This window comes from Leptothrix toolikensis (SeqCode) (assembly GCF_057922285.1).
Genome location: NZ_JBYSVC010000005.1, coordinates 1 through 56559, shown reverse-complemented (window position 1 = coordinate 56559; position 56559 = coordinate 1). Strand labels below are relative to the sequence as shown.

Annotated in this window: 54 protein-coding genes (1 of these 54 only partly in view); 40 read left to right on the top strand and 14 right to left on the bottom strand. The window is 61.7% G+C overall.

The window, feature by feature from the left end; genetic code table 11:
- On the top strand, nt 1-172 hold the 3' end of the coding sequence (gene gatA, locus AC3VI7_RS01815) for an Asp-tRNA(Asn)/Glu-tRNA(Gln) amidotransferase subunit GatA (RefSeq protein WP_489671217.1). It extends 1346 nt beyond the left edge of the window; 172 of the gene's 1518 nt are visible here — the last part of the coding sequence; the start codon falls outside the window, past its left edge; it ends in the stop codon at nt 170-172.
- A gap of 14 nt (nt 173-186) precedes the next feature.
- On the opposite strand, the gene AC3VI7_RS01810 is transcribed toward gatA, so the two are convergent.
- The 3 genes from AC3VI7_RS01810 to AC3VI7_RS01800 form a co-directional block, all read right to left on the bottom strand.
- The gene (locus AC3VI7_RS01810) at nt 187-897 is read right to left on the bottom strand and encodes a GIY-YIG nuclease family protein (protein ID WP_489671374.1); all 711 of its coding nucleotides are present in this window, start codon (nt 895-897) and stop codon (nt 187-189) included.
- Nucleotides 894-2039, bottom strand: a complete 1146-nt coding sequence (locus AC3VI7_RS01805) for a DNA cytosine methyltransferase (RefSeq protein ID WP_489671216.1) — start codon at nt 2037-2039, stop codon at nt 894-896. The genes AC3VI7_RS01810 and AC3VI7_RS01805 overlap by 4 nt, the downstream gene beginning before the upstream one ends.
- A gap of 116 nt (nt 2040-2155) precedes the next feature.
- Complete coding sequence (locus AC3VI7_RS01800; RefSeq protein ID WP_489668994.1) at nt 2156-3193, bottom strand: extracellular catalytic domain type 2 short-chain-length polyhydroxyalkanoate depolymerase; 1038 nt, start codon at nt 3191-3193, stop codon at nt 2156-2158.
- A gap of 71 nt (nt 3194-3264) precedes the next feature.
- On the opposite strand from AC3VI7_RS01800, the gene AC3VI7_RS01795 reads away from it, so the two are divergent.
- The 5 genes from AC3VI7_RS01795 (at nt 3265) to AC3VI7_RS01775 (ending at nt 8772) form a co-directional block, all read left to right on the top strand.
- The gene (locus AC3VI7_RS01795; RefSeq protein WP_489668995.1) at nt 3265-3414 is read left to right on the top strand and encodes a hypothetical protein; all 150 of its coding nucleotides are present in this window, start codon (nt 3265-3267) and stop codon (nt 3412-3414) included.
- A gap of 81 nt (nt 3415-3495) precedes the next feature.
- Nucleotides 3496-4602, top strand: coding sequence for an efflux RND transporter periplasmic adaptor subunit (locus tag AC3VI7_RS01790; RefSeq protein ID WP_489668996.1), 1107 nt, complete (start codon nt 3496-3498; stop codon nt 4600-4602).
- A gap of 70 nt (nt 4603-4672) precedes the next feature.
- Nucleotides 4673-7972, top strand: a complete 3300-nt coding sequence (locus AC3VI7_RS01785) for an efflux RND transporter permease subunit (protein WP_489669037.1) — start codon at nt 4673-4675, stop codon at nt 7970-7972.
- A gap of 61 nt (nt 7973-8033) precedes the next feature.
- Nucleotides 8034-8324, top strand: coding sequence for a metal-sensing transcriptional repressor (locus AC3VI7_RS01780; protein WP_489668997.1), 291 nt, complete (start codon nt 8034-8036; stop codon nt 8322-8324).
- A 1-nt stretch (nt 8325) separates the two neighbouring features.
- Nucleotides 8326-8772, top strand: a complete 447-nt coding sequence (locus tag AC3VI7_RS01775; RefSeq protein ID WP_489668998.1) for an OsmC family protein — start codon at nt 8326-8328, stop codon at nt 8770-8772.
- A gap of 24 nt (nt 8773-8796) precedes the next feature.
- Here AC3VI7_RS01775 and AC3VI7_RS01770 read toward each other — a convergent pair whose 3' ends face one another.
- The gene (locus tag AC3VI7_RS01770) at nt 8797-9153 is read right to left on the bottom strand and encodes an ArsR/SmtB family transcription factor (protein WP_489668999.1); all 357 of its coding nucleotides are present in this window, start codon (nt 9151-9153) and stop codon (nt 8797-8799) included.
- 138 nt (nt 9154-9291) lie between these two features.
- Nucleotides 9292-9654, bottom strand: a complete 363-nt coding sequence (locus tag AC3VI7_RS01765; RefSeq protein ID WP_489669000.1) for a hypothetical protein — start codon at nt 9652-9654, stop codon at nt 9292-9294.
- A gap of 110 nt (nt 9655-9764) precedes the next feature.
- Here AC3VI7_RS01765 and AC3VI7_RS01760 point away from each other — a divergent pair, with 110 nt between their 5' ends.
- From AC3VI7_RS01760 to AC3VI7_RS01750, 3 genes are all read left to right on the top strand, one after another.
- Nucleotides 9765-10598 carry a prolipoprotein diacylglyceryl transferase family protein gene (locus AC3VI7_RS01760; RefSeq protein ID WP_489669001.1) on the top strand — a complete coding sequence of 278 codons (834 nt, stop codon included), beginning with the start codon at nt 9765-9767 and terminating at the stop codon, nt 10596-10598.
- A 121-nt stretch (nt 10599-10719) separates the two neighbouring features.
- Nucleotides 10720-11895: a hypothetical protein gene (locus AC3VI7_RS01755; RefSeq protein WP_489669002.1), complete on the top strand. Its 1176-nt coding sequence runs from the start codon at nt 10720-10722 to the stop codon at nt 11893-11895.
- A 3-nt stretch (nt 11896-11898) separates the two neighbouring features.
- A complete protein-coding gene (locus tag AC3VI7_RS01750) occupies nt 11899-12621 on the top strand; it encodes an OmpA/MotB family protein (protein WP_489669003.1) in 723 nt (240 codons plus the stop codon).
- Here the strand turns inward: AC3VI7_RS01750 and cobA are convergent.
- Both cobA and AC3VI7_RS01740 read right to left on the bottom strand, forming a co-directional pair.
- The gene (gene cobA, locus AC3VI7_RS01745) at nt 12573-13355 is read right to left on the bottom strand and encodes a uroporphyrinogen-III C-methyltransferase (protein WP_489669004.1); all 783 of its coding nucleotides are present in this window, start codon (nt 13353-13355) and stop codon (nt 12573-12575) included. The two genes, AC3VI7_RS01750 and cobA, sit on opposite strands and share 49 nt — an antisense overlap.
- Complete coding sequence (locus AC3VI7_RS01740) at nt 13352-14374, bottom strand: glycosyl transferase family protein (protein ID WP_489671215.1); 1023 nt, start codon at nt 14372-14374, stop codon at nt 13352-13354. Before AC3VI7_RS01740 ends, cobA begins: the two co-directional genes overlap by 4 nt.
- A gap of 361 nt (nt 14375-14735) precedes the next feature.
- Between AC3VI7_RS01740 and AC3VI7_RS01735 the strand changes: the two genes are divergently transcribed.
- The 3 genes from AC3VI7_RS01735 to AC3VI7_RS01725 all read left to right on the top strand — a co-directional run bounded on the left by AC3VI7_RS01735 (nt 14736) and on the right by AC3VI7_RS01725 (nt 17543).
- Nucleotides 14736-15182, top strand: coding sequence for a hypothetical protein (locus tag AC3VI7_RS01735; RefSeq protein ID WP_489669006.1), 447 nt, complete (start codon nt 14736-14738; stop codon nt 15180-15182).
- 103 nt (nt 15183-15285) lie between these two features.
- Nucleotides 15286-16590 carry a tryptophan--tRNA ligase gene (locus AC3VI7_RS01730; RefSeq protein WP_489669007.1) on the top strand — a complete coding sequence of 435 codons (1305 nt, stop codon included), beginning with the start codon at nt 15286-15288 and terminating at the stop codon, nt 16588-16590.
- A 5-nt stretch (nt 16591-16595) separates the two neighbouring features.
- Complete coding sequence (locus tag AC3VI7_RS01725) at nt 16596-17543, top strand: pseudouridine synthase (protein ID WP_489669008.1); 948 nt, start codon at nt 16596-16598, stop codon at nt 17541-17543.
- On the opposite strand, the gene AC3VI7_RS01720 is transcribed toward AC3VI7_RS01725, so the two are convergent.
- On the bottom strand, nt 17540-18208 hold the full coding sequence (locus tag AC3VI7_RS01720) for a DUF599 domain-containing protein (protein ID WP_489669009.1): 669 nt from the start codon (nt 18206-18208) through the stop codon (nt 17540-17542). The genes AC3VI7_RS01725 and AC3VI7_RS01720 overlap by 4 nt on opposite strands.
- Nucleotides 18209-18273: 65 nt before the next feature.
- Between AC3VI7_RS01720 and AC3VI7_RS01715 the strand changes: the two genes are divergently transcribed.
- Entirely contained in the window at nt 18274-19170 is an 897-nt protein-coding gene (locus AC3VI7_RS01715) for a Rossmann-like and DUF2520 domain-containing protein (RefSeq protein WP_489669010.1), read from the top strand.
- Here AC3VI7_RS01715 and AC3VI7_RS01710 read toward each other — a convergent pair.
- The gene (locus AC3VI7_RS01710; RefSeq protein WP_489669011.1) at nt 19126-19362 is read right to left on the bottom strand and encodes a hypothetical protein; all 237 of its coding nucleotides are present in this window, start codon (nt 19360-19362) and stop codon (nt 19126-19128) included. The two genes, AC3VI7_RS01715 and AC3VI7_RS01710, sit on opposite strands and share 45 nt — an antisense overlap.
- A 180-nt stretch (nt 19363-19542) precedes the next feature.
- Between AC3VI7_RS01710 and AC3VI7_RS01705 the strand changes: the two genes are divergently transcribed.
- The 9 genes from AC3VI7_RS01705 to AC3VI7_RS01665 all read left to right on the top strand — a co-directional run bounded on the left by AC3VI7_RS01705 (nt 19543) and on the right by AC3VI7_RS01665 (nt 29031).
- Nucleotides 19543-20676: a 3-deoxy-7-phosphoheptulonate synthase gene (locus AC3VI7_RS01705; RefSeq protein WP_489669012.1), complete on the top strand. Its 1134-nt coding sequence runs from the start codon at nt 19543-19545 to the stop codon at nt 20674-20676.
- A complete protein-coding gene (gene nudB, locus AC3VI7_RS01700) occupies nt 20673-21176 on the top strand; it encodes a dihydroneopterin triphosphate diphosphatase (RefSeq protein WP_489669013.1) in 504 nt (167 codons plus the stop codon). Before AC3VI7_RS01705 ends, nudB begins: the two co-directional genes overlap by 4 nt.
- A complete protein-coding gene (locus AC3VI7_RS01695; protein WP_489669014.1) occupies nt 21142-21984 on the top strand; it encodes an endonuclease/exonuclease/phosphatase family protein in 843 nt (280 codons plus the stop codon). The genes nudB and AC3VI7_RS01695 overlap by 35 nt, the downstream gene beginning before the upstream one ends.
- A gap of 7 nt (nt 21985-21991) precedes the next feature.
- Nucleotides 21992-23296, top strand: coding sequence for a cardiolipin synthase ClsB (clsB, locus tag AC3VI7_RS01690; RefSeq protein WP_489669015.1), 1305 nt, complete (start codon nt 21992-21994; stop codon nt 23294-23296).
- Nucleotides 23297-23387: 91 nt separating this feature from the next.
- Complete coding sequence (locus AC3VI7_RS01685; protein WP_489669016.1) at nt 23388-24539, top strand: glycosyltransferase; 1152 nt, start codon at nt 23388-23390, stop codon at nt 24537-24539.
- Between the two features lies 1 nt (nt 24540).
- Nucleotides 24541-26088, top strand: a complete 1548-nt coding sequence (locus AC3VI7_RS01680) for a glycosyltransferase family 39 protein (RefSeq protein WP_489669017.1) — start codon at nt 24541-24543, stop codon at nt 26086-26088.
- The gene (locus tag AC3VI7_RS01675) at nt 26051-26896 is read left to right on the top strand and encodes a phosphatase PAP2 family protein (RefSeq protein ID WP_489671373.1); all 846 of its coding nucleotides are present in this window, start codon (nt 26051-26053) and stop codon (nt 26894-26896) included. The genes AC3VI7_RS01680 and AC3VI7_RS01675 overlap by 38 nt, the downstream gene beginning before the upstream one ends.
- Nucleotides 26897-26942: 46 nt before the next feature.
- Complete coding sequence (tagH, locus tag AC3VI7_RS01670) at nt 26943-28253, top strand: type VI secretion system-associated FHA domain protein TagH (protein ID WP_489669019.1); 1311 nt, start codon at nt 26943-26945, stop codon at nt 28251-28253.
- Nucleotides 28246-29031 (top strand): PP2C family protein-serine/threonine phosphatase, encoded by a 786-nt coding sequence (locus AC3VI7_RS01665; protein WP_489669020.1) that lies wholly within the window; start codon nt 28246-28248, stop codon nt 29029-29031. Before tagH ends, AC3VI7_RS01665 begins: the two co-directional genes overlap by 8 nt.
- Nucleotides 29032-29037: 6 nt before the next feature.
- On the opposite strand, the gene tagF is transcribed toward AC3VI7_RS01665, so the two are convergent.
- From tagF to tssJ, 5 genes are read right to left on the bottom strand one after another with little or no spacing between them, the layout of a single operon-like run.
- The gene (gene tagF, locus AC3VI7_RS01660; RefSeq protein WP_489669021.1) at nt 29038-29661 is read right to left on the bottom strand and encodes a type VI secretion system-associated protein TagF; all 624 of its coding nucleotides are present in this window, start codon (nt 29659-29661) and stop codon (nt 29038-29040) included.
- Nucleotides 29643-33203: a type VI secretion system membrane subunit TssM gene (gene tssM / locus AC3VI7_RS01655; protein WP_489669022.1), complete on the bottom strand. Its 3561-nt coding sequence runs from the start codon at nt 33201-33203 to the stop codon at nt 29643-29645. Before tssM ends, tagF begins: the two co-directional genes overlap by 19 nt.
- Complete coding sequence (locus AC3VI7_RS01650; RefSeq protein ID WP_489669023.1) at nt 33200-34522, bottom strand: DotU family type VI secretion system protein; 1323 nt, start codon at nt 34520-34522, stop codon at nt 33200-33202. Before AC3VI7_RS01650 ends, tssM begins: the two co-directional genes overlap by 4 nt.
- A 2-nt stretch (nt 34523-34524) precedes the next feature.
- Complete coding sequence (gene tssK / locus AC3VI7_RS01645) at nt 34525-35853, bottom strand: type VI secretion system baseplate subunit TssK (protein ID WP_489669024.1); 1329 nt, start codon at nt 35851-35853, stop codon at nt 34525-34527.
- Nucleotides 35850-36356, bottom strand: coding sequence for a type VI secretion system lipoprotein TssJ (gene tssJ, locus AC3VI7_RS01640; protein ID WP_489669025.1), 507 nt, complete (start codon nt 36354-36356; stop codon nt 35850-35852). The genes tssK and tssJ overlap by 4 nt, the downstream gene beginning before the upstream one ends.
- Nucleotides 36357-36530: 174 nt before the next feature.
- On the opposite strand from tssJ, the gene tssA reads away from it, so the two are divergent.
- The 18 genes from tssA to AC3VI7_RS01550 all read left to right on the top strand — a co-directional run bounded on the left by tssA (nt 36531) and on the right by AC3VI7_RS01550 (nt 56329).
- On the top strand, nt 36531-37565 hold the full coding sequence (gene tssA, locus AC3VI7_RS01635) for a type VI secretion system protein TssA (protein WP_489669026.1): 1035 nt from the start codon (nt 36531-36533) through the stop codon (nt 37563-37565).
- Between the two features lie 28 nt (nt 37566-37593).
- Nucleotides 37594-38094, top strand: coding sequence for a type VI secretion system contractile sheath small subunit (gene tssB / locus AC3VI7_RS01630; RefSeq protein ID WP_489669027.1), 501 nt, complete (start codon nt 37594-37596; stop codon nt 38092-38094).
- A gap of 19 nt (nt 38095-38113) precedes the next feature.
- On the top strand, nt 38114-39610 hold the full coding sequence (tssC, locus tag AC3VI7_RS01625) for a type VI secretion system contractile sheath large subunit (protein ID WP_489669028.1): 1497 nt from the start codon (nt 38114-38116) through the stop codon (nt 39608-39610).
- 41 nt (nt 39611-39651) lie between these two features.
- Entirely contained in the window at nt 39652-40137 is a 486-nt protein-coding gene (locus tag AC3VI7_RS01620) for an Hcp family type VI secretion system effector (protein WP_489669029.1), read from the top strand.
- A 12-nt stretch (nt 40138-40149) separates the two neighbouring features.
- On the top strand, nt 40150-40635 hold the full coding sequence (locus AC3VI7_RS01615; protein WP_489669030.1) for an Hcp family type VI secretion system effector: 486 nt from the start codon (nt 40150-40152) through the stop codon (nt 40633-40635).
- A gap of 7 nt (nt 40636-40642) precedes the next feature.
- Nucleotides 40643-41170 (top strand): type VI secretion system baseplate subunit TssE, encoded by a 528-nt coding sequence (tssE, locus tag AC3VI7_RS01610; RefSeq protein WP_489669031.1) that lies wholly within the window; start codon nt 40643-40645, stop codon nt 41168-41170.
- On the top strand, nt 41170-43098 hold the full coding sequence (gene tssF, locus AC3VI7_RS01605; protein WP_489669032.1) for a type VI secretion system baseplate subunit TssF: 1929 nt from the start codon (nt 41170-41172) through the stop codon (nt 43096-43098). Before tssE ends, tssF begins: the two co-directional genes overlap by 1 nt.
- A gap of 23 nt (nt 43099-43121) precedes the next feature.
- Nucleotides 43122-44198 (top strand): type VI secretion system baseplate subunit TssG, encoded by a 1077-nt coding sequence (tssG, locus tag AC3VI7_RS01600; RefSeq protein ID WP_489669033.1) that lies wholly within the window; start codon nt 43122-43124, stop codon nt 44196-44198.
- Nucleotides 44195-46840 carry a type VI secretion system ATPase TssH gene (gene tssH, locus AC3VI7_RS01595; protein ID WP_489669034.1) on the top strand — a complete coding sequence of 882 codons (2646 nt, stop codon included), beginning with the start codon at nt 44195-44197 and terminating at the stop codon, nt 46838-46840. Before tssG ends, tssH begins: the two co-directional genes overlap by 4 nt.
- A 61-nt stretch (nt 46841-46901) precedes the next feature.
- Nucleotides 46902-47396 carry a hypothetical protein gene (locus AC3VI7_RS01590; protein ID WP_489669035.1) on the top strand — a complete coding sequence of 165 codons (495 nt, stop codon included), beginning with the start codon at nt 46902-46904 and terminating at the stop codon, nt 47394-47396.
- Nucleotides 47397-47663: 267 nt separating this feature from the next.
- Nucleotides 47664-48200 (top strand): hypothetical protein, encoded by a 537-nt coding sequence (locus tag AC3VI7_RS01585; protein ID WP_489671213.1) that lies wholly within the window; start codon nt 47664-47666, stop codon nt 48198-48200.
- Between the two features lie 51 nt (nt 48201-48251).
- Nucleotides 48252-49664, top strand: a complete 1413-nt coding sequence (locus AC3VI7_RS01580) for a tetratricopeptide repeat protein (RefSeq protein WP_489671212.1) — start codon at nt 48252-48254, stop codon at nt 49662-49664.
- Nucleotides 49640-51598, top strand: coding sequence for a type VI secretion system Vgr family protein (locus AC3VI7_RS01575; RefSeq protein ID WP_489669741.1), 1959 nt, complete (start codon nt 49640-49642; stop codon nt 51596-51598). Before AC3VI7_RS01580 ends, AC3VI7_RS01575 begins: the two co-directional genes overlap by 25 nt.
- Nucleotides 51599-51630: 32 nt before the next feature.
- Nucleotides 51631-52137 (top strand): DUF6484 domain-containing protein, encoded by a 507-nt coding sequence (locus tag AC3VI7_RS01570; RefSeq protein ID WP_489669740.1) that lies wholly within the window; start codon nt 51631-51633, stop codon nt 52135-52137.
- A gap of 13 nt (nt 52138-52150) precedes the next feature.
- A complete protein-coding gene (locus AC3VI7_RS01565) occupies nt 52151-53257 on the top strand; it encodes a DUF2169 family type VI secretion system accessory protein (RefSeq protein WP_489669739.1) in 1107 nt (368 codons plus the stop codon).
- Nucleotides 53254-54297: a hypothetical protein gene (locus tag AC3VI7_RS01560; protein WP_489669738.1), complete on the top strand. Its 1044-nt coding sequence runs from the start codon at nt 53254-53256 to the stop codon at nt 54295-54297. The genes AC3VI7_RS01565 and AC3VI7_RS01560 overlap by 4 nt, the downstream gene beginning before the upstream one ends.
- Nucleotides 54294-55385, top strand: a complete 1092-nt coding sequence (locus tag AC3VI7_RS01555; RefSeq protein WP_489671211.1) for a PAAR-like domain-containing protein — start codon at nt 54294-54296, stop codon at nt 55383-55385. Before AC3VI7_RS01560 ends, AC3VI7_RS01555 begins: the two co-directional genes overlap by 4 nt.
- An 83-nt stretch (nt 55386-55468) precedes the next feature.
- Entirely contained in the window at nt 55469-56329 is an 861-nt protein-coding gene (locus AC3VI7_RS01550; RefSeq protein ID WP_489669736.1) for a hypothetical protein, read from the top strand.
- Nucleotides 56330-56559: the final 230 nt, after the last annotated feature.

Below are 56559 nucleotides of genomic sequence, written 5' to 3'. Positions count from 1 at the left end.
CTCGCTGGCCGGCCTGCCCGGCATGAGCGTCCCCGCCGGTTTCGGCGCGGATGGCTTGCCCGTGGGCTTACAACTGATCAGCAACTACTGGCAAGAAAGTACCCTGCTGCACACCGGCCACGCCTTACAACAGGCCACCGACTGGCATCTGCAAGCGCCAGCGGGGGTTTGAGTTCGATTCACAACTCACTCGTCGTCCGGAGCGGCGTCCGCTGCGTTGTCGTAGCGGCGTTGGGTCAAGGCTTGGAGTCGCTGGACCTGCGCAAGCAGCGTGCGCCGCAACCCCTTTTGGACCTTGCGCTCGCTGATAACCTGAGCGAGCTTTGCAAGCGTTGCGGCACGGCGGGCGATTCTCAGATCGGGGTGATCACGCAATTGGCTGACCTCGGCAGAAACGATGCAACCACGGACGGAAGCCGGCATGTCGATGGCCACCGTCGGCATCGGCGGATCTTTCTCGTTCAAGACAGCCTTGAACTCAGACTTTCCAAGCAGATGGTGAAAGACACCATATTCCAAAGCATTCAGGTGAGCACCAGCGTCGGCATCTTTGCCGGATCGACTTTCAAACGCAGGTAACGGCCAGACCTCAATCGAATGCACTTCGAATGGATCCAGAACATGCATAGCGACAGCATCTGTCCGTTGATTCGTCAAATGCCGTCGAATACGTGTTCCTAGCTTTTCCTTCGTCTGCCCGACATAGATGGGCTCGTTGTCATAGTCGAAGAAGGCGTAAACACCCCATTTGATCGACCCCAGCCGGAGGGTACGGCCATCCGGCAATGCGTAGCTCTGATCCAGATAGCCACTCAGTTGCGCGCGGAGTTGCTCGGTTTCGAACGGAAGTTCTGTCGCGGCAATGCCTGGGGTCGCTGGCGTGCTGGGTGCCATCATGCGCGGCGAAGATGTTGGGGCTGTGCTGCGGCCGTTGAGTTGGCAACGATAACGGGTGTCAGCAGGTGCTCGCGCAGGTGAGCCACCACGGGGACAACGACGCCATCGCCGAGGAGTTGATAAGCGTCGTTGTAACGATCAGGGAGTCGGTAGGTATCCGGTAATCCCATCAACCTAGCGGCTTCACGCGGGGAAATCAGCCGACTGCGTACTTGCGGGCCATCGACCACCATGATGGTTTGACGGCTGGAGCCCCCGGTCGGCGCGCGCAAGCAACCGGCCACGCCATCAAAACGCACTTCGGCCCGCTGCACGTTTTGACGGGTACGTTTGTAGACCGTACCCGCTTTCAATGCCCCGAGTCTTTGGGCCTCCATGACCTTGCGCCGGTTGACATCGGTCATCATGGCAAGCAATTTTTGCGTCTCCGCCTCGGTATGCCAGCGGACTCCCGTTGGCTCCTTTTCAAGAAGGTCATCCAGCGTTCCAACCCGTTGTGTGGGCACGGGCAAATGCCACCAGCGCCACGCCGCCTTGGTCACCATGGGCAGTCGGTTGTAGGCCCGAATCACCGCATCGGGGTGCCAAGCGGGTGAGGGCTGATCCCCATGAATGTGCGTGGGCAGGACCCATCGAGCGTCAATGCCCACCATGAAAAGACGTGGGCGCGACTGCGGCGTGAAATGCACGGCGTCCATCACGACAGCACCCAAGACGTAGCCCTCAGCCGCAACAGCCTGCGCGATCTGGTCGAAGTCCTTGCCATCATGCGAGGTCAGCATCCCATAGACGTTTTCCAAGACCACGATGTGGGGCTTGCGGCCTTCCCGATTCAAGGCACCCACAAGTTGCCAGAACCCCCAAAAAGCACCGCTGCGTTCACCGCCAAGGCCTTGTCCGGCACCAGCAAGGGAAAGGTCTTGACACGGGAAGGAGCCCCACATCAAGTCGGTTTGACCGGCAAGCTGCGCCGTCTCGACCTTGAACACATCCCCAACCACCAGCTCTTCAAAGCCCCAGTTGCCGCGATACGCCTCGGCCTTCTTCTCGCTGATGTCGTTGGCAAAGAGACAGTGCCAGTCCGCACCCAGTCCCGCACGAGCCATACCCCCACCCGCGAAGAATTCGTAGTACGTCCCCATGCTGCTGCCCCGTGTTTTTAAGGCGACCATTCTGCCGCATCACTTCTATCACTTCTTTTCAGCCCGCCTTGGCTGAAAACGTTGGGTCAGACATCCAAGTCTGACCCGGCAGCGGCTTATTTCTTCTTGCCCAGCGCCGTCACCATCGACTTGATGGCCATCATTTGCATGCTGGACTTGGTGGCGTAGTTGGTGCCGGTGTAGCCGAACCAGTCCCAGCAGCCTTGGGGGTTGAAGGGCAGGGTGGATTTGTTGACCTGCGGGTAGAGCACCAAGAGGTGGTTGGTGTCGGCCCAAGCGTTGTAGCCGGTGTCGCTCACAAACTCGTTGCCCACCGATTCGGCCGATTGCATGCAGCCGTGCAGCGCGACGTGGACTTTGCAGGTTTCGCCGGCTTCACAGGCTTGGGGCACGTAAAGGTACGCCTCCTCAGCCATGCTGGTCATGGGGGCGGCAAAAGCGCGTTGGTTGAAAGCGACCAAGCGGCCCGTTGGGCTGGAGGCCTTGGGTTGCAGTGCGCCGTAGAGATGCGACAGCAGATCCCCGGCTTGGTCATAGCCTTGGCCGTTCACGTCGCAATGGCTGATGTAGGGTGCGGCGTTGGCCTCACAGTTGCCGCCAAAACTGGGCGTGATCACCGCATGACCGGCGGGCACGTGGTTGACGTATTTGAGGTTGGCCTCCGGCACCCCCGCTTGCTTGAAAAACGCCACGGTGGCGTCCACCGCAGGTTGGAGCACCACCGTGTCTTTGGTGCCGCTAAACACATAGACATGGCGCTTTTTCAGGTGGCTCAAGGTATCGATCTGCCCGGCAGCGGCAAAACGCTTGGCAGCATTCACCATCAAGGCCGGGTTGGGCGGCATGAACATCACTTGCCCCATGCAGATGCCGGCATAAAGCATGTTGCCCGCCGCGCAGTAATACGGCCCACCTGCCACCACGCCAGCACCCTTGATGCTGGCCGAATAGGCCACTTGCAACTGCACCGCCATGAAGGCCCCCGAGGACAGCCCCGAGACCGTCGTCTGCGTGGCATCGACCTTGAAAGCAGGCAGCTTCTCGGCGGCCTGAGCTGGGGCTTGAAGGACGAGTCCCCAGACCAGCACCAGACCAGCCACCCGTGACAATCCCGACAACGTTCGTTTTTGCATCGCAAACCACCCTCTGATTGATTCCATGAAGAGGCTCATTGTTGCACCGCAACATAACCCGAAGCTTGCTCATGAAACATCTCAAATCCGGCAAGGCCTACATCGCCTGGTTCCTGCTGCTGTGCGGCATGGTCTACGCCTACCCCATGCTGTGGGAAGTGGGCCTCATCGGTGCCATGGTGGCGGCGCTCTGGGTGTTTGTCTGGCCGAGTGAGGACTAAACCGCGTCCAAATCCCTCCCTTTTTATACCCCATACCGTATGTGTTAGCATACCCACAGTGGTATTTTTTGGGGTTCATGGATGCACACGCTTGACGTTGATTTGACGCGCTTGGCTCGCCGCCGCAACCGCAGCATCAGGCTGGCGACGATGGTTTTGACGGCTGCCAGCTTGGGTAGTGGCTTGGCGATGGCCGCTGAGAACAGCCTCCCCGTCCCGACCTTGACGGTTCAAGCCGGCACCAGCGCCAGCAGCTTTGAAACCGACGGTGTGATCCAAGCGGTGCGCCAAGCCACGGTGGCTGCGCAAGTGGGCGGCAGTGTGGTGGAGCTGGCAGTACGCGCTGGCGACCGGGTGCGTGCCGGACAAAAACTGGCCCGCATCGATGAACGCGACACCCAAACCGGCGTGAGCCGCAGCGAAGCCGGCGTGGCGCAAGCCCAAGCTGAGCTGAACAACATCCAACTCCAAACCCAGCGCACCCGCGATCTGCACCGCCAGGGCTATATCAGCCAAGGTGCGCTTGATCAAGCCGAAGCCCAGCTCAAAGCAGCCGAAGCGGGCCTCAAGGGCGCGCAAGCCTCGCAAAGCCAAGCGCATCTGGCACGGGGCTTTGCCCAAATCAGCGCGCCCTTTGACGGCGTGGTGCTCGCCACCCATTTGGACCAAGGCGACTTGGCCGCCCCCGGCCGGCCGATCCTGACCTTGTACGTGCCCGGCGCGCTGCGCGCCGTGGTGCAAGTGGGCGCTTCCCGCCAAGAAGCCGCCAAGCACGCCACGCAGATCCAACTCCGTTTGCCCGACGGCCGCTGGGTGGCACCGAAGTCGGTGCAAAGCCTGCCGGGCACCGACCCGATCGCGCAGACCATGGAATGGCGTTTGCCGCTGACGGAGGCTGGCACGATGCAGCCCGGCCAAACGGTGCGTGTGCGCTTTGCCGGCGCACCCACCCCCGCAGCAGATCGCAACGCCGCGCGGCTCTTGATTCCGGCTGAAGCCTTGCTGCGACGCGGCGAGCTGAGCGCGGTCTACGTGGTGCGTGAAGGCCACTTTGCCCTCACCGCCGTGCGCACCGGGGCCGATCAAGGTCAGGCGGGCATCGAAGTGCTGGCGGGCCTCAAAGCCGGGGAACGCATTGCCCGCGATCCCATCCGTGCCGGTTTGACCCACGCTGTGCCTGCGCCCTGAGATCATGACAACGACCCCTCCGAACCACGAGCACCCAGAGCGCCAAGCGCACCACGGGCAGCGCACCAAGATGGCTTTGGGCTTTTCGGGCCGCATGGCCCGGATGTTCCAGTCCAACGCCACCACACCGCTGCTGGCGCTGATGGCGCTGCTGCTGGGCTTGTTCGCCGTGCTGGTCACGCCGCGCGAAGAAGAACCGCAGATCAACGTGACCATGGCCAACGTGCTGATCCCCTTCCCCGGGGCCAGCAGTGGCGATGTTCAGGCCATGGTGGCTCGCCCGGCTGAACAGGTGCTGGCGCAGATCGCCGGCATCGAGCACACCTACTCGGTGGCCCGTCCGGGTCTGGCAGTGCTGACCGTGCAGTTTCAAGTCGGCGTGCCGCGCACCGAAGCGCTGGTGCGGCTCTACGACGTGCTCAACGCCCATCAAGACTGGCTGCCGCGTGATTTGGGCACCCTCACCCCGATCGTCAAGCCCAAAGGGATCGACGACGTGCCGGTGCTGAGCGTGACCCTCTGGCACCGCGACAACGCCTCCGACACCGCCTCGGCGCTCGACTTGGAGCGCGTGGCGCGCACGGTCGAGGCCGAGCTCAAGCGCATTCCCGGCAGCCGCGAAGTGCAAACCATCGGCGGCCCCGGCCAAGCCGTGCAAGTCAGCCTCGACCCCTCACGCCTGCGTGAACGCGGCGTCGATGTGCTGCGCCTGACTCAAACCCTGCGCTCAGCCAACTTCGGCATGCCGGCGGGCGCAGTGCTCCAGCCCGAAGGCGGCAACGCCCGCATGCTCACGGTCGAGACGGGTGAGTTCCTGCGCAGCGCGGAAGACGTGGGCGATTTGGTGGTCGGCGTGAACAACGGTCACCCGGTCTACCTGCGCGAAGTGGCCCAGATCGACAAGGGCGCGGCCCAGCTGCAACAACAAGTCTGGTTCACCCCCGGTGCGGCCTACGCAGCAGGCGAGGCGGCCAGCGGCGCAGCAAGCAGCGTGGCAGGTGGTGGCGTGCATCCGGCCGTGACCCTGAGCCTGAGCAAGAAGCCGGGCCAGAACGCGGTCGATGTCTCGCGGGCGGCCCGCGCACGTCTTGATGAACTGCGCAACACCGTCATCCCGGCCGACATCGAAGTCAGCGTCACACGGGACTACGGCGAAACCGCCGCTGAAAAAGCCAACAAGCTCATCAGCAAGCTGGCCTTTGCCACCGGCTCGGTGATCCTCTTGGTCGGCTTGGCCTTGGGCCGACGCGAAGCCGTGATCGTCGGTGCCGCCGTGATCCTGACCTTGATGGCCACACTCTTTGCCAGCTGGGCTTGGGGTTTCACGCTCAACCGCGTCTCGCTGTTTGCGCTGATCTTTTCCATCGGCATCTTGGTCGATGACGCCATCGTGGTGGTGGAAAACATCCACCGCCATCAGCAGCTCTACCCGGGGCGCTCCTTGAAAGAGCTGATCCCCGGGGCGGTCGATGAAGTGGGCGGCCCCACCATTTTGGCCACGCTGACCGTGATCGCCGCTTTGCTGCCGATGGCCTTTGTCTCGGGGCTGATGGGCCCTTACATGAGCCCGATCCCGATCAACGCCAGCCTTGGCATGGCGATCTCACTGGCGATTGCCTTCTCGATCACGCCGTGGCTGGCCAGCCGGTTGATGAAGGATCACGCGGGGGCGCATGGCGATCACGGCGTTCATACCGCCAAGCCAGGACGCTTGGCGCGGATCTTCACCCGCTTGCTCACGCCGTTTCTGGACAGCCAGCGCAAGCGCCGCTTGCTCGGCTTAGGCATTGCCGGCGCGATGCTGCTGTCGGTCAGCCTGACGTTGATGCCCGGCAGCATCTTCGGCGTGGTGCTGAAGATGCTGCCCTTTGACAACAAGAGCGAATTCCAAGTCATCGTCGATATGCCGGCCGGCACACCGCTGGAAGCCACGGCGGCCACCTTGCAAGACTTGGGCGCGTTGCTGGCCAAGCAGCCCGAAGTGCGCGATCTGCAAGCCTACGCTGGCACCGCCAGTCCGATCACCTTCAACGGTTTGGTGCGCCAGTACTACCTGCGCAGCGAAGCCGAGCAAGGCGATTTGCAGGTCAATTTGGTGGACAAACACCATCGCCACGACAAGAGCCACGCCATCGCTCAGCGCTTGCGCCCCGAGCTGGAAAAGATCGGTGTGGCCCACGGCGCGCGCGTCAAGGTGGTGGAAGTGCCGCCGGGCCCGCCGGTGATGAGCCCGCTGGTGGCTGAAATCTACGGCCCCGATGAAGCCGGTCGCCAACAACTTGCCGACCGCGTGGCCAAAGCCTTCAGCGCCACACCCGACATCATCGGCACCGACACCAGCAACAAGGAAGATGCCCCGCGCGCCTTCCTGCGCATCCAGCGCCAGCGGGCTGAATCGCTGGGCATCTCGGTGGCCGCCATCGCCCAGACGGTGCAAGGGGCACTCTCGGGCATGGACGCCGCTTACCTGCACGACGATCAGTCCAAGGTGCCGGTGCCCGTGCGCTTGCAACTGCCGCGTGAATCCCAAGTGGGGCTCGACACTTTGCTGGCCCTGCCGATGCGCGCTACGTTGGCCGACGGCTCCAGCCGCTTGGTGCCCCTGTCTGAGCTGGTGCGCGTCGAAACCAGCGTGATCGACAAGCCACGTTTCACCAAGGACTTGCAAGGCGTGAGCTACGTCATGGGCGATATGGGCGGACGCCTTGATTCACCGCTTTACGGCCTGTTCGCCATCCGCGCGCATCTGGCTGAAGCAGCGCTGCCCGACAGCGGCAGCTTGGGTGAATACTGGATTCACCAGCCCAGCGACCCGTACCGCCAGTACGCCCTCAAGTGGGACGGCGAATGGCAGATCACCTTCGACACTTTCCGCGACATGGGCGCAGCCTACGCCGTCGGTTTGGTGCTGATCTATCTCTTGGTGGTGGCGCAGTTCAAGAGCTACCTGACGCCGCTGATCATCATGGCGCCGATTCCGCTGACCATCATCGGTGTGATGCCGGGCCACGCCTTGCTGGGCAGCCAGTTCACCGCCACGTCGATGATCGGCATGATCGCGCTGGCCGGGATCATCGTGCGCAACTCCATCTTGTTGGTGGACTTCATTGAGCTGCAAGTGCGTGAAGGCATGGCTTTCAAAGACGCGGTGGTGCAGTCCGCAGCGGTGCGGGCGCAGCCGATTGCCTTGACCGGCTTGGCCGCCATGACCGGCGCGTTCTTCATCTTGGACGACCCGATCTTCAACGGCTTGGCGATCTCGCTGATCTTTGGCATCTTGGTCTCGACCTTGCTCACGCTGATCGTGATTCCGGTGTTGTATTACGCCCTGTATCGCAAGGACGCCAGCGAACGTTCCACACCGAGCTGAAGCGAGGACAATGCGGGCACTATTTCATCACACGCGTATGAGAACGCTCCAGGATTGCCCCATGGTGAACATCGAAGACACGGCCAGCCGTCAGGACTTGCTCAATCGGCTCAAGCGCGCCGAAGGCCAGCTGCGCGGCATCCAGCGCATGATCGAAGAAGGTCAAGCCTGCTTGGATGTCGCCAGCCAGATGGCGGCCGTGCGCAAGGCCTTGGACAGCGCCTATGTGCGCATGACCGTTTGCTACATGCAACAGGAACTGAGCACCCAATTAGGCCAGTCCAGCCCACAACTCAGTCAACTGGCCCCGATGCTGGAAGACGTTCAAACCCTGCTCGGTAAGGTGCGTTAACGTGAGTGATCCCATCGTCAGCATTGCGCTCGTGCAGCAGCAGGACTATCAGTTCGACGTTCAGTTCGGCGCGGACATCCTGGCGTTGCGCGTCGATGAGCCGGCCCCCTTGGGTCAAGGTTTGGGGCCTTCGCCCGTACAGCTCTTGGCCACAGCCGTGGGCAACTGCTTGTCAGCATCCCTGCTCTTTGCCCTGCGCAAGTACAAGCAAAACCCCGACCCCCTGCGCACCGAGGTCACGGCCGAGGTGGGTCGCAACGCCGACAAGCGTCTGCGGGTTTTGGGCATCCACGCCAAGCTGCACTTGGGCGTCGAGGCCGCAAGCCTTGAGCGCTTGGATCGGGTCCTGGCGCAGTTCGAATCTTTTTGCACCGTGACGGAAAGCATCCGTCAAGGCATCCCGGTGAGCGTCGAAGTCTTTGACAGCACCGGCGCGCAGCTGAAATAAGTTTCCCAGCCCCGCCTTGAGCGCTCAGCGCATGGTCATCGGGGCCAAGCGCTCGCCCGACTTGAGCTGCGAGCTGGGCTCAAACTCAATCGCCACTTGCGTACACACCGCCCGGCACAGCGAGGCCACGCGCTCGTTTTGGAGGTTGTAGTAAATCTGCGTGCTGTCACGCCGCCGGCCGAGCACACCCGCACGGTACAAGGTGGCCAAGTGCTGCGACATATTGGGCTGGGTCGTGTCGATCTCGCACAGGAGCTGCGACACGTTCTTCTCGCCATTGCACAAGGCACTGATGATCTTGAGGCGAATGGGGGTCGAGAGGATGGAAAACAACTCGGCGACCGAGTCGAACACCACGTCCTCAGCGGTCTTGGATTTCATGGCTAAACCTTTGGTGCGTCATCGGAGCTGTGTGGCCCCGATTTTATGCGCAGCAACTGATAAACAGCTTAGGAAGCCTAAGTCCGCCCAGTTAGGCTTGGGTCACTTGGAAGATATTGCAGCCGGCTCTGATCCGCATCAATCCTTGAAGCGATAGTGGTCACGCTGCAACACCGCAGCGATGTCCAAAATGTCCTCAGGAAACAACGGATGGTTGAGCTGGGTGGCGCAGTACTGCACCATGCCGCGCAGCGCAGCCGGGCTGTTGATCCGGCCCTTGGGGCGATAAATCGCATGGCCGTTGCCACCGACCCGCCGGGCATGGCACTCATCACAAGCCAACTCTTCGATCAAAAGCTCGCCGTGCGGGAGGTCCGCTTGTTTAAAAATCGCCGTACCCGTCGGTTCAGCCTGCGCACCGACCACCCCGCCGTAAAGCACCAAAGCCAGCCCACATACCCGCCCCAGAGAGGGGATCGAAGTCCGAAACAAACGCTGCATGGCGTTACTCCTGATGGGCGTCACCGGATCGCTGATCCAGCGACAGAAGGGCGAATTATTAGACATACTTCACGATTCGCATTTTCTGGACTTGGGCCAAGGGGTGTTGCTTGATTTCGATTGCTCTCGGGCCCTTGGCCCTGCCGGTCGCGCCGTTGATCGCCCTTGTGGCCATCATCACCACGCTCTGGGTGGGTGAACAGCGTTGGTGGCGCTCTGTGGCCCAACCCCGCCCCGAATTGGGTCGGGTGATCTGGCCGGCCCTTTGGGTCGGTTTGCTGAGTGCTCGCTTGGCTTTCATCGCCACGGCCCCCAAGCGCTATCTGAGCGATCCCATCGAGATCCTGAATTTGCGCGACGGCGGCTTGCTGATCCCCTATGGCCTGCTGGCCAGTGTCTTGGTCGTGATGGGATTTGCTTGGCGTCACGCCTCGCTGCGTCGCCCCTTGCTGGGCGGGCTGAGCGGTGGCACCTTTGTCTGGGGGGCCCTCACTGCCCTCAGTACGTGGGGCACACCGGATCACTTGGACGCCCTGCCCTGGGCCAAGCTACACCAGCTCAACAGCCAACCTGTGGTCATCGACAGCTTGCGCGCCGATCACCGCCCGGTCGTTCTCAACCTTTGGGCCAGTTGGTGCCCGCCGTGTCGGCGCGAGATGCCGGCTTTTGCCGAGGCGCAAAAACGCCACCCTGAGTGGCATTTCATCTTGGTCAACCAAGGCGAAAAGGCTCCGGTCGTCCACGGTTTTCTCCGTGACCATGGGCTGTCCTTCGACACCGTGCTGCTTGACCCCAGCTCCAGCTTTGGCCCAGCGTTGGGCTCAGCCGGTTTGCCCACCACGGTCTTTTTTGATGCCAACGGCAAGATGCTAGATCGCCACATGGGTGATTTATCCGATGTCGCTTTGGAACACCGACTGCGCACAATGCACGCCAAACCTTGAAAAGCGACACGCTTTTTGAATGCAGTCGTCAACTTGTGCAACAACTACCGGAGATCGGATACACGCAGCTTAATCAGCTCGGGATAATGAAATATCTCGAAGCCAGGGAATGCTCAGTGTCATGTTGATCGTTGTTGTCACCGCCGTCAGTCTTTTCGTCCTTGCGGCTGTCTTCCTCGGTCTTTTCTTCTTGCCGGGTTTGTTGCATTGGTTACGTCTTTGGCAAATTTGGCAACGTCTCCAACGACTCGACGGCCGAAATCATCCGAGTGAATTACGCAAAATATTCGCTGCTGACCCAGAGATATCGCATGTCTGGAAAGAATATAGCGACTCGCTGCACAAGGTTCGCGAAGAATGGGACGGCCAACCAAAAATTATCGGTTACCGCTCCACCGTACCCGCAGAAACTTATTTCAACACCCAATCGGTGGTGGATAGCCGGCTAGGCACCGAGTTTTTCAAACATCTGCCAGGCATTTTTACGGGCATTGGCATCATCGGCACTTTCTTTGGTCTCATTGATGGCCTTGAGAAATTTAACCCCAGCGATCCTGAAAAAATGCAAGAAGGGCTTAAAGCTCTGACCAAATCGGTGGGTGACGCTTTCAATGTATCGGCCGCAGCGATCAGTCTGGCGATGATTGTCACTTTTCTCGAAAAACTCCTCCTTTCATCGCTTTATCGCATCACCGACGAGATCTGCAATTTCATTGACGCCCAATTTGAATCGGGCGCAGGCGAAGAATATCTAGCGCGCCTTGTCAAGGCATCTGAAGAGTCAGCGAATCAATCCAAGATTCTCAAGGATGCGTTGATTCATGATCTGAAGAATATCCTGCGTGAATTGACTATCACCCAAATAAAAGTCACGCGTGAATACAACGTTCAGCTGCTGGACCATCAAAAAGAATTTATTCGTCAGCAAATTGAGGCCACAGAGAAAAGTGGCACAGGCATCAGCCATTCGATTGACCGTAGCCTTCAGGTCAATTTAAAAAGCTCGCTGGATGCTTTAACCGTGGCCGTGAGCAGCCATCAATCTCAAGGGGTGACTACAGATATGCTTGGCGAGGTGATGTCTGGCTTTGGAAATCGCATCTCTGAAACCCTTGAGAAAATGAATACCCGGCAGGAAATCATCAACGCACAGCATCAAGCTTTCATTGAAAATTTGCGCCATCGGGTCGCTGTTCAAACCGAAGCCCATCAACGCTTGCAAACCTCTCTCGGTGATTTAACCCCGACGACTTCGACTCCGACTTCAGTTGCAGCCTCAGAGAGAAGCAAAGCCTAAACCATGTTCAGCCCCCAGGTAAGGCCTCGCCGCAGAGGGCGTGAAGAAGCCGAGAAACCGTTCTGGATCTCCTTCTCAGATCTGATGACTGCCTTGATGGTGCTGTTTATGGTCGCGATGATGGCGGCCCTGCTGGCGGTCACCAAACCGATCAACGATCAGGACAAGAAAGAAAAGAAACACGCCCAAGCCTTGAGCCAATTCATGGATGAGGTCAGTAAATCCCTCGACGAACATGAAGGCGTGAAAGTGGACAAAGGTCGCCACATCATCAATTTCGGCGAACGCGCCCGGTTTCCCTTTGCCCAATCGACGTTGAGCAAAAACCAAGAAACCGTCTTGCGCCAATTTGCCACTGAAGTGCTTGATCTGGCCGATGCGCCGCAAGGCCGAGGCTTGTTGAAAAAAATCGTGATCGAGGGCTACACCGATACCACGGGCACCTATCTCAGCAACATCAACCTCAGCTTGCAACGCAGCCAGCGGGTGTTATGTGCGCTGTTTGCTGAGCAAGGCGAGGCCCTTTTGTCGAACACGCAAAAACTCCAAGCCCGCGATCTTTTCGTGGTCGGGGGTTATTCCTTCAACGATGGCAAGAAAACCGACGAAGAAAGCCGCCGCGTTGAAATCCGCTTGGAATTCTTCGGCGTAGGGGAACAGCGCCCGATCCCCACCACTCACACCGAGGTTGATTTTGGTGAGTGCGCTTTGTCCCGATCCGGCTGAAACCAGCGGAGCTTGTCGTGCAACAGCACCACCTCGCCGACGATGATCAATGTGGGTGGTTTCAACCCTTCGGCCTGGACCCGTTGCGCCAAGGTCGCCAAGGTGGCCGTCACCACGCGCTGGGTCGGCTGCGTGCCTTGCTGGATCACCGCTGCGGGCGTCTGGGCCGAGCGCCCGTGGGCGATGAGCTGCTCGCACAGCACCGGCAAGCCCAGCAGGCCCATGTAGATCACCACCGTCTGACGTGGCCGCGCCAAAGCGATCCAGTCCAGATCCATCGACCCATCTTGCAGATGGCCGGTGACAAACGTGACCGACTGGGCGTAATCGCGGTGCGTGAGCGGGATGCCGCAATACGCCGCCACCCCGAGCGCAGCCGTGATGCCCGGCACCACTTGGAAGGGCACGCCGTGCTCGGCCAGCGTTTCGATTTCCTCCCCGCCGCGCCCAAAGACAAAGGGGTCCCCCCCTTTGAGGCGCAACACGCGCCGGCCTTTTTGGGCCAAATCGACCATCAGCGCGTTGATCGACTGCTGGCGCATGGCATGTTTGGCGCGCTCTTTGCCCACATAGATGCGCTCGATGCCCTCGGGCAACAGCGCTCGGATCGGCTCAGAGACAAGGTTGTCGTAAAGCACCACATCGGCGGCTTGCATGCAGCGCAGCGCCCGCAAGGTCAGCAAGTCCGGGTCGCCCGGGCCGGTACCGACCAAAAAGACTTCACCCATGCTCATGGCCGTGCCTCCTTCGCGTTCATCCACCAAGCCTGCGAGCGCGTTTGCCAGAGGTGGCGCGCCTTGGCTTCGGCCACTTCGATGCTGTCGGCCTCGCCCATGGCCTTGAGCGCAATCGCCGCCGTGCCCAACACCGCCGCCAAACCGTACTCTTCCTCGGACTCGCCGCGCCACAGGGCCGCCAAGCGCTGAACACTCATGTCTTCATCCTTGGGATGCCGGGTGGTGAACAGCGCCGGCCATTCCTCGTCGAACTGCTCTTGGCCCACAGTCCACTTGACGCGACACGGGTTGTCGGGATTACGCTCCGCTTCGCCGCCGTCACCCTTGACCACACAGGCCAGCGGCTGACCGAGCAAGCGCGTGGCTTCTTGGTGAACGTCGTGATACCCGGGATGGAACACGCCTTGGAGCATCGCTGGCGCTTGCAAGGGGTTCAGCAGCCGCACGACGGTGTGGATCGGCGAGCGCAGCCCGATGATGGGCTTCAAGCCCATGAACTCATGCAGCATCGGCTGCACATGGCGCAGCGAGATGAAGGCAAAACCGCAGCGCCCGAGCTCGGCGCAGGCCCCCTCCAACGATGTCACCGGCTGCAAGCCCAAGGCTTCAAGGGCTTGCGGCACAAACACCCGGTCGGCCTGATAGCCGTCGGTGCCGTGCATCAGCACCGGCAAACCGTGCGATGCCAGCAGCAAGGCCGAGAGCACAAACCACGGCAACTGCCGACGCTTGCCCGCGTAAGCCGACCAATCAAGGCGCACCCCCGTTGCCTGTGGGCCGAGGTGGGCCGGCAGCGCAATCGCGTCCCGCGCTCCTTGGGCCAAACCAGCGATTTCAGCCGGCGTCTCGATCTTGACCCGCATGAGCGTGAGGAACGCGCCGAGCTGAATCGGCAGCACCTCGCCCGCCAAAATCATCTGCATGGCACGGCGCGCTTCGTCGAAACTCAGCGCCCGTTTACCGTGCGGCCCCTTGCCCAGCGCACGGATATAGCCCGCGAAGGGATGTTCTTGCATGCAACCTCAGAACGTCAACAACAGCCCGGCATCATAAAGAGGTGGCAGATATGATCCAGAGCGCTCAGTGTTGAGCGTTGTCTCAAAAAGGACCAGGGTATGAAAGCAACCAGAACATGGCTGATCGCAGCATCAGCAGCATTGACATTGACCGCATGCGGGGGGGGGGAATAGTACGGCAACGGCACCAAGTGCCACTCAATTTCCCGTCGAGGCAGTAATCGCCAATCTTTATTCAACGGCACAGTCGTTCTCGGTCACGCTAAATTACACCGATAACACCACCGTGCCCGCAACACCTCATACACAGACAATCGCTTGGAGTTATGCCCAGGGGAGTTCAACCCTCTTTGAAGGCTCTATGCGCGCAACCACCCACCAAACGGTCACATTCAACTTGGATGGTGCTCAACAAGGAACGCCCAGTGCCAGCACTGGGTACTACAGCACTGGACCGCTACGGCTTTACGGCATGACATGTAACGATGGCTCCTGCTATGACGTGCAAAACACCTTCCCGACATTACCTGTCAGTTCGGCAGTTGTCGGCACAGTGGGCACCTCAAGCACATCGACCAGCTACACGTCTGCTGCAAAAACCACTGTTCAATCCACCTCGACACAAACGATCTCACTGGAAACAGATACCACCACAACAGCATGGCTGTGCATGAACAGCGTGACGCAAAACACGGGCGTGGCAGGGACTAGCTCGTCTTCTGAGTGCTACAAAATTGATACCGCTGGGGCCATCCATGGCGCAAAGCTGGTTGTGACAGTGAACGGCGTATCGGTGACTTACCAGTAAAGCCGAGCAGGGACTTCGGCTGGTTGGGGCTGGCAGTGGGCGGTATCCCCAGCGAACGCGGCCACAATCGCAGGCTTTGCGATCCAACCAGCCTCCGACGATCATGTCCACCTGTGCCCTCCGCGTTCTGACCGGCATCACCACCACCGGCACCCCTCACCTCGGCAACTATGTCGGTGCGATTCGGCCGGCCATTGCGGCCAGCCGTGCGGCGGGGGTGGAGAGCTTTCTGTTTTTGGCCGATTACCACGCGCTCATCAAGTGCGATGACCCGGCGCGCATCGAGCGCTCGCGCCAGCAGCTGGCGGCCACGTGGCTGGCAGCGGGGCTCGATCCGGAGCGCGTCACCTTCTATCGCCAAAGCGACATCCCCGAGATCCCCGAGCTGACTTGGCTGCTGACTTGCGTCACCGCCAAGGGTCAGATGAACCGCGCCCACGCCTACAAGGCCTCGGTGGACGTGAACGTGGCCGCCGGTGAAGACGCGGACGCCGGCATCAACATGGGCCTGTACTGCTACCCGATCCTGATGGCGGCCGACATCCTGATGTTCAACGCCCATCAGGTGCCGGTGGGGCGGGATCAGATCCAGCACATCGAGATGGCACGTGATGTGGCGCAACGCTTCAATCATCTCTACGGCGGTGGCCGTGATTTCTTCGTCCTGCCCGAGGCCGCCATCGAGCCCGACATGGCGCTGCTGCCGGGCTTGGACGGCCGCAAGATGAGCAAGAGCTACGACAACGTGATTCCGCTCTTTGAAGGTGGTGCCAAGGCGCTCAAAGAGGCCATCGCGCGCATCGTCACCGACTCCACATTGCCGGGCGAGCCCAAAGAGCCGGAAGGCGCGCACCTTGTGACGCTGTTTGACGCCTTTGCCACGTCTGAGCAAGCCGCCGCCTTCCGCACGGATCTGCGCGCCGGACTCGGCTGGGGCGAGGCCAAGCAGCGTTTGTTCGAGCTGATCGACGGCCAGCTCGCCCCGATGCGCGCGCGCTACGAGACGCTAATGGCGCAGCCCGCTGAGCTCGAAGCGATTTTGATGGCCGGGGCCGCCAAGGCGCGCCGCATCGCTGCACCCCTGCTGGCCGAGTTGCGCGCTGCGGTGGGCTTGCGCCGCATGGTCGCAGCACCCGTGGCGACGGAGGCCAAGGCCAAAGTCAAAACCGCCCAAGCCGTGTTCAAGCAATACCGCGAGAGCGACGGCCAGTTCTATTTCAAGCTCAGTGCCTTTGATGGCCGCTTGTTGCTCCAAAGCCAAGCATTTGCGGGTGGCCGTGAGGCCGGCGAGTGGGTCAAAAAGCTCAAGACGGAAGGGGCGGCCGCGCTGAGCACCGCACCCGTGGGCTTGGCGGCAGGCGTCACGCCGGATGACGTGGCGCAAGCGCTGCGCAGTTTCGAAAGCTAAAGCCCATGGCCCGCCCCCGCCCCGCTTGGACCCCACCCACGCTGGCTGGGGTCAGCCCCAGCCGAGTCGCTTTGCCGCATCAAGGCCCGTGGCCGAGCTTGGCGCACTTTCTGGCCGAGCGACTACCGGCCATCCCCTACGCCACGTGGCGCGAGCGCCTCGCCGCCGGCCGGGTGCTCGACGCCCAAGGCCAAGCCCTGACACCGGATGGCCCTTTTCTGCCCCACGCGGTGATTTGGTACTGGCGTGAGCTGAGTCGTCCCGAGCCCAAAGTGCCGTTCGAGGCCGAGATCCTGCACCGCGACGCCCATCTGCTGGTGGTGGACAAGCCGCACTTCTTGTCGATCGCCCCCAATGGCCGCCATCTGCACGAAACGGTGCTGGTGCGCCTCAAAGAGCAGCTCGGCATCGACACCTTGGTGCCGATCCACCGCTTGGACCGCGAAACCGCAGGAGTGGTGCTGTTTTCCATCCAACCCGAAACGCGCCACGCTTATCACGCGCTGTTTCGCAGCCGAACGATCCACAAGGTCTACGAAGCCATCGCCCCATGGCGAGCGGATCTCCAGCTGCCGCTGCGCCTCGAAACGTGCCTCGAAGAGCCGCTGGACGAGCCCTTCATGCAAATGCGCCAAGTGCCGGGCGAGCCCAACGCCACCACGCTGATCAGCTTGATCGAGCGCCGAGGCGACTTGGCGCGCTACCGGCTGGAGCCGCTCACCGGCCGCCGCCACCAACTGCGCGTGCAACTCAACGCTTTGGGCCTGCCCATCGTCGGCGACCGCATCTACCCCACCCTTTGGCCCGAACCAGACCCAGAGGCCGCGCACGACTTCAGCAACCCGCTGCGCCTCATCGCCCGCTCCATCCACTTCACCGACCCGCTCAGCGGCGAAGCGTGCAGCTTTGAGAGTCAACGAGTGTGCGCGTTCCCGGCCGAGCCCACGGCTTAAATCGGCGACGAGGGCGCGACAAATTCTGGCCCACGGTGCGGGCGGTCAAAGTAAGCCAGCACCGCGATCAAAAGCAGCGTCATGAGCGGCATGGCCCAAGCATTGACGATGCCGACCACCACCGGGGCCACCATCAGGAAAAAGCGCAAGCCCCAGCTGTAAAGCAAGCCCGCGCGCTCGACATAGGCCGAAGCCATCGGGTTGAGCGCTTTGCGTGCAGCGGAAGCCACCGGCATCGACATCACCAAGCCGGCGTGGTTGAAGTAGCGCATTGCCATGGCTGAGCAGACGTAGGACGCAAAGAGCACCGCCATCAACAGCCCTTCAAGCACCGGGCGTGGGGAACTCAGCCAGCCCAAGCCCTCGTGCATCGCGCTGCGCGCCACCGTCGGCCCAGCCAGCGAGACGGAGCCCATCAGCGCCAAGGCAGCGGTCGAAGCGGCGATGGTGGCCGACATGAGCGAATTGCGCAGCGCCTGCACCGCCACGATCTCAAAGCCCGGCTGAGCGCTCAAGGCTTCGACCCAATTGATGCGCATACGGGCGTGGGCCGTGCGGGCGGTGCGATGCGGCTGGCGATGCCCCAACCACAGCACCCGGGCTTCATAGACCAAGAAAAGCAGCACGCTGCCCAGCACCGGAAGCAACTCATTCAGACCCAGCATGGGATGGTCCTTTGTCGTGGGGAGATGGCGCGCGAGGATAGCCCGTCTTGGGCACACTGCACGGCATGTCGCTTTCACACCCCAACATCGCTTTCATCGGCTGCGGCCGCGTGGCCCAGGCTTTGGCGCTGGCCTTGCATCGCCAAGGCGTGAACCTGGCTGCCTTGGCCAGTCGCAACCCCAGCTCAGCCCAAACCTTGGCGCAGCAGCTCGGACAACCCGCTTTGGCTTGTGTACCCCAAGACGCCTTGGCGCGCGCCGAGTTGGTGCTGCTGAGCGTGCCTGACGACGCCATCGCAACCACTGCCCAAGCCTTGCGCTGGCGACCCGGTCAAGCGGTGGTGCATTTGAGCGGTGCCACGGAGCTCAGCGCCTTGGATGCTGCCGCCCAAGCGGGTGCCGAGGTGGGTGGCTTTCATCCCTTGCAGATTTTCTCGGCCCCCGAGCAAGCTGCGCAGCGCTTGGCGGGCAGCAGTGTGGCCATCGAAGCCGGCCCGGCGCTGGAGCCCCAGCTGCTGGCGCTGGCTGATGTTTTGGGGATGCACCCCATCCATTTGCCCGAGGGGGCTCGGGCGCTTTATCACGCTGGGGCGGGTTTTGCGGCGAGCTTTTTGCTACCGCTGCTCGATGAAGCCGTGCAGCTTTGGCAAAGCTTTGGTGTGGACCGTGCCAGTGCCTTGCAAGCGCTACTGCCGTTGGTGCGGGGCACTGTGGATGCGGTGGAGGAGCGCGGCATCCACGGCGCACTCTCGGGGCCAATCTCACGCGGCGATGGGGGGGTGGTGGCAAGGCACCTGCGGGCGTTGGCGGCTTTGGGGCCGGAACACGCGGCGCTGTACCGCATGTTGGCTGCACCGCAGCTCAGCATGGCCCAAGCCACAGGGCGCTGCGACCCGGATCAAGCCGCGCGGCTGCGTTCAGCGCTTGGCCATGATGACGTCAAGCTCGGCACACGAGGGTGAACAGACCATCTGCGCTTTGCCCATGAAGGTCTTGCTGTGCAACATCGAGCGCGGTCGGTGCTTACCGCAGAGCAGGCACGACATGGTGCCGCCCACAAAAGCCCCCCGACCGCCAAAGGGGGAGCCGGGCGACTTGGTCTTGTAGCGCAAGCCATCCGGTTCGATCTGGGTCTTTTCGTCTTCGTCATGCATGGCGCGGTCCATAGATCTCTCTCAGGCTAGCCCTCAGTGTGCGCTCATGACAACATGGCCTGAGAAGAATCTGCGTTGCTTGCGGGTATTTCCTGCATCGAGCCGTTGCATATCGGTGCCACGCATCAAATGCACGCCCCTAAAATCAGCGCCGCCTGACTCGAAGCTTGCGGAGATAGCATGGCCCTGCCCTTGGATGACCCTCATCATGATCGCGAAACCGGTGCGCGCGATGCGCTGCTGGACACCTCGGGGATCGACGATGTGCGTATCCGCGCCGTGCGCCCGCTGATCTCACCGGCGGTGCTTCAAACCGAGATCGCCCTCAGCGCAGCTGTGATCGCACAGATCCAGCAAGGGCGCAGCCACATCGCGGCCATCCTGCATGGTCAAGACGACCGTCTTATCGTCGTCGTGGGGCCATGCACCGTCCATGACCCCGAACAAGTGCTGCACTACGCCCACCATCTGCACCGCGCGGCCCAAGTGCTTAGCACCGACTTGATGGTGGTGATGCGGGTCCACTTTGGTCGATCCCATTTGGGTGATCGCTGGAAGGGTTTCATCCAAGATCCTCGGCTCGATGGCAGCCTGAGTATCAACGTCGGCCTGCGCCAAGCGCGCCAACTGCTGCTGGACATCGCCACCTTGGGTTTGCCCACCGGCACCGAATTCACCGATCTGCTCACGCCGCAATATCTGGCCGATCTCGTCGCTTGGAGCACGCTGGATGGTCGTGGCACCGAAAGCGCCAGCCAGCGCCAGCTCGCCTCGGGCTTGAGCTGCGCGGTGGGCTTCAAGAACAGCCCTGATGGCAGCGTGCAAGGCAGCATCGCCGCCATCCAAGCAGCGCGCCAAGGCAACACCTTCATGGGCATGACCAAAATGGGCTTGGCGGCGATCTTTGACACCGTTGGCAACGATGACACCCATCTGATCTTGCGCGGAGGTGGTCAAGAACCCAACTACAGCGCAGCAGCCATCGAAGCAGCGTGCTGCGTGCTACGCCAAGTGGGTCTGGCTGAACACGTCATGGTGGACTGCGCGCACGCCAACGCCGGCTGGGATGCCCATCAGCAAATCGCCGTGGGGCATGAGCTCGGCCGCCAAATCGCGGCCGGCGAAGCCCGTATCCTCGGCGTCATGATCGAAAGCCATCTGCACGAAGGCCGCCAGCAGCTCAACCTCAGCGGCCCCATGACCTACGGGGTCTCCATCACCGACCCTTGCTTGGGCTGGTCCGACACCGAAGCACTGCTCCACACCTTGGCTGGTGCCGTGCGCCAGCGGCGCGCACGGCAGGAAACACCATGAGCCAGCACCCCACCAAGATCCCCGAATCCGTGCTGGTGGTGATCCATACCCCGCAACTTGATGTGTTGGTGATCGAACGCGCCGATCACCCCGGCTTCTGGCAAAGCGTCACCGGCTCGAAAGACAGCTTGGACGAGCCGCTGCGCACGACCTGCCTGCGTGAAGTCGAAGAGGAAACCGGCTTGCAGATTGAGCACGCCGACGATCTGCGCGACTGGCACTTGCGCAACATCTACGAGATCTACCCGGTGTGGCGGCATCGCTATGCACCGGGAGTCACCCAGAACACCGAACATGTCTTCGGCCTGTGCGTGCCGGCCTGCGTGCCGGTGCGCTTGGCCCCACGCGAGCATCTGCGCTACCGCTGGCTGCCGTGGCGCGAGGCGGCCGATGTCTGCTTCTCGCCCTCCAATGCCGAAGCGATCTTGCAGTTGCCACGCTTTGTCTTGCAGGGAGCCGACCACCATGATGTCCACGAACGGGCGCATTCATCCCCATAACCATGATGTCAAGCCGCAGTCCAGCGATCCAAGCCGCCTGCGTGTTGCCACCTACAACATCCACAAAGGCGTGCGCGGCCTCGGGCCCAACAAACGGCTGGAAATCCACAACCTCGGTCAAGGCGTACAAGCCTTGAGTGCTGACTTGGTGTTCCTGCAAGAGGTGCGGCTTTTTCATCACCGCGACGCACGCCGCTTCAAGCAACAGCAACAGCAAGACCAAGCCCAAACACTGCCGGGCTGGCCCGACCAAGGCCAAGCCGACTATCTGGCCCCGGAAGGCTACGCCGTGGCCTACCGCACCAACGCCATCACCCGCCACGGCGAGCACGGCAACGCCCTGCTGTCGCGCTGGCCCATCGGCGAGGTAGCGCATCACGATGTCTCGGATCACCGCTTTGAGCAGCGCGGTTTGCTGCACGTGCAAGTGCAGTGGCAAGGCGTGCAAGTTCACGCGGTGGTGGTGCATTTCGGCCTGATGCATGCCAGCCGGGTGCGCCAAGCCGAACGGCTCGGCAGCTATGTGCGCCAAAGCGTGCCGCACAACGCGCCGCTGGTGGTGGCGGGTGACTTCAACGATTGGGGCGACCGGCTTGATCCGCTGATGCACGCTGCCGGCTTAACGCGCGCCCGTGCGCCCGGCTGCCGCCGACCACCGCAAACCTTCCCCTCGCTGCTACCTGTCTTTGCCTTGGACCGCGTTTACCTGCGCGGCTTGCACTGCCAAGCCACCCAAGTACCCCGAGGCGCGATGTGGGCCCGCATGTCCGATCACCTGCCCTTGGTGGCCGAGCTGGAACTGGCATGACCCGGCCGTGAGCGATACCCCACCGCGCCCATGGACGTGGTACTTGGTGCCGCGCCCGCTGTTCAGCGGCGACAACCAAGTCGGGTTATTGCGCGGGGCCACCGAGTTGTTGCCCACGCTGTGCGAGGCCATCCAAGGCGCGCGCCATGAGGTTTGGCTGGCCAGCTACATCTTGCACAACGACCCCTCGGTGCTGCGCGTGGTTGACGCCCTTGAAGAAGCCGCGCGCCGAGGCGTGCGGGTACGCATCGTCGTCGATGGTTTTGGCACCAAACAAAGCTTGGCGGCCTTGGAGCCGCGCCTAAGTGCTGCGGGTGTGGCGGTGGGGATTTTTCGGCCGCTGGATCGCTGGACGCACTGGTTCCAACCCGGCCAATTGCGCCGCATGCACATGAAGGTGGCGGTGGTCGATGGTGAGCGCGGTTTCATCGGCGGCATCAACCTGATCGACGATCACCACGACCTGAGCCACGGGCTGAGTGAGACCCCGCGCCTGGACTTTGCGGTGGCGGTGCGCGGCCCGGTGGTCGCCTCCATGGAGCAAGCGGTGCGCGCCATGTGGCTGCGCGCTTGGTTTGGCCAAGACTGGCGCGAAGAGCTGCGCGAGCTGATGCGCGGGGCCAACCGGCTGCAACAAATCCAAGCCCTGATCGGCCAGATGCGCCTGACGGGCTGGCGTCGCCCAAGCGACGAGCGCAGCTTGCGGCCCGTGCGCGCCGCCTTGGTGGTGCGCGACAACCTGCGCCAACGCCGCACGATTGAGCGCACCTATGTTGAAGTGCTGCGCAGCGCCAGCCAGCGCATCTGGCTGGTGTCGCCCTACTTCTTTCCGGGGCGCGAATTTCGCAGAGTCATCTGCGACGCGGCGCGGCGCGGGGTGGATGTGCGCCTGCTGCTCCAAGGCAAGATCGACTATCCCTTGGCCGGCTTGGCCGCCAAAGTGCTCTATGACGAGTTGCTGCACGCCGGGATCCAGATTTTTGAGTACACCCCCGCCTTTCTGCACGCCAAAGTCGCCTTGGTGGACGAGGACTGGGCCACCGTGGGCAGCTCCAACATCGACCCGCTCTCGCTGCTGCTCAACCTCGAAGCCAACTTGATCGTCAGCGATGCCGTCTTCAATGCCCGCTTGGCCACTGAACTCCGTTTCGCCATGACCGCCGCCCACCGCGTCGATCCGGCCGAACAGCTCACGCATCGCTGGCTCAGACGCCTGCGCAGCGGCTTGGGCCGAGCCATGGTCACTTGGGCGGCCTCAGCCTACCTGCGAATCGGGGGGGCGCGAACAAGGCAACAGAAACGTTCACCGTAAATAACTTCTTACACTTCAGCCCGCTAAACATCTTGCCCAGCCAAGCCCGTCCGCTCAAGACAGCACTTGGCGCGCATCACCGGGCTGCCCCATGTCCACGCTCTCTGCGTCGTCTCCCCCCACCGTCAACCACCCCAACGACCCTCGGCCGCTGGAATTGGCGGTGGTCATCCCGACCTTCAACGAGGTCGATAACGTCGAAGAGTTGGTCCGCCGACTGCATCACGTGCTGGCGGATGTCGCTTGGGAAGCCATCTTTGTCGATGACGATTCGACCGATGGCACCGCCGAGCGGCTGCATGAGCTCTCGAACCGCGACCCCCAAGTGCGCTGTCTGCGCCGGGTCGGGCGGCGTGGCCTGTCAAGCGCCTGCGTGGAAGGCATGCTCTCCACGGGCGCACGCTTTCTGGCCGTGATGGACGCCGATCTGCAACACGACGAGGCCCTGCTGGCTGGCATGTTGCAGGCACTGCGCACCGAGCCCATCGATTTGGTGGTGGGCACGCGCTATATGGAAGGCGGCGATGTGAGCGACTGGCAAGCCTCGCGTCAAAAAATCAGTAGCTTGGCGACCCGCATGAGCCAAAAAATGTTGGGCCTGAACTTACGTGACCCGATGAGCGGCTTTTTCATGCTGCGTCGCACGTCTTTCGAAGCGGCGGTCTACGGCCTATCCAACATCGGTTTCAAGATCTTGGTCGATCTGGTGGCGTCGGCACCCACCCCCTTGCGTGTCAAAGAGCTGCCTTACCAGTTCCGCACCCGCCTCTCCGGGGAAAGCAAGCTCGACAACCGCGTGGCTTGGGACTACCTCATGCTGCTGGCCGACAAGACCGTGGGCCGCTACATTCCCACCCGGCTGGTTTCCTTTGGTGTGATCGGCGGCTTTGGCGTGCTGGTGCATCTGGCCGTGTTGCGCGTAGCGCTGGGCCTGATTGGCCCCGATTTCGTCGAAGCCCAGACCGTGGCGGTCACGATCGCCATGATCAGCAACTTCTTCCTCAACAACGCCCTCACCTACCGCGATCAGCGTCTCAAAGGCTGGGGCGGCGTGCTCGGGGGGCTGCTGAAATTTATGGCCGCGTGCAGCATCGGCGCGGTGGCCAATGTCGGGGTGGCGGCCTACATCCACAGCGGCTCGGGCAACTGGCTGGTCTCCGGGCTCGCAGGCATCTTGGTCGGCACGATCTGGAACTACGGTGCCACCGCCTATCTGGTCTGGATCAAGCCCAAACGAGCCTGAGATGTCTAGTCGCACTTTGCTGATGGGTGCATGGCTGGCGCACGGACTGCTGGCCCTTGTTTTCCACCTCTCGCCCGACGAGGCGCATTACGCGCTCTACGCCAGCCACCTCGACTGGAGCTACTTCGACCACCCGCCCTTGGTCGGCTGGGTGCAGTGGCCGGGACTGATGCTGGGCGGCAGTGACCTCCTGATGCGTATCGTGCCGATGCTGTGCTGGTTGCTGAGCGCACTGGGGCTGATGCATTTAACCCGCTTGCTCTATCCGCAAATCAAGCCAGCCACCGCCAACCGGGCCGCCTTGCTGGTGTGGGTGCTGAGCCCGCTGCCGCACCTGCTGGGCTTGGCGCTGGTGCCCGATACCCTGCTGCTGCCCTTGACGTGCGCCGTCATGGGCTTGAGCTGGCAGCTCTGCGACCCCTTGCAAGCGCGGCGTGGGTCGCTGTGGCTGCTTCTCGGGTTGGCTTTAGGACTGGCCGGACTGGCCAAGTACACCGCCGTGCTGCTGGGCCTGAGTGCCGCGCTGACGCTCGGCCTGGCACACGGTAGGCGTCTGCTGGACTTACCCGGGCTGTGGTTGGCCGTGTTACTGGCCTGCGTGCTGATCACGCCAGTGATCGGCTGGAACGCCACCCACGACTGGATCTCCTTCGCCTACCAGCTCAACCACGCCGCTGGCCAAAGCGCCTGGGAGCTGCGCCATCTACTGATCTTTGGCCTGAGTCAGATCTTGGCCTATGGGCCGTTGCTGCTGGTGGGCAGCGTCGTGGCTTGGTCACCCAAGCCATCCACCCGCCCACAACAGCGCCCCTTGACCTTGAGCCCGTTGGGCTTGGGGCTGTGCTTTAGCCTACCGCCTTTGCTGCTCTACACCTACCTTTGCGGTCGCGGCACCACCTTGCCGCACTGGTCGGCCCCGGCTTGGCTGGCGCTGGTGCCGGCAGCCGCAGTGGGTGGCTTGACCCTGTGGCAACGGGGGGGCAAAGCGCGACAGGCGTTGATCGCGCTGGGCGTCTTGCAAGCCGTGGTGATCCTCGCCATCGTCGCTTCGATCTTCGGCCTCGGTCAGCCGACTGAAACCGGCGCGCAAGCACAGAGCCTCGCCGGCGAACTGGAAGACAGTGCCCCGGTCAACCCGGTGGCCGACCTCCACGGCTGGGACGCCGCCGCCCGACGTGCCCGCACCTTGGCCAGCGAACGCGGCCTGCCCATATTGGCCGTGATGAACTGGTCCCTGGCCAGTCGTGTGGCGTGGTACGCCCGGCCCATGCCGGTCAAAGTGGTGCTGAGCCACCACGATCAATTCGACCTCTGGTTCGGCCCCATGCAACCAGGCGATTCAGCGCTGCTGCTTGACTGGTCCCTCAACACCTATGCGCCACCCGTGGGGCCGGCACAATTCGAGCGCTGCGAGCTGATCGAGCAAAGCCAAGTGCGCCAAGCCGGCCAGCAAATTGCCCATTTCAACTACCTGCACTGCCAACACTGGCAAGGCGAGAAACCATCGACCGATGAGCATGCCCACCGTCTCCCAAGCCCCATCCCCTAAGGGGCGCATGACCACCTTGAGCTGGTGGCTGATCTGGGCAGGCTTGCCGATGGCCTTGGTGGCGGGTCTGCTGGCGCTGCCACAAATGGCACCGGCACCAGCGCAACAGCAAGCCTTGTTCCTGCAACTCAACCACGCTGCCGCCAGCTGGCCCGAAGGGTTGTGGTCGTTTTTCACCCTACTGGGTGACACCACCTTGGTGTTTGTGCTGCTCTCGCCCTTGCTGCTGCGGCACCCCCGCGCGGTGGTGGCCGCCATGATCGCGGCCCCTTTGGGTGGGATCGTGTCGATCGTATGCAAAAACATCCTCGACGCCCCTCGGCCCGGTGCCTTGTTGGAGCCCGAGCAATTCCATCTGATCGGCCCGCTCTGGCTCTACAACAGCTTGCCCTCGGGTCACACCCTGACGGCCTTTGCCGCCATCAGCGCGGTGCTGATCACGCTGGCCCCCCAGTTGAGCCGAGGCAAAACCATCGCCTTGGCCGCGCTGATGCTGGGCATGGCCAGCTTGGTCGGCTTCTCCCGCATCGCCGTGGGCGCGCACTGGCCGTTGGATGTCGTCAGCGGCGCGGGCATCGGCTGGCTGGCCGGGCTGGTGGGCGTGCTGGTGATGCAACGCTTTCCGACCTTTTGGCAATCCGAACTGAGCCTGCGGATCATGGCCAGCTTCTGGGCGGTGCTGGGGCTGTGGCTGCTCATCACCCCGCTCGACTATCCCCAAGGCTCCGCAGCGGTCTGGATCGCCACCTTGGGCAGCTGGCTGGCCTTGGCGGGACAATTCGGTCTCGGCCCATGGCGCACGCGGTGAATTCATAATCGAGCCCACGAACACGCTTTGAAGCGAGTGGCTCATCATGGTTCTGATCTTGCGCACACTGAGGCTGAACGATCAGCCGGTCTCAAAGCCCCTAGAGGCGCGATTCGATGACCAAGGGGGTTCGATTGGACGGGCAGAGCACAACACCTTGGCCTTGCCCGATCCGGATCGGGTCATCTCGCGGGTTCAGGCCGAGATCCATGGCAAGGACGGACAATTTGCCATCACCAACGTCAGCCAAGCCAACCCCATCTTGGTGGCCGGGCATCCGCTGAACCATGGTGAGAGCGCGCCGCTGCGTCATCAAGACTTGATCCGCATCGGCGCTTGCTTGTTGGAAGTCGATCTCTCGCCCGCCGCAGAGCCTGCGATGGATCGCACGGTGATTCGGCCGTTCAGCCCCACCGACCCATTTGCCGATCTCCTAACAGCGGCACCGCCACCATCGGTGCTGTTTGACCCTTTTGAGATCGCGCCCGCACCGGCCAAGGACGTTTTTGCCGACCTATCAGCCCATGCACGGCCGGGTTCCATCGACGACTTGTTCGGGCTGACAAGCCATGGCACCGACCCCATGGCTGGTTTTTTGGCCGGCACACCCGCACCGCCCAAACCCATCTCACCCCTCCCACCCATCCCACCCCTCCCGGGGCCGCTTCCTCCACCCAAGCCCGTCGAGCCGCCGCCGGTGTCGGTATCGGTCGTGGCACCACCGGGTTCTCAAGAGCCGCTCTGGGCTGCTTTTTGCGCAGGCGCTGGTTTGGCCCCGAACGCGGCCCCGGGGCTCACACCGGAGACGATGCAACGGCTGGGGGCCTTGCTGCGCAGCGCCGTGGAGGGCACCCAACAGTTGATGGCGATCCGGGCCGCGTCCAAATACGAGCTGCATGCCCAAGTCACGATGATCCGCTCGCGCAATAACAATCCGCTCAAGTTCGTGCCCGACAGCACCGCTGCACTGGAGCAATTGCTTCAGCCACCGCTGCGGGGTTTCTTGGGGGGCGAGGAAGCCATGAACGACGCGATGGCCGATCTGGTCGGGCACGCCATTGGCACCATGGCCGGCATGCGCGCGGCACTCGATGGCGTGCTGGATCGCTTCACACCGGCCGAGCTGGAGCAAAAACTGGGGCAAGGTTCCGTGTTTGACAACCTGCTGCCCATGAGCCGCAAGGCCCGCCTTTGGGAGCTGTATTTGCAGCATTTCCAGTCGATCCGCAGCGAAGCGCAAGACGACTTTCAAGCCTTGTTCGGCAAAGCCTTCTTGGCGGCTTATGAACAGCAGCTGGAACGCTTGCGGGCCGAGAAAACACCGAAGCCAACCGACCACGGAGGCCGCGATGTTTGAGATCCAGATGGCTTCTTTGAGCGACGCCGGCCAGCGGCCCTACAACGAAGACGCTCTGTGTACGGCGCAACACGGCCCGGTGGCGTTTGTCGTACTGGCCGATGGTGCGGGCGGGCATCGGGGTGGGGCCATCGCGGCCCAGCAAGTGGTGAGTGATCTGCAAGCCGCCTTGACCGCGCTCATGCAAGCAAGCTTGCAGCCCGCCGAGCTCACGGCACTGGTGCAGCAAGCCCACCGCCGGTTGCAAGCGGTGCAGCAAAGCAGTCGGGGGGCTGGGCGCATGCACACCACCGTGGTCGTGCTTTGGCTGCATGCCAACCGCGCCATCGCCCTGTGGTCGCATGTGGGTGACTCGCGCCTTTACCGGCTGCGCTACGGCCTGATCGACCATGTCAGCAGCGACGACAGTTTGGTGCAACGCATGGTGCAAGCCGGCCTGCTCTCAAGCGAACAGGCCCAAGTGCATCCGGCCCGCCATCAGTTGCTCTCAGCCTTGGGCGGTGAGGATGAGATCGAGCCGCACACTTTGCCGGCTTGGGCCGATATAGAAGATGGCGATGCCTTTTTGCTCTGCTCGGACGGCTGGTGGGAGCCCTTGGGCGACGAGCGCATCACCGCGCTGTGCCGTGCTGCTGTGTCGCCGCAAGACTGGCTGCTGCGCATGCAGCGCGAGATCGAGGCGCAGCAGGAGCCCCACCAAGACAACTACAGTGCGGTGGCGCTTTGGGTGAACGACCCAAACGAAAACACTCGCAGCATGGAAGAGCTCAAAGCGTAGTTGCTCTCAAGCCCAGCGCCCGTCGAGCATCGCGCTGAACTGTTCGGCACGCGGCAAGCCGGTCACGCAGTGCATCGGCCCGGTGGGCTCAGCCGGCAGCCATGAGCACCACTGACTGGTGCCGGGCACCATCGCCATCGCCACCGCCATCACCATCGCACTGTCGGCCGCCAGTGGGTTTGGATCCCCGGCTGGACTGCGCTGCAAAGCCGCTTCAAAGGCGGCAACACCGCCAGCCTCACCCTCCACCAAGGTTTGCAACGCTGCTTGGCCCAGATGCTGATACCAAGCCTCTGGGGGCGGGATGTCACGGGCTTGGGCGATCACCAGCGGGAAGTAGCGCCCGACGTTGTCGCAGCTTGGCATCCAAACGCCAAACCAAGCTTGCGCATCCACGACTTGCGGGCCCCAAGCAAAACGCCAGAGCGGTGCGCTCAAGTAGGCCTCAAGCCAAGCTGCGCCCAAGTCGGCGCGACTCTGGCTCAAGCCCGCACACAGCCAGTGATCGCAGCCCTCGATCCAAGCAGGCGGTAGGCGGCGCGAGGCGAAATCGCCCAAACAACTCAACTTGCCGAACCATCCGGGCGTGCTCAGGCTCATGTTCATGCGCATCACAAGCTGTTCGGACAAGAAAACTCGCTGAGTTCGCGCAACATGAAGGGGTTGCGCACGCTGCTGGCGGTGACCTCAAAGGTCGCCTTGCGGCCATCGAACTCGAACACCGCCCGGAAACGCTCCGGGGCCCGACCGGGCTCCAAACGTCGCCCATCAAACAGGCGCAACAGCGCCCACGGCCCCTCGATCAGTTGACCTTCACCGCTTGCGCCGGCGGGGGAAACTTGCACGCGGATCTGGTTGGTGCCGCGTGGCCCCGGCCACTGCACTTGGGTGGGAATTTGCGGGCCATGGCTGTAGCGCAACACTTGGCCGTCGATGTCGAGCACCCATTGGTTGATGCTGCTGTCCATGTCGATGGGCTTGAGTTCAACCCGCAGCGTCGGCATGTTGCCGCCGCTTTGGAAGAAGGCGTCCCGGATCGCGGCGGCGCGCTGGAACTGCGCCAAGGTGCCAGCATCGCTGCCCAGCGAGGCGTTGTCGCGGTCGATGAAACGCCACGGCCGGGCGCTGGTATCCACATAAGGCAGCAAGCGCTCTTGGGTGAAACGGTCGAACTTACCGCCCGGCGCAAACAGCGTCGCAAAGTCGCTCGGCGTGACATCGCGGTTGGAGCGGCGATCAAAGGGGTAGCGGCCGCTCAGGGCCTGCTGGCAGAACTCACCAAGGTTCGCTTTGACTTCTTGCGACAAGGTTTGACGCACGCCCAGCATGGCGGCCTTGGCACTGCTGTTCGAGATGTTTTCGACCATGCCGCGCATCGGCAAAGGCAGGCGCGAGGCCTCGGCCTTGAGTTTATTGGGCACCTCGGAGGGTGGGATGGGCATGCGGGACTTGATGGCGGTATCCACGGCGTTGAGCAAGACATGGACCTCGCTGATCAGCGTCATCGTGCCCTCGATGGGCGCTTTGCCGCCTTCGGGGGCGGTGATGTATTGGCGCAGCGCCGTGAAGCGATCATCGACGAGCTGCTTTTCGAGTTGCTTCTCAAGTTGCAAGACATCGGCGCTGGGCGCGACTTGGGCCAGCATGTCCTTGGCGCGGCTCTCGGCTTTTTGCAGCAGCCCTTTCTCCAAGGGGGCAGAGAGCGTGGTGTGGCGGGCGATGGTCTTGAGCAGCGGCAGCATCGGGCTGTCCGGGGCCGAGAGCAAGCGGGTCATCTCGATGGCTTGTTGCACGCTGGTGATCGGTTGCAGCCGTATATCCGCCATGAACGCTTCCCACGTGCTGGCGTAGTCCTGCAAATAGAGCCGCCGCACGGCTTCGTTCAAAGCGGTCTCGGTGATGGAGCCCGTTGTGGCCGGATTCAAGCCCAGCACCCAAGCTTGCTCGGCGGCAAGCACCTTGGCGCTGCGGCTCACCTGACGTTGAAAACCCAGGTGATAGCCCTCGAAGGTGTAGATCCCCGGCACGCCTTGGGTGAGCGGCGCACCGCTGGCGCGCGCAAAGATCAGGCTGGCGGCACCACCCACACTGCCCGCAGCACCGCCCACGCTGCTAAGGATGCTCACGTCAGCAATCTCGCTCCCAAGACCTTGGCGGCGCAGATGGTTGTAGACCCGCTGGGGCAGCGAAACGACGGCCAACTTGGCGCGCGCACGGCTGATCAACGCCTCGTCTTTGGGGCTTCGCAGCACCGGCCGCAGCGCCAACAAGGCCGCGAGGTGGCTGTTCAGTGGGGTGCGCTGCTCGGGATTCAGATCGCGCTCGAAGGTGGCTTGGAGCGCTTCGGCCTCGAAGTGCTCACCATCGTGCAGCATCAGGTAGGATTTGAGGGCATCGTATTGCCGCGCATCGTCGCCACTTTCACGCAACTGCGCCTCGATCCTCTCCGCCAAACGCGGCAGCAGCCCGTCCACCAGCATGCGTTCATACGCCAAGCGAGCCGCAGCATCGAGTTTGTCGCCTTGGAAAAGCCCCCAGCCCCAAGCGGCGTGGGTGGGCACTGAGTCTTCCGACAGGGCAACGACCCGGCGCGTGCTCTCCAGCAAGGGCACCCAAGCCAAAACATCGGTCGTGGTCATGGCCGCAGACTCTTTGCGCAAGCGTTCCTGTTGCTGCTGCGTTTGTTGTTCGACGGCGGCGACATAGCTGCGGTTGTGGGCAAAGCTGAGCACGAACAAGCTGGCAAAACCCACGCTGCCCAGCGCCAGCGCGGCGTAGGCGGCCAGCGTCAGTTGGCGGCGGCGCTTTTCCCAGCGCAGGTTGATGCCGCCCAAGGCGCTTTCAGCAAACACCACGTCCAACAACAGCCGGTTCAGGAAGTAGCTACGCCCGCTGGCTTGCTGAGGTGGCAGGATCGCCCGCTCTAAGCGGAACTGACGCGCCACGTTACCCAGCAGCCGGTCGATGGGGGTGCCTTCTTGGGTGCCACTGATCAGATAGACGCCGCGCAGCAGCGGGTGAGCCTCCAACGATGAGGGTGAAAACACCGCGTCGATAAAGGCATGCAGTGGTTCACGCAGGCCCGCCAACTGGGCCGGAAAGCCATAGATGCGCGTGCGCCGGGTGACATCGCGCTCAGCTTGGACGCGCTCGATCAAACCGGCGTCCAGCCGCTGCACCAAGGCGTCGAACTGGGGGCCGAAGCCGGTGATGTCGGTGTGTTGGGTGGCGTCCAGATCCAAGGTCAGTCCCCATGGCTCGGCCCTTTGCGTGCTATCGAGCGCGCTGAAGTAATCCATGAAACCGGCCAGCAAGTCGGTCTTGGTGACCAGCAGATAGATCGGGAAGCGGATGCCGAGCTGTTCGTGCAACTCTTGGATGCGCTGGCGCACGGTGGTGGCGTGTTGGGCGCGTTCGCTGGCGCTGCGGGTGAGCAGATCACTAACCGAGACGGTCACCAGCACGCCATTGACCGGCTGGCGCGGGCGCGACTTCTTCAGCAGCGCCAAAAAGCCCCCCCACGTGGCGCGGTCGTTGTCGCGGTCGCTGTCTTGGGTGGTGAAGCGGCCGGCGGTGTCGATCAACACCGCTTGATCGGTGAACCACCAATCGCAATGCCGCGTGCCACCAATCCCCGGCACCGGGGCGACGCCTTCGCCGCTCGTTCGATTCAGCTCGGCCAAAGGGAACTTCAGCCCGGCGTTGCACAGCGCGGTGGTTTTGCCGGAACCGGGCGCGCCGATGATGAGATACCAAGGCAGCTCATAGAGATAACGGCCGCCGAAGCGGGCGGCCCAGTTGGACCACCATCCGCTGCGGGTGCTTGGTTGGTTTTCTGCCGTGAACCGCGCTTTGCGCAGCGCAACCAAGGCACTTTCGAAGCGCTGGCGCACCGCCTGCATATCGGCGCTTTCAGTCTGGCCGGCCGGGGTGGCGGCGGCTTGGGGCGGCGGAGCGAGCAGTTGATCGACCACGGCCTTATTTTTGCGGCGCGCCCGCCAAGCGCCCCAAGCCAGCCAGCCCAGCGTCAATACGGTCAGGACGCCGATGCTGATCCAGCGATGACTTGCGGCGTCGAGGGGATGGGCGTTGCCCAAGCCCAGCAGCGGGCCGCCGAACCAGATCAGCAGCGCCAGCAACAGCAAGACGATCAAGGCGAAGAGCTTGTTCATGCGGCCACCCTCAGCGTGATCTCGACGCGGCGGTTCAGCGCCCGATTCGGTGGGGTGTCATTGGCCACCAAGGGTTCGGCATCGGCGCGACCTTCGGCGCGGATGCGCTCGGCGTTCACCTTGCGACTGATCAACAGATCCCGGACCACCCCCGCTCGGGCTTCAGAAAGATGCCAGTTGGAGGGGAACCGGGCCGAGCGGATCGGCTGGCTGTCGGTGTGGCCGGTCACCAGCACCTGACCAGGTAACTGCGCCAAAGCATCGCCAATGCGCGCCATCAAGGCTTCGCGCTGGGCGGCCAAGCTGCTGCTGCCCGGATCAAACAAGCCGTCACCCCGGATCGTCACCACACTGCGATCCACCTCATCGCGCACTGCCACCCAACCGGCTTGGATGTCGGCGGCTAAAAACTGCGCCAAGCGCGGCTGCGCTGCTGGGGTCGGTGGGCGAAGGACGGGCTGGGTGGCGGTCAGCCCTTGAGCGGGCACCAGCCGTAGGGTTTGAATCTGGGCAAAGACCGGATCGGATTGACGCCCTAAAGCCACGGCCAGCCCAAGGTGCAGCACCAGCAACCCACCCGCCGCCGCACAGGCGCCTAGCAGCAGAGGCAGCCCGCCCAAACCATGGCGCTGTTTGTGGGGCGGCACTTGCCAATGCTGCGCCAAGGCTTTGGGCGGATCGCTGCGCTGCTGGCGCAGGATCTGCGCCAAGCGATCACGCACCGCTTCAAGTTGGGCGGCACCGTTGTCGAGGATGCGATAACGGCCCTCAAAGCCCAAAGCAAGAGCCGCGTAGATCAACTCCAGCACATCGCGGTTTTGCGCTGGGTCTTCGGCCAAGCGGGCCATGAGGCGAAACACCTTTTCGCCGCCGTAGTTCTCGTTATGAAACATCACCAGCAAGCTGTAGCTGGCCCAGTTGCCCGCGCCACCCCATGGGGTATCGGCGGCCGCTTCGTCCAGCACGGTACACAGCACGTAGCGCGCCGCCAAGAGCTGATCCGGTGCGATGCCTTTGGCGCTCGCGGCCTGATCAAACTCGCGCAGGCTTTGAGCCAAGGTGTTGCGCAGTTCGGCCGGGTCAGCCACGTGGCGGGTGGCACGGATCTGCGGCACCGCCATCAAGACGCGATTGGCCACGGCGAGCAAAGGGTTCAGACCGTGGTCGCTGAGGGGTAGGTCGGCGGCGGCATCCGCCGCCCAAGCTGGCTCTGCGGTGTCAGGCGGCGTGGCACGTAGCGCACTGCGCCCGCCGGGCTTGGGCCGAATGAAGGTGCGCGAGGCGTCCAGCGCCGCAAAGGGGTCGTCGTTCGGGTCCATGGTTATCCCTTGATGGCCCAGAGCTCCAAGGCCAAACCGGGGAAGTCCCCGGCCACATGCAAGGCCAAGGCCCCACTGGTTTCGAGTTGCTGCCACAACTCACTGCCACGTTCGAGCTCGAAATAGTGAAACCCGGCGTGAAACGGCAATTGACGCGGCACCACCGGCAGGCTGTGTAGACCGATGCCAGGCAAGGCCAAATTCACCAAGTCACGGATGCGATCCACCGGACCGAATTTGCACTGAGCCGGAAAACGCTGGCGCACTTGCTCACCGGGCAATTGAGCGTTGACGGCCAGCACCAGCGTGCCTTGACGCAGCACATCGAGATCTTTGATGACGGCACTGCGTCCCCAGCGGTGCTCGGTCAGCTCCACTTGCATGGCTTGCCGATCCACCACCGCCGAGAGCATGCGCCGCAGATCGTCGATGACGGGCAAGAAGCTGCCCTGCAAATCGTCGTGGCGATACAGCGGGTATTCGTTGACACAGCAAGCCTCGGGGCGAAAGGTGCTGAGTTCACCGGCCAATTGCAAGCAAGCCCAGTAGAAATCGCGCGGATGCACGCTGGGTGCGCCCGCACATTGGCGCAGCAGCGGCTCACTGCGGTTCAGCACCAGCAGGGTCAAGAATTCAGCCATCCCCGCCACGCCGGCCCCAAGCTGGCCCATCTGTGCTGCCAACGTCTGCGCCCGTTGGCGCACCAAGCCGTGCAGCAAAGCGGCCGAGGCCGACAGCTGAGCGCTGGCATCCAAGCGGGTTTGGGGCGGAATGTAGGCGCGGTCGAGCACGACTTGACCGTCGGCGCGGCGCTCGATCACCCGGGCGATGCCAAGGCCGGTCAAGGCGTCGTTGAACGATTTACCGCGTATCAGGCTCAAGTTCAGGGCGGCCGTTTGAATCGCTTCGGGCTCGTCGCTCGCGTTGGCACTGTCGCGTCGCTCCTCGGTGTGTGCCCGGTAGCGCCGCACCTCGCTGGGGTGATCGCTCCAATCCACCTCGGTGCTGCCTTCGCGACGCAGGGGAACGGCCAAGTAAATCAGCTCGCCTTGGACATCGGCGCTGATCTCCAGCGGCGCGGGCACCGCGTCATGGGCCGGGATCGCAAAGGCGGTGCCGTCGGCCAAGATCCCGCTGGCCCGCACCACCCCGATGCGGCCTTGGGCAAGCAGGCTGTCGTCAAGGCACAGCTCGCTGAAGCCCCAAGCATAGGGATGCAGGGCATGCGAGCCGGCCGCCCTTTGATGCTGGATGTGGCGCTCTTCCTGCTGGAAGTGATGGGGTTGCAAGAACATGCCTTGCGACCAGACGACCTTATCCATCCAACTCATGATGCCGGCCCCATCGTCAGAGAAAGTTCAGCCACCCGAATCGTGCTTTGAAAGGAGCGGCTGGATGGCACGGGCAACACAGCGCGCCAACGGGCGTGCTCGATGTCGCGGTAGGCCGCCAACGCGCCGATGAAGCGGGTCTCGGTGCGTAGCTTGCGTTGCAGGGGCCGCCGCTCGCCGGGCTGGAGCAAGTAGTCCTCGCGCCCAAGCAGATCGCCGCCGAGTTCAGCCTGATCACGCTGATACAGCGACACAAAGTCAGCTTGGATAAAGGCTGTGGCGGCCTTGAGCTCGTAGAGCCGAATCAGCACGGGCGAAGGGCGGCGATGGCTGTCGGGGTTGACCTTGGCACTGACTTCGATGCTGGCTTGCCATGTGGTGTCAGCTTGGCCCAGCAACGTATGGACCGCCGCGCAACCCACGAGACCGCTGCTGACCGCAACCCCGTTCAGCATCCACAAACGACGCTGGGCATCGGCGGGCAAGTCTTCAGGGGTGATCACGGCGGGCTCCCAGAATAAACATGCTGAACAGGCAATTTGTTCGCACTATGTCACAACAACCTGCCCATCTTGCACCCGTCAAGGGGCTAGACATCTTGGTAAATATCTGCTTTCTAAATCGGGCCTGAAGTGATTACACTGGCCCACCACACCACAAGCTGCTGAGAATTCGCCATGCGCACGTTCGAGCTTGACGCCTTGCTGGCCCCGATGACTGGGGATGCCGGTGATGCGCCTTGTGGGGTGGATTTGGTCTACGACGCAGCCTTCATGGCCCTTGGCGAGGCGGCTCGGGGCAAACCAGAACAGCAGTACGGCGACACGCTCATCGCTGCCATCGAGCCCGACTGGCGGCAGATTCACAGCCAAAGCTTGCAACTCGCCAGCCGTTCGCGCGATCTGCGCGTGGCGCTTTGGTTGCTCCGCAGCAGCATCCACCAAGACGGCATCCATGGCGCGCTCACCGGCTTCGAGCTGGTGCAGGGTCTGCTGGAGCGGCATTGGCCGCATGTACACCCGCAGCTGGATGCTGAAGACCACAACGATCCGACCGAGCGGCTCAATGCCTTGGCCCCGCTGGCCCATCCGGCGGAAGTGCTGGCGGATTTACGCGGGATTTACTTCACCCGCGTGCCGCTGCCGCTGCGCCTGCGCGATCTGGAATTGGCCTTCAATCGCAACGATCCCGCCGCAAGTAGCGCGCTGCTGGGCGAAGATGGTGCCTTACAAGCCTTGGCCGATGCGGAGCAACGCACCCCCGGACTCTTGGCGACTTTGCAGGCGCTCGAGCGCTGTGCGCGATCCATTGATCAGCGAGTGGAGACCCACGTGGAGGCGGGTTTGGGGCTGGACTTGCTGCCTTTGCACAAGTTTTTGCATCTCTGCGCCGAGGCAGCGCGCCGAGCCGCTGATCAGGTGCAGGTACAGCCGACGACGCCCAGTTTGGAGTCCCGGCCTGAAACCTCAAGGCCTTCAAACGCCTCAAGCATCACGGTGTCGCCGCCCACCCTTGGTTCACGTGCGGATGCGGCCCGTGAGCTGGGACGCATCGCCGATTGGATCGAACACAACGAGCCAGGTCATCCGGCACCGCTGTTCATCCGGCGCGCCCAGCGGCTGATGGACATGAGTTTCCTCGACATCATGCGTGATCTGGTGCCCGACAGCATTGCGCAGATTGAACACTTTGCCGGGCCAAATCACGAATAAACCCGGACCCTTTTTGGGAGGATTTGCCATGGCCACCAGCAGTCAAAAATTTATCGCCAAGAACCGTGCGCCGCGCGTACAGATCGAGTACGACGTCGAGACCTACGGGGCCCAAAAAAAGGTGCAACTGCCTTTTGTCATGGGGGTGCTGGCCGAGCTTTCCGGCAAACCCGTCGAGCCTTTGGCTCCGGTGGCAGATCGCAAGTTCTTGGAGGTCGATGTCGATAACTTCGATGCGCGCATGAAGGCCATGAAGCCCCGTGTGGCCTTTCAAGTGGCCAACACGCTCACGGGTGAAGGCAATTTGGCCATTGATATGACCTTCGAGACCATGGAGGACTTCTCTCCGGCGGCCGTGGCTGCCAAGGTCGAGGGGTTGCGGCAATTGCTCGAAGCGCGTCAGCAACTGGCCAATCTGATCACCTACATGGATGGCAAAACCGGCGCGGAGGAGTTGTTGGCCAAGGTGATTCAGGATCCGGCGCTGCTGCAATCCCTCGCGGCCGCTGCCGCACCCAAGGCCGAATAAATCATCTCGGGAGCATCCCATGAGCGCTGAAAACCTGATCCAAAGTTCCAGCTTGCAGGGCGTTCAATACGCGGGCGACGATTTTGCGGCCCTGCTGAACAAGGAGTTCAAACCCAAAACCGATGAGGCCAAGAGCGCCGTTGAGCAGGCGGTTCAAACCCTGGCACAGCAGGCCTTGTCGAACGCCAACGTGATCAGCAGCGATGTGATCGGCTCGGTCGAGGCGATGATCGCCGAGCTGGATCGCAAGCTCACCGAGCAGCTCAACGGCGTGCTGCATCACCCCGAGTTTCAGAAGCTTGAAAGTGCTTGGCGCGGTCTGCATTACCTGATCAACAACACCGAAACCGACGAGATGCTCAAGGTCAAGGTGATGAACATCAGCAAGGCCGAACTGGGCAAGACGCTCAAGCGCTACAAGGGCACAGCGTGGGACCAGAGCCCGATCTTCAAGAAGGTCTACGAAGAGGAATACGGCCAATTTGGCGGCGCACCCTTTGGGTGTTTGGTCGGTGACTATTACTTTGACCAAAGCCCGCCGGATGTGGAGCTGCTGGGCGAGATGAGCAAGGTGGCGGCGTCAGCCCATGCACCGTTCATCGCCGCAGCCAACCCGTCGCTGATGCAGATGGACTCTTGGCAAGAGCTGGCCAACCCGCGTGACCTGAGCAAGATTTTCACCACGCCGGAGTACGCCGGTTGGCGTTCTTTGCGGGAATCGGACGACGCCCGCTACATCGGTTTGGCCATGCCGCGTTTCTTGGCGCGCACGCCCTACGGGGCCAAGAGCAGCCCGGTGGCGGAGTTTGATTTCGAGGAAGACACCGGCAGCGCCGATCACAGCAAATACACGTGGGCCAACTCGGCCTACGCCATGGCGGTAAACATCAACCGCTCCTTCAAAGACTACGGCTGGTGCTCACGCATCCGGGGCATTGAGTCGGGTGGAGCGGTCGAGAACCTGCCGACCCACACCTTCCCAACCGATGACGGTGGGGTGGACATGAAGTGCCCCACCGAAATTGCGATCAGCGACCGGCGTGAAGCCGAGCTGGCCAGCAGCGGGTTCATGCCCTTGGTGCATCGTAAGAACTCGGATCTGGCCGCCTTTATCGGGGCGCAATCGCTGCAAAAACCGGCTGAATATGACGACCCCGACGCCACGTCCAACGCCAAATTGGCTGCGCGGCTGCCCTATCTGTTTGCCTGTTCGCGTTTTGCCCATTACTTGAAGTGCATGGTGCGCGACAAGGTGGGCTCGTTCAAAGAGCGTGACGAGGTGCAGCGTTGGTTGCAAGACTGGATCATGAATTACGTCGATGGCGATCCCGCGCATTCCTCTGAGGAAACCAAAGCGCGCCGGCCTTTGGCCGCCGCCGATGTGATCGTCGAAGACATCGAGGGCAATCCCGGCTACTACACCTCTAAATTTTTCCTGCGGCCGCACTATCAGCTGGAAGGCTTAACGGTTTCGCTGCGCTTGGTTTCTAAACTGCCGTCGCAAAAGGCGGCTTGATTGTTGCCTTTGCTTTTGCATTTGCATCAAGGAGAAGCATCATGGCTGTAGACATGTTCATCAAGATCGGTGACATCAAGGGCGAGGCTCAGGATGCCACCCACAAGGAGTCGGTCGATGTGCTGGCTTGGAGCTGGGGCCTGAGCCAGAGCGGCACCACCCACACGGGCTCGGGGGGCGGGGCCGGCAAGGTCAATGTGCAGGATCTGTCCTTCACCAAATATGTCGATACCAGTTCGACCGCCTTGGTGATCGCCGCGTGCAAGGGCACCCATATCAAGGAGGCCAAGCTCACGGTGCGCAAAGCCGGGGACACGCCGCTCGAATACATCAAGATCACCTTAGAAGACTGCTTGGTTTCGTCGGTCTCGACCGGCGGCAGCGGCGGGGAAGATCGCCTGACCGAGAACGTCACGCTCAATTTCGCCAAGTTCAAGGTGGAGTACACCGCGCAGGCCAAAACGGGGGGCAAGGGCACCACGTCCACGGCGGCGTGGGATATCGCCGCCAACAAGCCCATGGGTTAATGGGGTGTCTTCATGTCTCAAAGCGACATGTTTTTGCGGGTCGAGGGCAGCAAGCAGGGCCTGATCAAGGGCGAGTCCTCGGACACCGCACATCTCGGCGAGATTGATCTCGTGGCTTGGTCGTGGGGCATGGACGGTAGCGCCGGGGCCTTTGCCCAAACCACGGCCCGCACCACCTTGCAAGAGCTGATCGTGTTCAAACGGGTGGACAGTGCCACCACCGCGCTGATGTCGGCGCTGCGCAACAACGAGGTGATCAAGAAAGCTGTGCTGGTGGTGCGCAAGGCCGGGGGTGCCGCCCCGGTCGAGTATTTCCGCATGACCGTGGAGAAGGCGCGCATCACCGCGCACCGGGTCCACAGCATGGAAGGCGGCCCCGAATTGCGTGAAGAGCTTCGACTGGCTTTTTGGAAAGTGCAAGTCGAGTACCGCCCGCAAGACGCAGGGGGTGGCGGGCGAGCCACCCACACCTTTGACGCTGAAGTCACGCCGCAGTGAGCCCAACATGGCCCCGGTTCATGCCCCATCCCGTGACCGGCTCCAGCCGGCTTTGCTGGACCGACTGACAGACGATGGCACCGATGCCGATCAGCAGCACAGCCTGTCCCGAAGCCAGTTGCGCGCGGCGGTGTTGCGTGATCTGAGCTGGCTGCTCAACGCAGTGCAGCCCATGCCCGAGCGGCTGGCGCTTTATCCCCACGTGGCCCATTCGGTGCTGAACTACGGTTTGGCACCGATCTCGGGTCAGCTGGCGTCCAAGATCGACATTCACCACATCGAGCGCGACTTGCGTGAAGCCTTGCTGCGTTTCGAGCCGCGCTTGCTGGAGCAGGGCCTTTCGGTCCAAGCGGTTGAAACCAGCGGCATGCTCGATAGCCACAACGTCATTGAGTTCGAGATTCGCGGCTTTCTCTGGGCCCAGCCGGTGCCGCTCGAACTGCTTTTACGCACCCAACTTGACCTTGAGGCCGGCCAAGTGCGGGTGCAGGATTTGAATGCAACCCAAACCGTGATCCAAACGGGGTACGCCTGATGGACCCCGGCCTGCTTCAGCTTTACAACGAAGAGCTGGCCCATCTGCGCGAGGTCGGCGCTGAGTTTGCCCAAGCCTTCCCCAAGATCGCTGCGCGCCTCACGATGGACGGCATCGAGGTGGCTGATCCGTATGTGGAACGTCTGCTCGAAGGCTTTGCCTTCTTGGCCGCACGGGTGCAGTTGAAGATCAAGGCCGAGTACCCGCAGTTTGTGCAGCACCTGCTCGAAACGCTCTACCCCAACGCCTTGGCCCCCACGCCGTCGATGGCGGTGCTGCGTCTGCAACCTGATTTGAGCGATCCCAATTTGGTCAAAGGCGCACGGGTGGCACGGGGATCGGCGGTGCATGTCAACGTCAACGGGGCGACCCGCCTTGGGTCAGCCAGCACTGAGCGGCGCTGCGAATTTCGCACCGCCCACGAGGTGTGCTTGTGGCCGTTGGACATCACCGCCGTGCGCTACAGCGCCCACACCGCCGACTTGCCCTTGGCGCAACTGCCAGTGGCTCGTCAAGCACGCAGCAGTTTGCGGCTGCGGCTGCGGTTGCATGGCGGGGCGCACTGGGACGGGCTGGCGCTCGATACCTTGAGCCTGCACCTGAGCGGTCCCGATGACGTCAGCCAGCGCGTGCATGCGTTGTTGGTGAGCGCCTTGATCGGTTCTTGGGTGCCACCATCGTCATCGTCCGGCCCTAGCGAGGCGTCACGCAGCCAGTGGCGTCACGCTGAAGACAGCCTGCGCACCCAAGGCTTTGCGGACGAAGAAGCCTTGCTGCCCGAAACCTTGCGAGGCTTCAGCGGTCATCGGCTGATGCAGGAATATGCCGCCTTGCCGCAGCGCTTCTTGTTTGTTGAGCTGACCCAGTTGCGGACGCGCTTGGCCAGGCTGAGCGGCACCGAAGCTGAGGTGGTGCTGCTGTTCGATCAGGTTGATCCGAGCCTAGAGGCGCTGGTCGATGCCAGCGCGTTGACCCTGTTTTGCACCCCGGCCATCAATTTGTTCCCACGTCGTCTGGATCGGATTCAGCTCAGTCCGGGCACGGCCCACACTGAAGGCAGCAGTCCCCAGCCGTGGGAGCATCACGTCGTGCCCGACCGGACCCGGCCGATGGACTTTGAAGTTCATAGCCTGCTGAGCGTCACGGGTTACGGCGTTGGCCCGGTCGCTGAACAAAGCTTTTTGCCGCTCTACAGCACCTTCCACCCCGAGCCGGTGCAGCACGCCGCCTATTACAGCCTGCGCCGTGAGCCGCGCTTGTTGTCGCCGCGCCAACAGCAGCAAGGCAGCCGCTCGTCCTACGTCGGCACCGAGGTCTACCTCTCGCTGGTCGATCCCTTGCACGCCCCTTATGCCGAGGATGTGCGCCAGCTCGCCCTGAGCGCTTTGGTGACGAATCGCGATCTGCCGTTGTTGATCGGTAGCAGCTCGACGTGGGCGCTTGAAACACCCGGCCCGGTCAAAAGCGTCCAAGCCTTGCACGCACCCAGCGCGCCGCAGTTGCGTTGGCCGCGTGGCGAGTTGGGCTGGCAGTTGATCAGCCAGCTCACGCTCAATCATCTCTCCATCGTCGATGAAGCTCCGGAGCGCGCTGCCGCTGCGCTGCGCAGTCTGCTGGCGTTGCACGGTCCGCAACAAGGCCCATGGCCGCACCAGATCGAAGGGATTCGTGCGGTCAACGCCCACGTGGTGACACGTCGGCTGCCCTTTGAGGGGCCGCTCACTTTTGGCCGGGGCGTGCAGATCGACGTGACGGTCGATGAGCTGGCGTTTCAAGGCCACAGCGCGGTGTTGCTCGGGGCCGTCCTTGAGCATTACTTTGCCCGCCAAGCTGCGATCAACAGCTTCACGCTGACCCGTTTGCACTCGACCCGGCGGGGCTTGCTGATGCAGTGGCCGGCGCGGGTCGGCACGGGTCACATCCTTTGATCCTTGAGCCGGGCGACCTCATCATGGATACCTCACCGCCCCTCACCACCCCGCCGAGCCCTGCGCTGCGTGACCTTTGGGCGGCCTTGGAGGCTGAGCCGTGGCGGCATGATTTCTTCCAGACGTTGCGTCGCATCGAGGCCCTGCATCCCGCGTGGCCGCGTCTGGGGGCCGCGCTTCAGCCACGCGAGGAGCCGATCCGCATCGGCCAAGACCCCGGGCTGGATTTCGCCCCGGCGGCCTTGCAGTCCTTTGGCATGCAGGGTGGTGCCCAGACCGCCCCGCCGCGTCTGGGCCAGCGCTTCTTCGGGTTGTTCGGGTCGATGGGGCCGATGCCGCTGCACTTGAGCGAATACGTGCGCGAACGCAGCCGCAGCCATGGGGATCTGGCGCTGGAGCGCTTTGCCGACATGTTCCATCACCGCATGGCCTTGTTGTTCTACCGGGCCTGGGCTCAGGCTCAACCCGCGAGCCAGTTGGATCGGCCCGACGACGATGCGTTTTCGCGTTGGGTTGGGGCCTTGTGTGGCGTGGGTCAGCCTGGCTTGGCCCATTTGCAACACGCCGGCACCTTGGCCCAAGGTGTGCGCCACGCTGAAGGCCTGGAAAAAATCCTGCGCCACGACTTTGGCGTGCCGATCAAGCTGGAGCAACACGTCGGGCAGTGGCTCAAGCTGGACGACCAAGAGCGGGCTGAATTGCGCCCCAGCAGCGCTGTAAGGCGTTTGGCCTTGGGGCGCAATGTCGCCTTGGGCAGCAAGGTTTGGGACCGGCAGTACCGCGTGCGCTTGCATATCGGGCCGCTGAGCTTGGCCGAGTACCAGCGCTTCTTGCCGGGTGAGCCCGCGTGTATCGCGCTGGGTGACTGGCTGCGCACCACCTTGGGTCTGGGCCTGAGCTGCGAAATCAGTTTGCGGTTGTGCGAGTCCGACATCCCCCCTTTGCAGCTTGGACGTGGGGCGGGCCGCGTGGGCCGCACGGCTTGGCTGGGTCAGCGCCGTGGTCAGCCGGGGCCGCAGCAAGGTCAGCACCCTGATCGGGCCGGGATGACATGGGTGGATCGGGGTGGGCAGGGGCAGAGTACCGGGAGAACACCATGAGTGAGATCAGTCGCAGTGCCTTGTTCGGCAAGCTCAATCCCTTGGCCTACAAAGCCATCGAAGGCGCGACGGTGTTTTGCAAGCTGCGCGGCAACCCCTATGTCGAGTTGCAGCATTGGTTGACGCAGATCCTGAACGCGCCCGACACCGATCTGCATCGCGTTCTGCGGCAGTACGAGATCGACAGCGGGGTCTTGGCGTCCGATTTGACCCGCGCGCTCGACCGCCTGCCACGCGGCTCAACCTCGGTCACCGATCTCTCCAGCTTGGTCGAAAACGCGGTCGAGCGGGGCTGGGTGTATGGCTCTTTGATGTTTGGTGACACCCAAGTGCGCACCGGCTACTTGCTCATCGGCCTGCTCAAAACTGCTTCGCTGCGCAACGCGCTGCTGGCGATCTCCAAGCAGTTCGAGCGCATCGCTGTGGACGATTTGATCGAGCGCTTTAGCCGCTTGCTCAGCACCTCGCCTGAGCAGGCCCAAAGCGCCAGCGACAGCGGAGCAGCCCCCGGCGAAGCCAGCGACGCCATCGCCCCGGCGGCTTTAGGCAAGCAAGAGGCTTTGAAAAAGTTCACCACCGATCTGACCGAGCAAGCTCGGGCTGGTGGCATGGACCCCATCGTCGGCCGCGACGACGAGATCCGCCAAGTGGTCGATATCTTGATGCGCCGCCGGCAAAACAACCCGATCTTGGTCGGCGAGGCCGGCGTGGGCAAGACAGCGGTGGTGGAAGGTTTTGCCCAGCGCATCGCACGCGGCGATGTGCCGCCAAGCCTGAAGGATGTGCAACTGCGCGCGCTGGACGTGGGCCTGCTGCAAGCCGGGGCCAGCATGAAAGGCGAGTTTGAGCAGCGCTTGCGCTCGGTGATCGACGAGGTCCAAGCCAGCCCCAAGCCGATCATTTTGTTCATCGACGAAACCCACACCTTGGTGGGCGCAGGGGGCGCAGCAGGCACGGGAGATGCGGCCAATTTGCTCAAACCGGCCTTGGCGCGCGGCCAGTTGCGCACCATCGGTGCGACCACGTGGGCCGAGTACAAGAAGTACATCGAGAAAGACCCCGCGCTGACGCGGCGTTTCCAGAGCGTGCAGATCGACGAGCCAAGCGAACCGAAGGCGATATTGATGATGCGCGGCGTGGCCAGCACGATGGAAAAACACCATCGGGTGCAGATTCTGGATGAAGCGCTCGAAGCCGCCGTCAAGCTCAGCCACCGCTACATCCCAGCGCGCCAGTTGCCCGATAAATCGGTCAGCCTGCTCGACACCGCCTGCGCCCGGGTCGCCATCAGCCTGCACGCCACCCCTGCCGAGGTGGACGATGCCCGCAAACGCATCGAAGCCCTTGAAACCGAGCAAGCCATCATCGAACGCGAAGCGGCCATCGGCATCGAAACCCAAGAGCGGGCCGCTTCGGTGGTGACGCAGTTGGCGGCTGAGCGGGAGCGCCTGGGTGGGCTCGACGCGCGTTGGCAGCTTGAGCGCGGCTTGGTGGATCGGCTCTTGGCCTTGCGCGCCCGGCTCAGAAGCCCGGACGAAGCCGCCGTGGCGGAGCGTGAGCCCACCTTGGCCGAGTTGCGGCAGGTTCAAGCTGAGCTGAGCACGTTGCAAGGCGAAACCCCGCTGATCTTGCCCACGGTCGATTACCAAGCCGTGGCCAGCGTGGTGGCCGATTGGACCGGCATCCCGGTGGGGCGCATGGCCAGCAACGAGATCGACACGATCCTGAATTTGCCCAAACTGCTCGCCAAACGGGTGATCGGCCAAGACCACGCGATGGAGATGATCGCCAAGCGCATCCAGACCTCACGCGCCGGGCTCGATAACCCCAACAAGCCCATCGGGGTCTTTATGTTGGCCGGCACCTCGGGTGTGGGCAAGACCGAAACCGCGCTGGCCTTGGCCGAGGCGCTTTACGGTGGTGAACAAAATCTGGTCACCATCAACATGAGTGAATTCCAAGAAGCCCACACGGTTTCGACGCTCAAAGGCGCGCCTCCCGGTTATGTGGGTTACGGCGAAGGCGGTGTGCTGACCGAAGCCGTGCGCCGCAAACCTTACAGCGTGGTGCTGCTCGACGAGGTCGAAAAAGCCCACCCGGATGTGCATGAAATCTTCTTTCAAGTCTTCGACAAGGGTTTCATGGAAGACGGCGAAGGCCGCTTCATCGACTTCAAAAACACGCTTATTCTGCTCACCACCAACGCCGGCACCGAGGTCATCGCCCACCTCTGCCGCGACCCGCTCCATCAGCCCGACCAAGACACCCTCACCAAAGCCCTGCGTCCCGCTCTGCTCGACATCTTCCCGCCCGCCCTGCTCGGCCGCTTGGTCGCGATCCCCTATTTCCCCCTGAGCGACACCATGCTCGCCCAAATCGTCCGCCTCCAACTCAACCGCATCAAAAAGCGCGTCGAAGAACGCTACAAGATCCCGTTCGAATATTCAGAAGATGTCGTCCAACTTGTGGTCAGCCGCTGCACCGAAAGCGAATCAGGCGGCCGAATGATTGATTCGATATTGACGAATACGATGTTGCCGGAGATTAGTAGGGATTTTTTGAATAGGATGATGGAAGCAAGTTATATCAAATCTATACGGGTGGGAACTGCTGAGCTTTCATTTACCTACGAGATTAAATGATGAGAACAGCAAACCACCAAAAATAGTCAATATCGTTTATAGTAACCTGGAGAGCATTACCATGTGGGATATTCAATCATCACTGAAAAGTCTTCGCGAAAACAAGAAATCAGGGCCAGCAGCGCCCTATCAGTGCGCAAAATATGTTAACCGAGCGCTCCGGGATGGAGGAGTTCATCTTCAGCAAGTTAAGTTCCGTTATCCTGGTGATGGCCCGTCGGCCTGTGATTACGGAGCCTATCTTGAGGATGTCGGCTTTGAAGTATTTTACGATAATACCGATGACGAACTAATGTGCCGCGCCTATCATCCAGTTGCCGGTGACATCGCCATATTTATGCCTATCGCTGCAGAGGTCAAGAACGGCCTAACAATTAATTTACATAAACATGGCCACATTCAAATGTACGATGGGATATCATGGATTTCTGATTTTGAGCAAAAACATTTTTTTGTTGGTAAGGACTACAAAATTAAATGGGGGCGATTCAGAATTTACAGATTCACAGACCTGATGTGTAAAGCGTCAAATTTACCCGTAAATTTCAGCAGGTAGGCTCGTGACTTGCACAGCAATCACAACCTACAGTAAATATACTATATAGCTGGCAATGAAATTGCGCTGCATCAACAGATTTTTAAGTTTTTTGATTTTATTTGGAAAAATTCTTGCCATCATCATGCAAATAATTGCCACTCTAGTACTTATCAGTAAACCATATTCGCCAACCGAAGCGTGGCCTGTGGAGCAGCAGCAACTAGATAAATTTCATCTACTGTGGGCGTGGCGTTATTCGTACTTACATAGACGATGATACACCGCATGAAAACCAACATCAACATCCAAGCGATCCAATGGCTTGCAGAACTTGGATTATCAAAAAACAAGATAACCGAAGTGATATACAGCTTTGCAAGTGGCACCAGAATCCAAGTTTTTAGGTATACCGCACCAGAGCTGTTCTTCCGCTTCCATGGCAAAGGCAGTCCTGTGTCAATTTATGCGCCAAATTACTGGGCTTGTGGCAGTTCGTTCGGTCGCGCTATCAGCCGTGCAAGTCATTTCGAAGGATTCCTGAATGATGCCGAAATCAGGCAAATAGCCAAAACCAATTACCGCGACGTCACCGCCATCTGCCACAACTGGAATCCATTGGAGTCGGACACGTTTTGGAAGATTGAACTGGCGGGCAACGAAACAATCGAGGGCCTCGAAGGCGAAGTCGCTCCGCAGCCAACGCATGCGGCCACGGCCACCAATAGCGCATCGACATCCAAGCTGTCCGGCGGAGGTGTGCAGGTATTTCTGAATCCGGAAACACCGTTCATCTGCACCCCGGTGAATTGGGAAAACCAATGACTTTGGTCAATCGCACCAGACTCTAGTCCGCAACCCCAACAAGGGAACACCATGCCGACACCTCCCCCCGTCAGCGCCAACGCGCCGACTGAGCTCAGTCTCTCTGACGCCTTGCGCATGGCGGTTGAGATGCATCAGGGGCGGTTGTTTGAGGATGCGCAGACTTTGTATGGGCGGATTCTTGCGGTGGTGCCGCAGCAGCCTGACGCGCTGCATTTGCTGGGCATGTTGCGCCATCAGATGGGGCGCAGCGAAGAGGGGTTGGCGTTGATGGAGCGGGCGATTGCGGTCGAGCCGGGGTTTGCGGGGTATCACAACAATCTTGGCAACATCCACGCCAGCCATGGTCGGATTGAGTTGGCGACGCGGGCGTATGAGGCGGCGCTGGCGTTGGCCCCGGAGGATGCCGATCTGCACAACAACCTTGGGGCGCTTTACAAGGCCGAGCGGCGTTTTGAGGCGGCGCAGGCTTGCTACGAGCGGGCGGTGGCGTTGGATGCGCAGCACATCCGGGCGCTGAACAATTTGGGCTTGCTGTACGCCGAACTGGGCGACCGGCCGCAGGCGATTCGCTATTACGTCAAGTCGCTGGAGCTGATGCCGGGCAACGCGTCAGCACGCAAGCTGCTGGGCATCACGTACTACACGCTGGGCAAGATCGCTGAGGCGGCTGAGGTGTACCGGCAGTGGTTGGAGCAGGAACCCGATCAGCCGATGGCGCGCCATTTGTATGCGGCGTGTACGGGGCAAAACGTGCCAGCGCGGGCGGCGGACGACTATGTTGAGCAGACCTTCGACCGCTTTGCCGAAAGTTTCGAGTCGGTGCTGAACGAGCGCCTTGATTACAAGGCCCCGCAGTTGTGTGCAGCCTTGCTGGCCGAGCATCTACCTGCACCGCAGCAGCAATTCGCGCTGCTTGACGCTGGTTGTGGCACCGGCTTGTGCGGGCCGCTGGTTGCGCCTTGGGCCAAGACCTTGGCGGGCGTGGATCTGTCACGCGGCATGCTGGATCAGGCCCAAACCAAAGGCGTCTATAGCGATCTGTACAAAGCGGAGTTGGGTGAGTTTTTGCGGCTTTCAAAGGGGCATTGGGATGTGATCGTCTCGGCCGACACGCTGTGCTACTTCGGGGATATGCAGCCGCTGATGCACGCTGCGGCCGGGGCGCTGCGCGAAGCGGGCACCTTGGTGTTCACCGTCGAAGCGCTGCCGGATGAGGCCGCGTTGCCGTATCGGCTTGAACCTCACGGACGCTATGCCCACGCCAAGGCTTATGTGGCTGCGGTGCTGGCTGAGGCCGGCTTGCGTTGTGAGGCTCTGTCGGCCGTGGTGCTGCGCCAAGAAGGCGGCAAGCCGGTCCACGGATGGCTTGTGCTTGCGCTTAAAACTGCTACGCTGACAGCCACGGCGGTTTCCCCCACCTTGCATGGATTCACCCCATGGCCTCCTCGCCCATCACCTTGACATCCCCGCTGCCCGCAGCGGCATTGTTCTTCGAGTCGATGCAGTTTTCGGCGGGTTTGAGTGTGCTTGGGGAGATGCAACTGCAACTGCTGAGCCCCCGGGCTGATCTCAAGCCAGAAGACTTGCTTGGCCAGCCGATCACGGTGCATGTGCAAACAGCCGGCGAGGTACCGCGCCACTTCAACGGCTATGTGACGCGCTTTGGCTTGGGCATGGCGCAGGGGCGTTATCACGCCTATCAAGCCAGCGTGCGGCCGTGGTTGTGGTTCCTGACCCGCACCAGCGATTGCCGTATCTTTCAAAACCTGAGCGTGCCCGAGATCATCAAGAAGGTCTTCGAGGATCACAGCATCGCCAGCTTCCAAACCAAGCTGTTTCGCGATTACGCCAAGCGCACCTATTGCGTGCAGTACCGCGAAAGTGACTACAACTTTGTCGCCCGGCTGCTGGAGCAAGAAGGCATCTACTGGTACATCGAGCATGCCGATGGCACGCATAAGCTGATCTTGGTTGATGCCCAGAGCGCCCACGACGCCGCCCCCGGTTGTCCCAGCCTGCGCTACATCGAAGACCCACGCAACGCACCACCCGGCCAAGAGTACGTCACGCAGTGGCGTTTCAGCCAAGGGGTAGAAACCGGCAAAGTGGCGCTGACCAGCTACGACTTTGAGCGGCCTTCCACCCGCTTGTTGGTCAGCACCGGCAAGCCGCAAAAGCACAAGCTGGCCGACTACGAGCAGTTCGATTTCGCGGGCGACTACCGCCAAAGTACGGAGGGCAGCCAATACGCCGAGAACCGTGCCGACGCCGAGCAAAGCCAGTTCGAACAGCAGCAGGCCCACGCCAACGCGGTCGGTATCGAAGTCGGCCGCCGGCTCAAGCTCAGCCACCACCCGCGTGAGGATCAAAACCGCGAGTACCTGATCACCCATCTCCAGATCAGCGCGCATCTGGACCTCTACCGCACGGACGCCATGGGCGGTACAGGCGGCACGCGCTTCGAGAGCGAATTCCAAGCCATCCCCGCTGCACAGCAATTCCGCCCGCCGCGCCTGACGCCCAAGCCTTTTGTGCAAGGGCCGCAAACCGCGATGGTGGTGGGGCCCAGCGGCGACGAGATCCACACCGACAAGTACGGCCGCGTCAAAGTGCAGTTCCATTGGGATCGCTACGGGCCGAAGAACGAAACCAGCTCGTGCTGGGTGCGGGTTTCGCACCCGTGGGCGGGGAAAAACTTCGGCGGCATCCACATCCCGCGCATCGGCCAAGAGGTGGTGGTTGATTTTCTGGAAGGCGATCCCGACCAGCCGCTCATCACCGGCCGGGTCTACAACGCCGAGCAGATGCCGCCTTGGGATTTGCCGGCCAACGCCACCCAAAGCGGCCTCCTGAGCCGCTCCAGCCAAGGCGGCGGCTATGGCAACGCCAATGCGATCCGCTTTGAAGACAAAAAGGGCAGCGAGCAGCTGTGGATCCAAGCCGAGAAGGATCTGGACACCGAGGTTGAGCACGATGAAACCCACCGCGTGGGCCACAACCGCAGCAAGTCCGTGGGTGGCAGCGAAACCGCCACCGTGGTCCTGCAACGCACCCACGCCGTCGGCCTGAACGAAACCATCGCCATCGGCGCAGCCCAAGAAGTGGTCATCGGAGCCTATCAGACGGTGAATGTGGGCGGTTATCAAGACGTCAACGTCGGTGAAAAACGCGCCACCAGCATCGGCGAGGACGACAGCTTGCATGTGGGCAAAAACCTCGTGATCGAAGCCGGTGACGCCATCACGCTCAAGACCGGCAGCGCGAGCATCACGCTCAAAAAGGACGGCACGATCACCCTTCAAGGCAAGAACATCACCCTCGACGGCTCAGGCAAAGTCAGCATCAAGGCCAGCGGGGATGTGGTGGTCAAGGGTGCCAAGATCTTGCAGAACTGACACCAGCACTGACGCTAATACGGAGGTTGATCATGAGCGGACGCGATCCCCTTGAGCCTTGGGTCGAAGCTCCACCGCTGCTTGCGCCGGCGTGCATCGCTGGGGTGGTGGTTGGCGAATTGGTGGCCTTGACCGACAACGGTTTGACCGCGCTGGTACGCCACGCTGGGCAGGTGGCGTCGAGTGATGACGGGAGGGTTGAACTGCTCAAAGCGCGCAGCGTGGTGGATCTGCACGGCGCGCACATCGGTGCTGCGGTGATGTTGATGTTCGAGCACGGCGACCCAAGGCGGCCCATCGTGATGGGCCTGCTGCGCCAAGAAGGGTCATGGCCCATGGCAGTGCGGCCTGAGCAGGTGGAGGTGTCGGTGGACGGCGAGCGCATGGTCATCAGCGCCAAAGAGCAATTGGTTCTGCGCTGCGGCAAAGCGCGCATCACGCTGACCCACGCCGGCAAGGTCTTGATCGAAGGCAGTTATGTGCTGAGCAAATCCACCGGCGTCAATCGCATCAAGGGTGGATCGGTGCAGTTGAACTGAGCGAGCAGCGCCCATGGAACTCATCAACGCCACCCGCATGGTCGCCGGCTACAACATGGGCTTGGATCCCCGTGGTCGGGAGTGGCTGGTGGTGGTGATCAAGGGCACGTTTGTGCTGCCCCAGCCCGAAGAGGCGGTGCGCTTGGCCGACGAGCAGTTGCCGCTGGTGATGGCTGACACCTTCACCGGGGCTCCGGGCCTTTCGGCCCCGGTCTACGAAGCGGATTTCGCGCTGCGCAAGGGTGCCTGTGATGTCTTGCTGGTGGGCAGCGCCCATGCGCCAGAAGGCAAACCCACAGCCCGCACCGAGGTCATCTTGCGAGTCGGGCCGATGAACAAGCGTTTTGAGGTGGTGGGCGACCGTGTTTGGCTGGCCAACGCGGCTGGGCTGCAAGCCTCCGAGCCCATACCGTTTTTGCGCATGCCCTTGTCCTACGACGTGGCCTTTGGCGGTGTGGATCACGCGTCAAGCGATCCGGCCGAACATGATGCGTACATGCCCAACCCGGTGGGGCGCGGTTATCACAAGCAACTCAACAACGAATGGGTCGATGGCCGGGTGCTGCCCAATACCGAAGTGATGCGTCAACCCATCACCTCGCCCACCGAGGCTTATGCCCCCATGGCCTTTGGGCCGCTCGGGCGGGGCTGGGAAGCGCGCGCCAAACTGGCCGGCACCTATGACCAAGCCTGGCTGGACGAGGTGTTTCCGTTTTTGCCCAAAGATTTCGACGAGCGCTATTTCCAAGCCGCGCCGTTGGATCAGCAGATCCCTTTTTCCAAAGAGCCGATCGACGTGGCGATGCGGCACCTGACCCCGGATGGCCTGCGCCATTTCGTGCTGCCGCATTTCGAGGCTCCCGTGCATATCTTTCCGAAGAAAGGCGAGCGCGAGGATCACACCGCCACGCTCGACACCATCGTTTTTGAGCCCGATCAAGCGCGCTTCACCATGACGTGGCGTGTCGCCCGGCCGCTTAAACGCAACATGTTTGAAATCGCTCAAGTGCTGGTGGGCAAGAAGGGCCGGGAGTGGTGGCAACAACGCGAGCAAGTCGCCTTCCCAATTCCCGTCGTGATGGTGCCGATGCACAAGCCCACAGACACCGAGCCAGCATGATCGCTGCCGCCATCGCCATCCTGAAAACCGGCTTGGTGACGTCGGTGGGTTTGAGCGCCCCGGCCAGTTGTGCGGCTTTTCGCGCCAAGATTTCCAACCCGAGTGAAACGCGCTTCATCGACTCGGGCGGCCAGTGGATCATGGCCCACCAAGTGCCGCTGGAGCAGCCTTGGCGCGGCTTGACCAAACTGGCCAAGATGGCAGCGATGGCGCTGCGTGAAGCCTTGGAAGACGTCCCCCAAACCGAGTGGGGCCAACTCCCGCTGCTGCTGTGCGTGGCCGAAAACGAGCGCCCCGGACGTTTGGCCGGCCTAGACGATGCGCTCTTCTTGCAGATCCAAACCGAACTCGGGGTCGAGTTTGACGCCCACTCAGCGGTGATCACCCAAGGTCGGGTGGGTGTGGCGGTTGCCTTGGCGCAGGCCCGCTTGCTGATCCCGCAGAGGATGGCCCAAACGACGCATCCTCGCGTCGTGATTGTCGCCACCGACAGCCTGCTGACTTGGCCCACCCTCAGCCACTTTGAGCAAAACGAGCGTCTGCTCACTGAGCGCAATTCCAACGGTTTCATGCCCGGCGAAGCGGCCGGGGCCCTGCTGGTCGGCCCGCCCAGCGGCAAGGGGAGCGAGCTGCTCTGCACCGGCATCGGCTTCGGCCGCGAGCTCGCGCACATCGACAGCGAAGAGCCCCTGCGCGCCGACGGCCTGACCCAAGCCATCAAAGCGGCCCTGCATGACGCCGGCTGCCAGATGCACGACATGGATTTCCGCATCACCGATCTTGCCGGCGAACAGTATTACTTCAAGGAAGCCACGCTCGCCCTGTCACGCACGCTGCGCCAACGCAAAGCATCTTTCGATATCTGGCACCCGGCCGAATGCACCGGCGAAATCGGTGCCGCCGCTGGCGCAGCCATCATCAGCACCGCCCAAGCCGCCTGCCAGAAAAACTACACCCAAGGCCACAACATCTTGGCCCACATGGCCAACGATGCCGGTCAGCGCAGCGCGATTTCTCTCCAATATCGGGAGGCCTCATGAGCAATCAGGTCTATGCCAACAATATGTCGGTGAGCTGCAAAGCCGCAGCCGGCAAATCCATTTGCGCCTTTCCCGATGTCTGCATGACCCCCCCACAAACCCCAGCGACCCCACCGGGTGTACCGATTCCATACCCAAATACAGGCCTAGCTTCAGATACCTCAGACGGCTCCACCAGCGTCAATATCTCCGGCCAAGAGGTGATGCTGAAAAACAAAAGTTATTTCAAGAAAAGTACCGGCGATGAAGCCGGATGCGCACCGATGAAAGGCGTGATCACGCACACAAATATGGGAAAGGTGTATTTCAACGCGTGGTCGATGGATGTGAAGGTGGAGGGGGAGAATGTGGTTCGGATGATGGATATGACGACGCATAACCATGCGAGCCTACCGGGTAATAGTCCTGCTTGGCCATATATTGATGAAGCCGCATTCTCAGGAACTGGAGTATGTAAAGACGTCGCAAAGCAGATAACCGAGAAATGCCCCCAGAAACCGGATAAAAAGGATCGCAAGGCATGGGTCAAGGCGATGTGTGACAACCCAGACTCAGGTTGTCGAGACGCAATGAAGTGCGTACTGTCCCCGCACTCTCCGCGCGCAGAGCACGAGGACGGTACTGTCACCCAGGGAAACTGCTGTCCCGGAAAAACTCCGCACCATGTCGTTCCCGCGCATTGTTTCATGCCGCCCGGTGAGCGGGCGGGACGCGGTGATGCCCGGTATTCCGGTTGTGAGGGGTACAGCCCAGCGGAGGCACCGTGCATATGCGTCGAAGGTGCAGGTAAGGAAAAGGACCACGGTGAAATTCACAAACGTGTGGACAAGGCCGAAGATAAGTTCCTCTTGGACGGGCAGGCCGGAAGTTGGACCTACAAACAGGCATCGACTGCCGGCAGCAGGGCAGTCTCAAAGGTCACGAAATGCGACGAGGCATGCATCAAGGCGCAAGTGGATGCCTACCATCAGCAGAACGATGGGACACCCAATGTCAAAGATGACACCAAGCTCCGCGCCGATAGTTCCGGCAACAGGACACTGAGCGATCAGGTCCCAAGCGTTACGGAAGTGGGAACTAATTTTTGAATCTCCTGGGGATTTCAACAATGGCGAAAAATTCTGCAATAAACGTCCGATTTCTGGGCGGGTGCGCGCCGCGCGCCACTCTGTTGGGCCTGCTGGCGTTCCCTGCTGCCCTGGAGGGCAAGGAAGTCGAGTGCACTCGCTTTTACACCGTGACGCCCGAGCGTTGGGCTCACCGAGAAATCAATGCCGACATCGTCTCAATCGTCTTTGAGGATGGCCCTAATGGCAAGTGTTGGTGGCTTCTCGGCAAGCGAGGTGATGTCTATGCAGTGCGTCCGACCGGCGTCACCAACGAACAGATTTCAGATGCAGGCACTGGGCCCGGGAAATTCGGCTATCTCAGCAGCATTAGGTATGTTCGAGGTCGTCTCTTAGCGTGTGGATTCTCGCGGCAGATTTACGAGCGCACCGAGAATGGTTGGATCCATGCCGACCTTGGAGTTATCCTAGACGCTGCCCAGATGGACTTGGGTTTCAACGATCTCACCGGAAATGATGCCGGGGACCTATGCGCGGTGGGCGATGAAGGAGAGATTGCCATCCAATCCGGAGAGCGTTGGACTATGATGGAAAGTCCAACGAACGTAGATCTCTATGCAGTTTGCTCCGATTCCAATGGGCGATTCATTGCTGCAGGCAGGAGCGGAACCGTGCTTTGCGGCGATAGAGATGGTTTTAATATTTTGTGTGGCAACGATGCTTTTGATAATACCTTGTGGGATATTGAGGATTATCAGGGTGAGATTGTTGCGTCTTGCACTAACGGGCTATATTCCGTACGGGGTGGGTCGTTAGTTCCATTCGACAAGCCGAAGGCGCCCTCACATGTCGGGTATCGACTCGTTCAAGTAGATAATGTCCTCTGGTCAATTGGTACTTATCAGGTTTTTTGCCTTGACAAAGGTCGGTGGTCTGAATGGCAGTGTCCAGACAATAAACGTTGATTCCGCCAGATTTGGCGAAATTGTGTTCGATATTCACTATCGAACGAGTATCGTATCTGCGGTGCTGAATCAACCGGTATGCGCTGATGGAAAAACCACCCTCCCCCCTCGTCATCTCCCAACACGTCGAGGAGTCAACCCACCTCCGCCACGTTCGCAGTGTGCTGGTGCGCTCACACCACGTCCAAATCCACCGTCTGCAACGCCTTGACGAGCGCATTGCTGCGCAT

What these genes read in the sequence shown, in the direction of transcription:
- AC3VI7_RS01770 (WP_489668999.1), bottom strand. Translation starts at nt 9,153, where the DNA reads ATGAAATCCAAGACCGCTGAGGACGTGGTGTTCGACTCGGTCGCCGAG.
- AC3VI7_RS01680 (WP_489669017.1), top strand. Translation starts at nt 24,541, where the DNA reads ATGTCTAGTCGCACTTTGCTGATGGGTGCATGGCTGGCGCACGGACTG.
- AC3VI7_RS01570 (WP_489669740.1), top strand. Translation starts at nt 51,631, where the DNA reads ATGAGCGGACGCGATCCCCTTGAGCCTTGGGTCGAAGCTCCACCGCTG.
- AC3VI7_RS01650 (WP_489669023.1), bottom strand. Translation starts at nt 34,522, where the DNA reads ATGGACCCGAACGACGACCCCTTTGCGGCGCTGGACGCCTCGCGCACC.
- AC3VI7_RS01555 (WP_489671211.1), top strand. Translation starts at nt 54,294, where the DNA reads ATGAGCAATCAGGTCTATGCCAACAATATGTCGGTGAGCTGCAAAGCC.
- AC3VI7_RS01620 (WP_489669029.1), top strand. Translation starts at nt 39,652, where the DNA reads ATGGCTGTAGACATGTTCATCAAGATCGGTGACATCAAGGGCGAGGCT.
- tssF (WP_489669032.1), top strand. Translation starts at nt 41,170, where the DNA reads ATGGACCCCGGCCTGCTTCAGCTTTACAACGAAGAGCTGGCCCATCTG.
- tssG (WP_489669033.1), top strand. Translation starts at nt 43,122, where the DNA reads ATGGATACCTCACCGCCCCTCACCACCCCGCCGAGCCCTGCGCTGCGT.
- tssH (WP_489669034.1), top strand. Translation starts at nt 44,195, where the DNA reads ATGAGTGAGATCAGTCGCAGTGCCTTGTTCGGCAAGCTCAATCCCTTG.
- AC3VI7_RS01665 (WP_489669020.1), top strand. Translation starts at nt 28,246, where the DNA reads ATGTTTGAGATCCAGATGGCTTCTTTGAGCGACGCCGGCCAGCGGCCC.
- AC3VI7_RS01695 (WP_489669014.1), top strand. Translation starts at nt 21,142, where the DNA reads ATGATGTCCACGAACGGGCGCATTCATCCCCATAACCATGATGTCAAG.
- AC3VI7_RS01675 (WP_489671373.1), top strand. Translation starts at nt 26,051, where the DNA reads ATGAGCATGCCCACCGTCTCCCAAGCCCCATCCCCTAAGGGGCGCATG.
- AC3VI7_RS01565 (WP_489669739.1), top strand. Translation starts at nt 52,151, where the DNA reads ATGGAACTCATCAACGCCACCCGCATGGTCGCCGGCTACAACATGGGC.
- AC3VI7_RS01705 (WP_489669012.1), top strand. Translation starts at nt 19,543, where the DNA reads ATGGCCCTGCCCTTGGATGACCCTCATCATGATCGCGAAACCGGTGCG.
- AC3VI7_RS01725 (WP_489669008.1), top strand. Translation starts at nt 16,596, where the DNA reads ATGGCCCGCCCCCGCCCCGCTTGGACCCCACCCACGCTGGCTGGGGTC.
- cobA (WP_489669004.1), bottom strand. Translation starts at nt 13,355, where the DNA reads ATGAGCATGGGTGAAGTCTTTTTGGTCGGTACCGGCCCGGGCGACCCG.
- AC3VI7_RS01715 (WP_489669010.1), top strand. Translation starts at nt 18,274, where the DNA reads ATGTCGCTTTCACACCCCAACATCGCTTTCATCGGCTGCGGCCGCGTG.
- tssM (WP_489669022.1), bottom strand. Translation starts at nt 33,203, where the DNA reads ATGAACAAGCTCTTCGCCTTGATCGTCTTGCTGTTGCTGGCGCTGCTG.
- AC3VI7_RS01735 (WP_489669006.1), top strand. Translation starts at nt 14,736, where the DNA reads ATGCGCGCAACCACCCACCAAACGGTCACATTCAACTTGGATGGTGCT.
- AC3VI7_RS01585 (WP_489671213.1), top strand. Translation starts at nt 47,664, where the DNA reads ATGAAAACCAACATCAACATCCAAGCGATCCAATGGCTTGCAGAACTT.
- AC3VI7_RS01685 (WP_489669016.1), top strand. Translation starts at nt 23,388, where the DNA reads ATGTCCACGCTCTCTGCGTCGTCTCCCCCCACCGTCAACCACCCCAAC.
- AC3VI7_RS01800 (WP_489668994.1), bottom strand. Translation starts at nt 3,193, where the DNA reads ATGCAAAAACGAACGTTGTCGGGATTGTCACGGGTGGCTGGTCTGGTG.
- tssA (WP_489669026.1), top strand. Translation starts at nt 36,531, where the DNA reads ATGCGCACGTTCGAGCTTGACGCCTTGCTGGCCCCGATGACTGGGGAT.
- AC3VI7_RS01765 (WP_489669000.1), bottom strand. Translation starts at nt 9,654, where the DNA reads ATGCAGCGTTTGTTTCGGACTTCGATCCCCTCTCTGGGGCGGGTATGT.
- AC3VI7_RS01575 (WP_489669741.1), top strand. Translation starts at nt 49,640, where the DNA reads ATGGCCTCCTCGCCCATCACCTTGACATCCCCGCTGCCCGCAGCGGCA.
- AC3VI7_RS01780 (WP_489668997.1), top strand. Translation starts at nt 8,034, where the DNA reads ATGGTGAACATCGAAGACACGGCCAGCCGTCAGGACTTGCTCAATCGG.
- AC3VI7_RS01560 (WP_489669738.1), top strand. Translation starts at nt 53,254, where the DNA reads ATGATCGCTGCCGCCATCGCCATCCTGAAAACCGGCTTGGTGACGTCG.
- AC3VI7_RS01740 (WP_489671215.1), bottom strand. Translation starts at nt 14,374, where the DNA reads ATGCAAGAACATCCCTTCGCGGGCTATATCCGTGCGCTGGGCAAGGGG.
- AC3VI7_RS01615 (WP_489669030.1), top strand. Translation starts at nt 40,150, where the DNA reads ATGTCTCAAAGCGACATGTTTTTGCGGGTCGAGGGCAGCAAGCAGGGC.
- AC3VI7_RS01750 (WP_489669003.1), top strand. Translation starts at nt 11,899, where the DNA reads ATGTTCAGCCCCCAGGTAAGGCCTCGCCGCAGAGGGCGTGAAGAAGCC.
- tssB (WP_489669027.1), top strand. Translation starts at nt 37,594, where the DNA reads ATGGCCACCAGCAGTCAAAAATTTATCGCCAAGAACCGTGCGCCGCGC.
- tssK (WP_489669024.1), bottom strand. Translation starts at nt 35,853, where the DNA reads ATGAGTTGGATGGATAAGGTCGTCTGGTCGCAAGGCATGTTCTTGCAA.
- nudB (WP_489669013.1), top strand. Translation starts at nt 20,673, where the DNA reads ATGAGCCAGCACCCCACCAAGATCCCCGAATCCGTGCTGGTGGTGATC.
- AC3VI7_RS01730 (WP_489669007.1), top strand. Translation starts at nt 15,286, where the DNA reads ATGTCCACCTGTGCCCTCCGCGTTCTGACCGGCATCACCACCACCGGC.
- AC3VI7_RS01795 (WP_489668995.1), top strand. Translation starts at nt 3,265, where the DNA reads ATGAAACATCTCAAATCCGGCAAGGCCTACATCGCCTGGTTCCTGCTG.
- AC3VI7_RS01580 (WP_489671212.1), top strand. Translation starts at nt 48,252, where the DNA reads ATGCCGACACCTCCCCCCGTCAGCGCCAACGCGCCGACTGAGCTCAGT.
- tssC (WP_489669028.1), top strand. Translation starts at nt 38,114, where the DNA reads ATGAGCGCTGAAAACCTGATCCAAAGTTCCAGCTTGCAGGGCGTTCAA.
- AC3VI7_RS01805 (WP_489671216.1), bottom strand. Translation starts at nt 2,039, where the DNA reads ATGGGGACGTACTACGAATTCTTCGCGGGTGGGGGTATGGCTCGTGCG.
- AC3VI7_RS01810 (WP_489671374.1), bottom strand. Translation starts at nt 897, where the DNA reads ATGATGGCACCCAGCACGCCAGCGACCCCAGGCATTGCCGCGACAGAA.
- AC3VI7_RS01790 (WP_489668996.1), top strand. Translation starts at nt 3,496, where the DNA reads ATGCACACGCTTGACGTTGATTTGACGCGCTTGGCTCGCCGCCGCAAC.
- tssE (WP_489669031.1), top strand. Translation starts at nt 40,643, where the DNA reads ATGGCCCCGGTTCATGCCCCATCCCGTGACCGGCTCCAGCCGGCTTTG.
- AC3VI7_RS01755 (WP_489669002.1), top strand. Translation starts at nt 10,720, where the DNA reads ATGTTGATCGTTGTTGTCACCGCCGTCAGTCTTTTCGTCCTTGCGGCT.
- AC3VI7_RS01785 (WP_489669037.1), top strand. Translation starts at nt 4,673, where the DNA reads ATGGCTTTGGGCTTTTCGGGCCGCATGGCCCGGATGTTCCAGTCCAAC.
- AC3VI7_RS01720 (WP_489669009.1), bottom strand. Translation starts at nt 18,208, where the DNA reads ATGCTGGGTCTGAATGAGTTGCTTCCGGTGCTGGGCAGCGTGCTGCTT.
- AC3VI7_RS01590 (WP_489669035.1), top strand. Translation starts at nt 46,902, where the DNA reads ATGTGGGATATTCAATCATCACTGAAAAGTCTTCGCGAAAACAAGAAA.
- AC3VI7_RS01710 (WP_489669011.1), bottom strand. Translation starts at nt 19,362, where the DNA reads ATGCATGACGAAGACGAAAAGACCCAGATCGAACCGGATGGCTTGCGC.
- tagH (WP_489669019.1), top strand. Translation starts at nt 26,943, where the DNA reads ATGGTTCTGATCTTGCGCACACTGAGGCTGAACGATCAGCCGGTCTCA.